The sequence below is a fragment of the Bradyrhizobium sp. 61 genome (genome assembly GCF_023073075.1).
Taxonomy (GTDB): domain Bacteria; phylum Pseudomonadota; class Alphaproteobacteria; order Rhizobiales; family Xanthobacteraceae; genus Bradyrhizobium; species Bradyrhizobium barranii.
Map to the genome: position 1 here is coordinate 1 of NZ_JADPIU010000006.1, position 56,959 is coordinate 56,959.

The 56,959-nt window shown below is 61.7% G+C and carries 53 protein-coding genes (1 of these 53 cut by a window edge); 39 read left to right on the forward strand and 14 right to left on the reverse strand.

The annotated features are described in order from the left end of the window. On the forward strand, positions 1-1,773 hold a 1,773-nt coding region (locus IVB46_RS01770; RefSeq protein WP_247341741.1), incomplete at its 5' end, for a DUF6537 domain-containing protein. Here IVB46_RS01770 and IVB46_RS01775 read toward each other — a convergent pair. Both IVB46_RS01775 and IVB46_RS01780 read right to left on the reverse strand, forming a co-directional pair. Beyond that, positions 1,704-1,964 carry a hypothetical protein gene (locus IVB46_RS01775; RefSeq protein WP_247341743.1) on the reverse strand — a complete coding sequence of 87 codons (261 nt, stop codon included), beginning with the start codon at positions 1,962-1,964 and terminating at the stop codon, positions 1,704-1,706. The two genes, IVB46_RS01770 and IVB46_RS01775, sit on opposite strands and share 70 nt — an antisense overlap. A 660-nt stretch (positions 1,965-2,624) precedes the next feature. Beyond that, entirely contained in the window at positions 2,625-3,140 is a 516-nt protein-coding gene (locus tag IVB46_RS01780; RefSeq protein ID WP_194406779.1) for a helix-turn-helix domain-containing protein, read from the reverse strand. Between the two features lie 242 nt (positions 3,141-3,382). Here IVB46_RS01780 and IVB46_RS01785 point away from each other — a divergent pair, with 242 nt between their 5' ends. Together IVB46_RS01785 and IVB46_RS01790 are read left to right on the forward strand one after the other, a co-directional pair. Continuing rightward, on the forward strand, positions 3,383-4,015 hold the full coding sequence (locus tag IVB46_RS01785) for a 2-hydroxychromene-2-carboxylate isomerase (protein WP_247341747.1): 633 nt from the start codon (positions 3,383-3,385) through the stop codon (positions 4,013-4,015). A gap of 100 nt (positions 4,016-4,115) precedes the next feature. After that, on the forward strand, positions 4,116-5,315 hold the full coding sequence (locus IVB46_RS01790; RefSeq protein WP_247341751.1) for a CoA transferase: 1,200 nt from the start codon (positions 4,116-4,118) through the stop codon (positions 5,313-5,315). Positions 5,316-5,339: 24 nt separating this feature from the next. On the opposite strand, the gene IVB46_RS01795 is transcribed toward IVB46_RS01790, so the two are convergent. Both IVB46_RS01795 and IVB46_RS01800 read right to left on the reverse strand, forming a co-directional pair. Then, positions 5,340-6,017, reverse strand: a complete 678-nt coding sequence (locus IVB46_RS01795) for a glutathione S-transferase family protein (protein WP_247341754.1) — start codon at positions 6,015-6,017, stop codon at positions 5,340-5,342. 1 nt (position 6,018) lies between these two features. After that, a complete protein-coding gene (locus IVB46_RS01800; protein WP_247341757.1) occupies positions 6,019-6,762 on the reverse strand; it encodes an SDR family NAD(P)-dependent oxidoreductase in 744 nt (247 codons plus the stop codon). A gap of 236 nt (positions 6,763-6,998) precedes the next feature. Between IVB46_RS01800 and IVB46_RS01805 the strand changes: the two genes are divergently transcribed. From IVB46_RS01805 to IVB46_RS01835, 7 genes are all read left to right on the forward strand, one after another. After that, positions 6,999-8,603: an AMP-binding protein gene (locus IVB46_RS01805; RefSeq protein WP_247341762.1), complete on the forward strand. Its 1,605-nt coding sequence runs from the start codon at positions 6,999-7,001 to the stop codon at positions 8,601-8,603. A gap of 17 nt (positions 8,604-8,620) precedes the next feature. Further along, entirely contained in the window at positions 8,621-9,358 is a 738-nt protein-coding gene (locus IVB46_RS01810) for an SDR family oxidoreductase (RefSeq protein WP_247341765.1), read from the forward strand. A gap of 13 nt (positions 9,359-9,371) precedes the next feature. Continuing rightward, complete coding sequence (locus tag IVB46_RS01815; protein ID WP_247341768.1) at positions 9,372-10,553, forward strand: acyl-CoA dehydrogenase family protein; 1,182 nt, start codon at positions 9,372-9,374, stop codon at positions 10,551-10,553. A gap of 23 nt (positions 10,554-10,576) precedes the next feature. Next, positions 10,577-11,707, forward strand: coding sequence for an acyl-CoA dehydrogenase family protein (locus IVB46_RS01820; RefSeq protein ID WP_247341771.1), 1,131 nt, complete (start codon positions 10,577-10,579; stop codon positions 11,705-11,707). Positions 11,708-11,721: 14 nt separating this feature from the next. Further along, entirely contained in the window at positions 11,722-12,909 is a 1,188-nt protein-coding gene (locus tag IVB46_RS01825) for an acetyl-CoA C-acyltransferase (protein ID WP_247341774.1), read from the forward strand. A gap of 22 nt (positions 12,910-12,931) precedes the next feature. Beyond that, complete coding sequence (locus IVB46_RS01830) at positions 12,932-13,945, forward strand: nitronate monooxygenase family protein (RefSeq protein WP_247341777.1); 1,014 nt, start codon at positions 12,932-12,934, stop codon at positions 13,943-13,945. Positions 13,946-14,072: 127 nt separating this feature from the next. Next, entirely contained in the window at positions 14,073-14,726 is a 654-nt protein-coding gene (locus IVB46_RS01835; protein WP_018322613.1) for a flavin reductase family protein, read from the forward strand. A gap of 127 nt (positions 14,727-14,853) precedes the next feature. On the opposite strand, the gene IVB46_RS01840 is transcribed toward IVB46_RS01835, so the two are convergent. Together IVB46_RS01840 and IVB46_RS01845 are read right to left on the reverse strand one after the other, a co-directional pair. Continuing rightward, positions 14,854-16,056 carry a multidrug effflux MFS transporter gene (locus IVB46_RS01840; protein ID WP_247341780.1) on the reverse strand — a complete coding sequence of 401 codons (1,203 nt, stop codon included), beginning with the start codon at positions 16,054-16,056 and terminating at the stop codon, positions 14,854-14,856. A 95-nt stretch (positions 16,057-16,151) separates the two neighbouring features. After that, positions 16,152-17,342 (reverse strand): acetyl-CoA C-acyltransferase, encoded by a 1,191-nt coding sequence (locus tag IVB46_RS01845; protein ID WP_247341782.1) that lies wholly within the window; start codon positions 17,340-17,342, stop codon positions 16,152-16,154. A 162-nt stretch (positions 17,343-17,504) separates the two neighbouring features. Here IVB46_RS01845 and IVB46_RS01850 point away from each other — a divergent pair, with 162 nt between their 5' ends. The 4 genes from IVB46_RS01850 to IVB46_RS01865 all read left to right on the forward strand — a co-directional run bounded on the left by IVB46_RS01850 (position 17,505) and on the right by IVB46_RS01865 (position 22,078). After that, entirely contained in the window at positions 17,505-18,128 is a 624-nt protein-coding gene (locus IVB46_RS01850) for a TetR/AcrR family transcriptional regulator (RefSeq protein WP_247341785.1), read from the forward strand. Between the two features lie 14 nt (positions 18,129-18,142). Beyond that, the gene (locus IVB46_RS01855; protein ID WP_247341788.1) at positions 18,143-20,464 is read left to right on the forward strand and encodes a molybdopterin-dependent oxidoreductase; all 2,322 of its coding nucleotides are present in this window, start codon (positions 18,143-18,145) and stop codon (positions 20,462-20,464) included. 17 nt (positions 20,465-20,481) lie between these two features. Further along, positions 20,482-21,186, forward strand: coding sequence for an SDR family NAD(P)-dependent oxidoreductase (locus tag IVB46_RS01860; RefSeq protein ID WP_247341791.1), 705 nt, complete (start codon positions 20,482-20,484; stop codon positions 21,184-21,186). A 70-nt stretch (positions 21,187-21,256) separates the two neighbouring features. Further along, positions 21,257-22,078 (forward strand): enoyl-CoA hydratase-related protein, encoded by an 822-nt coding sequence (locus tag IVB46_RS01865; RefSeq protein WP_247341793.1) that lies wholly within the window; start codon positions 21,257-21,259, stop codon positions 22,076-22,078. Positions 22,079-22,159: 81 nt separating this feature from the next. Here the strand turns inward: IVB46_RS01865 and IVB46_RS01870 are convergent. Both IVB46_RS01870 and IVB46_RS01875 read right to left on the reverse strand, forming a co-directional pair. Further along, a protein-coding gene (locus IVB46_RS01870) for an IS630 family transposase (protein ID WP_247341796.1) occupies positions 22,160-23,108 on the reverse strand; the annotation gives its coding sequence in 2 pieces (ribosomal slippage) (positions 22,160-22,618 and positions 22,620-23,108; 948 coding nt in all). Positions 23,109-23,206: 98 nt separating this feature from the next. Continuing rightward, positions 23,207-23,638 (reverse strand): helix-turn-helix domain-containing protein, encoded by a 432-nt coding sequence (locus IVB46_RS01875; RefSeq protein WP_247341799.1) that lies wholly within the window; start codon positions 23,636-23,638, stop codon positions 23,207-23,209. A gap of 269 nt (positions 23,639-23,907) precedes the next feature. Between IVB46_RS01875 and IVB46_RS01880 the strand changes: the two genes are divergently transcribed. The 8 genes from IVB46_RS01880 to IVB46_RS01915 all read left to right on the forward strand — a co-directional run bounded on the left by IVB46_RS01880 (position 23,908) and on the right by IVB46_RS01915 (position 32,757). After that, positions 23,908-24,771 (forward strand): alpha/beta hydrolase, encoded by an 864-nt coding sequence (locus tag IVB46_RS01880; RefSeq protein ID WP_247341802.1) that lies wholly within the window; start codon positions 23,908-23,910, stop codon positions 24,769-24,771. A gap of 35 nt (positions 24,772-24,806) precedes the next feature. After that, positions 24,807-25,811: an NADP-dependent oxidoreductase gene (locus IVB46_RS01885; RefSeq protein WP_247341806.1), complete on the forward strand. Its 1,005-nt coding sequence runs from the start codon at positions 24,807-24,809 to the stop codon at positions 25,809-25,811. A 68-nt stretch (positions 25,812-25,879) separates the two neighbouring features. Beyond that, complete coding sequence (locus IVB46_RS01890; protein WP_247341810.1) at positions 25,880-26,659, forward strand: SDR family oxidoreductase; 780 nt, start codon at positions 25,880-25,882, stop codon at positions 26,657-26,659. Between the two features lie 231 nt (positions 26,660-26,890). Next, positions 26,891-28,486: an AMP-binding protein gene (locus IVB46_RS01895; protein ID WP_247341895.1), complete on the forward strand. Its 1,596-nt coding sequence runs from the start codon at positions 26,891-26,893 to the stop codon at positions 28,484-28,486. 98 nt (positions 28,487-28,584) lie between these two features. Further along, a complete protein-coding gene (locus IVB46_RS01900) occupies positions 28,585-29,763 on the forward strand; it encodes an ABC transporter substrate-binding protein (RefSeq protein ID WP_247341813.1) in 1,179 nt (392 codons plus the stop codon). A gap of 67 nt (positions 29,764-29,830) precedes the next feature. Continuing rightward, the gene (locus tag IVB46_RS01905) at positions 29,831-30,931 is read left to right on the forward strand and encodes an NADH:flavin oxidoreductase (protein ID WP_247341817.1); all 1,101 of its coding nucleotides are present in this window, start codon (positions 29,831-29,833) and stop codon (positions 30,929-30,931) included. 191 nt (positions 30,932-31,122) lie between these two features. Beyond that, complete coding sequence (locus IVB46_RS01910) at positions 31,123-31,914, forward strand: crotonase/enoyl-CoA hydratase family protein (protein ID WP_247341820.1); 792 nt, start codon at positions 31,123-31,125, stop codon at positions 31,912-31,914. Positions 31,915-31,965: 51 nt separating this feature from the next. Next, entirely contained in the window at positions 31,966-32,757 is a 792-nt protein-coding gene (locus IVB46_RS01915) for an SDR family oxidoreductase (protein WP_247341823.1), read from the forward strand. Positions 32,758-32,814: 57 nt separating this feature from the next. On the opposite strand, the gene IVB46_RS01920 is transcribed toward IVB46_RS01915, so the two are convergent. Continuing rightward, positions 32,815-33,273 carry a MaoC family dehydratase gene (locus IVB46_RS01920; RefSeq protein WP_247341826.1) on the reverse strand — a complete coding sequence of 153 codons (459 nt, stop codon included), beginning with the start codon at positions 33,271-33,273 and terminating at the stop codon, positions 32,815-32,817. 196 nt (positions 33,274-33,469) lie between these two features. On the opposite strand from IVB46_RS01920, the gene IVB46_RS01925 reads away from it, so the two are divergent. Together IVB46_RS01925 and IVB46_RS01930 are read left to right on the forward strand one after the other, a co-directional pair. Further along, complete coding sequence (locus IVB46_RS01925; protein ID WP_247341829.1) at positions 33,470-34,417, forward strand: LysR family transcriptional regulator; 948 nt, start codon at positions 33,470-33,472, stop codon at positions 34,415-34,417. 163 nt (positions 34,418-34,580) lie between these two features. Beyond that, a complete protein-coding gene (locus tag IVB46_RS01930) occupies positions 34,581-36,143 on the forward strand; it encodes a fatty acid--CoA ligase (RefSeq protein ID WP_247341832.1) in 1,563 nt (520 codons plus the stop codon). A gap of 45 nt (positions 36,144-36,188) precedes the next feature. Here IVB46_RS01930 and IVB46_RS01935 read toward each other — a convergent pair whose 3' ends face one another. After that, on the reverse strand, positions 36,189-36,860 hold the full coding sequence (locus IVB46_RS01935; protein WP_247341835.1) for a GntR family transcriptional regulator: 672 nt from the start codon (positions 36,858-36,860) through the stop codon (positions 36,189-36,191). A gap of 138 nt (positions 36,861-36,998) precedes the next feature. Here IVB46_RS01935 and IVB46_RS01940 point away from each other — a divergent pair, with 138 nt between their 5' ends. From IVB46_RS01940 to IVB46_RS44810, 6 genes are all read left to right on the forward strand, one after another. Continuing rightward, on the forward strand, positions 36,999-37,775 hold the full coding sequence (locus IVB46_RS01940) for an enoyl-CoA hydratase/isomerase family protein (RefSeq protein WP_247341838.1): 777 nt from the start codon (positions 36,999-37,001) through the stop codon (positions 37,773-37,775). Positions 37,776-37,786: 11 nt separating this feature from the next. After that, complete coding sequence (locus IVB46_RS01945; RefSeq protein ID WP_247341842.1) at positions 37,787-39,079, forward strand: CaiB/BaiF CoA-transferase family protein; 1,293 nt, start codon at positions 37,787-37,789, stop codon at positions 39,077-39,079. A gap of 42 nt (positions 39,080-39,121) precedes the next feature. Beyond that, a complete protein-coding gene (locus IVB46_RS01950) occupies positions 39,122-39,436 on the forward strand; it encodes a DUF485 domain-containing protein (protein ID WP_247341845.1) in 315 nt (104 codons plus the stop codon). After that, entirely contained in the window at positions 39,433-41,127 is a 1,695-nt protein-coding gene (gene actP, locus IVB46_RS01955) for a cation/acetate symporter ActP (protein WP_247341848.1), read from the forward strand. Before IVB46_RS01950 ends, actP begins: the two co-directional genes overlap by 4 nt. After that, positions 41,124-42,473: a fumarylacetoacetase gene (fahA, locus tag IVB46_RS01960; protein ID WP_247341851.1), complete on the forward strand. Its 1,350-nt coding sequence runs from the start codon at positions 41,124-41,126 to the stop codon at positions 42,471-42,473. The genes actP and fahA overlap by 4 nt, the downstream gene beginning before the upstream one ends. Positions 42,474-42,588: 115 nt before the next feature. Continuing rightward, a complete protein-coding gene (locus IVB46_RS44810; RefSeq protein WP_256467653.1) occupies positions 42,589-42,717 on the forward strand; it encodes a hypothetical protein in 129 nt (42 codons plus the stop codon). An 892-nt stretch (positions 42,718-43,609) separates the two neighbouring features. On the opposite strand, the gene IVB46_RS01965 is transcribed toward IVB46_RS44810, so the two are convergent. Further along, positions 43,610-43,936 carry a hypothetical protein gene (locus IVB46_RS01965; protein WP_247314202.1) on the reverse strand — a complete coding sequence of 109 codons (327 nt, stop codon included), beginning with the start codon at positions 43,934-43,936 and terminating at the stop codon, positions 43,610-43,612. A gap of 122 nt (positions 43,937-44,058) precedes the next feature. On the opposite strand from IVB46_RS01965, the gene IVB46_RS01970 reads away from it, so the two are divergent. After that, positions 44,059-44,274 carry a hypothetical protein gene (locus IVB46_RS01970; RefSeq protein ID WP_247314200.1) on the forward strand — a complete coding sequence of 72 codons (216 nt, stop codon included), beginning with the start codon at positions 44,059-44,061 and terminating at the stop codon, positions 44,272-44,274. Between the two features lie 300 nt (positions 44,275-44,574). On the opposite strand, the gene IVB46_RS01975 is transcribed toward IVB46_RS01970, so the two are convergent. Continuing rightward, entirely contained in the window at positions 44,575-44,835 is a 261-nt protein-coding gene (locus IVB46_RS01975) for a hypothetical protein (RefSeq protein WP_247314198.1), read from the reverse strand. Between the two features lie 1,371 nt (positions 44,836-46,206). Here IVB46_RS01975 and IVB46_RS01980 point away from each other — a divergent pair. From IVB46_RS01980 to IVB46_RS01995, 4 genes are all read left to right on the forward strand, one after another. Further along, complete coding sequence (locus tag IVB46_RS01980; RefSeq protein WP_247314195.1) at positions 46,207-46,761, forward strand: TetR/AcrR family transcriptional regulator; 555 nt, start codon at positions 46,207-46,209, stop codon at positions 46,759-46,761. Between the two features lie 51 nt (positions 46,762-46,812). Beyond that, entirely contained in the window at positions 46,813-48,006 is a 1,194-nt protein-coding gene (locus IVB46_RS01985; protein WP_247341854.1) for an MFS transporter, read from the forward strand. Positions 48,007-48,146: 140 nt separating this feature from the next. Then, positions 48,147-48,566: a DUF4118 domain-containing protein gene (locus IVB46_RS01990; RefSeq protein ID WP_166087212.1), complete on the forward strand. Its 420-nt coding sequence runs from the start codon at positions 48,147-48,149 to the stop codon at positions 48,564-48,566. 133 nt (positions 48,567-48,699) lie between these two features. Then, complete coding sequence (locus IVB46_RS01995) at positions 48,700-48,906, forward strand: hypothetical protein (protein WP_028148256.1); 207 nt, start codon at positions 48,700-48,702, stop codon at positions 48,904-48,906. An 83-nt stretch (positions 48,907-48,989) separates the two neighbouring features. Here the strand turns inward: IVB46_RS01995 and IVB46_RS02000 are convergent, their stop codons facing one another. Both IVB46_RS02000 and IVB46_RS02005 read right to left on the reverse strand, forming a co-directional pair. Further along, a complete protein-coding gene (locus IVB46_RS02000) occupies positions 48,990-51,380 on the reverse strand; it encodes a TonB-dependent siderophore receptor (protein WP_247341858.1) in 2,391 nt (796 codons plus the stop codon). A 386-nt stretch (positions 51,381-51,766) separates the two neighbouring features. Next, positions 51,767-52,744: a LysR family transcriptional regulator gene (locus tag IVB46_RS02005; protein WP_028148254.1), complete on the reverse strand. Its 978-nt coding sequence runs from the start codon at positions 52,742-52,744 to the stop codon at positions 51,767-51,769. Positions 52,745-52,863: 119 nt separating this feature from the next. Between IVB46_RS02005 and IVB46_RS02010 the strand changes: the two genes are divergently transcribed. The 4 genes in view from IVB46_RS02010 to fba are tightly spaced (at most 16 nt apart) and all read left to right on the forward strand, a layout consistent with a single transcriptional unit that may run on beyond the window. Beyond that, the gene (locus IVB46_RS02010; RefSeq protein WP_247314189.1) at positions 52,864-53,901 is read left to right on the forward strand and encodes a class 1 fructose-bisphosphatase; all 1,038 of its coding nucleotides are present in this window, start codon (positions 52,864-52,866) and stop codon (positions 53,899-53,901) included. A 12-nt stretch (positions 53,902-53,913) separates the two neighbouring features. Further along, positions 53,914-54,789 (forward strand): phosphoribulokinase, encoded by an 876-nt coding sequence (locus tag IVB46_RS02015; protein ID WP_247314187.1) that lies wholly within the window; start codon positions 53,914-53,916, stop codon positions 54,787-54,789. 16 nt (positions 54,790-54,805) lie between these two features. Then, positions 54,806-56,827 (forward strand): transketolase, encoded by a 2,022-nt coding sequence (tkt, locus tag IVB46_RS02020; protein ID WP_247314185.1) that lies wholly within the window; start codon positions 54,806-54,808, stop codon positions 56,825-56,827. Positions 56,828-56,841: 14 nt separating this feature from the next. Continuing rightward, positions 56,842-56,959: the beginning of a class II fructose-bisphosphate aldolase gene (gene fba / locus IVB46_RS02025; RefSeq protein WP_247314183.1), read on the forward strand. The gene runs 968 nt beyond the window's last position; the window shows 118 of its 1,086 coding nt (coding positions 1-118); its start codon is at positions 56,842-56,844; the stop codon falls past the right edge of the window.

The following is a 56,959-nucleotide window of genomic DNA, read 5'->3' on the forward strand; positions in this document are numbered from 1 at the left end:
CGCAACCCGACCCGCTCCGACGGGGCGAGCGCTACCGTCTTGCCGAATGGCTTCAAAAAGAGAATTGACATCAATCCGCAATTAAAGGGCCGATTGACACTCATTTATGAGCAGACCTGCGAGGCCGAGAAGCGGCGACGGAGAAAGCGCGGTAAATTCCCCGACCCTCCGAAGCGCCTGTTCATCGCAAAAGGCGTGTGCGAGGCATGTGGGGACTGCTCCGTCCAATCGACCTGCGTAAGCCTGGAACCGGTCGAAACTGCGTTCGGTCTGAAGCGGCGGATCGACCAGTCGAGCTGCAACAAGGATTATAGTTGCCTAAACGGGTTCTGTCCCTCCTTCATCACGGTGCGGAACGCGGAGCCACGCAAGCCGGCGCCGTCGGAGATCGACGAATCCGTCTTCGAGAAGCTGCGCGATCCAGTCGTCGCTAATCGCCAAGACGGCACGGAGAACATCATACTAGCCGGGGTTGGCGGCATGGGCGTGGTCACGGTCGCGGCGCTGATCGGCATGGCGGCGCATCTCGAGGGCAAGGCCGCCTCCTTATTCGATATGACGGGCCTCGCGCAAAAGAATGGTGCCGTGTACAGTCATGTCCGTGTCGGGCGCACTGCGGATGCCATCGCGACCCAACGCATCGGCCGCGGCGAGGCGACCTCACTTATCGCGTTCGACCTTGTCGCTGCCCTAGCCGATGAATCCGCGGCGACCCTGGCCGCGGGCAAGACGCGCGCCGTGCTGAATGCCGATGTCGGTCCGACGGTCGACTTTCAATTCAGCCGCGACTTCAAGATCGCCCCCGACTTGATGGAAGCCAGACTCGCGCAACGCGTTGACCGTGAGCGCATGCTGAGCATTAACGCATCATCCATCAGCGCGACTCTGATGGGAGACAGCATCGCTGCGACGCTGGTCCTCCTCGGCGTAGCTTCGCAATATGGATTGCTTCCGGTCGGGCCGGCTTCCGTCGAGGCAGCGATTCGATTGAACGGTGTCGCCGTGCCGATGAACCTGCGGGCGTTTAGGCTAGGGCGGCTGTACGTCCATGACTCGGCTCAGATTGAGGCGATGGTGGGCCGCAGCCGACCAGCAGCACCGTTCGTGCCAAAGACGCTGGATGAGCTTGTGGACGTGCACAGCGCACGTCTCGTCGCGTATCAAAGCGAACTCCTCGCCCGCCGCTACCGGGCGCTCGTCGCCAAAGTCGCCTCGGTGGAAGAGGCCATCGTTCCGGGCTCCCAAGCGCTCGCAACGGCGGTGGCCCGGGGCTATGGGCGGCTTCTCGCTTATAAGGATGAGTACGAGGTCGCTCGCCTGCTGAGCGATCCCGCGCTCGCAAACGAGATCAAAAGCACTTTCCAGGGGGGCGCGACACTGTCGTTCAACCTGGCGCCGCCAATTCTGGCAGGCAAGCCCGTCAATGGGCGGCCGCAGAAGCGAGAGATCTCAGTCGCATTCATGTTGCCGGTTCTGCGCATGCTTTCGCGCATGAAGCGGCTCCGAGGCACCCCGTTCGACATTTTTGGTTACATGCCCGAACGGCGTATGGAGCGAGCGCTAATTCCTGAATACGAAGCGCTAACGGATAGAGCGTTGAAGCAGCTCACGCCAGCAAACCACCAGCGACTAGTCGGGCTACTTTCTCTGGCGGATGATGTCCGCGGCTTCGGCCCGGTGAAGAAGGCCGCCGTCGATGCCTATCACGCCAAGCTGGAGCAAATGGAGGCAGCCATCTCCAGCTCAGCGTCATCGCGACAGGCGGCGGCCTGATTGAAGTAGTGCGAAAAGTGCTTGCGCTCTGCCCACGAACAGAAGTCGGAAAAGCTCGGGTCGTGCTCTGCAGTGATGGTGATGCCGAGCTCCCGTTCCCAATCATCGAACATCTGCTCGAATGCAGCTTTAGCCTTGGCTTTGCGCATCGCAATCCCCGCGATTCGCGGGCTGCTAGGATAGCGCATCATCTACTAACCCACCTTAGATTGCCGCGCCGGCACGACTTTCTTGCGCCGATCGGGAAGCCCTGGCGCTTAGAATCGCAGCGACTGCTGTCCAGGTGCTTGCTGTCCAGGTTATCGGGATCTTCAGATGCTCAGTTCAAGGCGCTTGCAGGCGTGATAGTGCGAGCCATGCCTAGGCGAATCCGAAGGGCAGCTGCGTTGCTCAATCGATCCCCATTTTCATTTGGAACAGCAGCCAACCTATTGAAATTGCAGGAGTGTGTTCGACCATTTTTTCCAAATGCGCCTTGAAATCATTATATAATCAAACGGATTTTGATTCCGCCATTCGGAGGTTCGATCCCTCCCGCCCCAGCCAGCTTACAAGCCGTTGAGTTCGTTGCGTAAGCAGCTCCATTCCTGCCGAATTTTTTGGCGCGTTTGGAAATTGAGCTTCTAATGCTCGGTCCAGAATCGAACCAAGCGACGTCCTGCAGAGGCTGCTCGGGCTGGCGTCTTACGCGCTGCCGTAGAACAGAGGGTCATGGCGAGCCGATCGGATAGTCAGTCGAACTGATGCGCTTCTGCACCGGGGGGCGTCAAACTGTAGTTCACCCAGCCGATGGCGCAGAGTTAGCCGCCGCAGTGCTGCGGCCGTTGCGGGGGAAACGCGGCGCGTCGCCGTTACGCCGCTTTCCTGCGGGGCTTCGGCTTTGCTTTTTTGTCAAGCAAGACCCTCTCTGGAGCCGGGCGCGCACCTGGACCAGGGTGGACATGAACTTCCTTGGCTGAAAGCGGCTCGCCGCATTCCGAGCACACCATCACGGGGTCGAACATCTTTCCGCACTTGCGGTGCTCATGCAGCAGGGGACGTCCGCGTTCGTCGACCATGTGGGTGTCGCCCCAATGTACGAGCGCCATCATGATCGGATAGAGGTCGAGGCCCTTTTGCGTCAGGATATACTCGTGGCGTTTAGGCGACTCCTGATACGGAATGCGGCGCAGGACGCCCTGCCGGACCAGCTTCTTCAACCGCTCGGCGAGCAAATGCCGTGTGATTCCAAGCGCTGACTGAAAACCCTCGAAGCGGCGCGTGCGCAGGAAGCATTCGCGGAGAATTAGAAGAGTCCAGCGGTCACCAATCACACCGATGGTGCGAGCCATCGAACACGGCTCTTCCTCAAGTTCATCCCATTTCATTCTGCTCTCCGGTCGGCCGGTGCCTGTTCCGCTCGAATCAGGGGGGAGGGGCATGCGCCGCTCACACCATTCTAGATAGGTACTAAAGTGGATACAATACCCCCGTCGGTCGCCCAAACCTCGTGATTTCAGAGCAGATTTGACAGTTCAATTTTAGAACTATACAAGTGGGTGACAGCCTGCGTTCGGCCTGGACGATCACCCAAATCTGACCAACATCGCGCTCTGCGGGAGGAGCTGACATGTCTCTCAAAGTTGAATTCCTGTTCGATTTCGGCAGTCCGAATGCTTACCTCGCGGAACTGGCCCTGCCGGGAATCGAACGGCGCACCGGCGTGAAATTCGAATATGTCCCGGTCCTGCTCGGCGGCATCTTCAAGGCGACGGGCAACATGTCCCCGTTCGAATCCCTTCGTGGCATCAAGAACAAGCCGGAGTATCAGGCGCTGGAGACACAGCGCTTCATTCGCCGTCATAACGCAACGAAGTTCCGGTCCAATCCGTTCTTTCCGGTCAATACGCTGATGTTGATGCGCGGCGCCGTCGCGGCGCAGCTCGAAGGCGTGTTCGAACCCTACTTCCGCGCGGCGTACCACCACATGTGGGAGGAGCCGAAGAAGATGGATGATCTCGAAACCTTCCGAGCAGCGTTCATCTCCTCAGGCGTCGATATTGATCGGTTGCTTGCGCGTGCGCAGCAGGATGACGTCAAGAAAGGGCTGATCGATCGGACCACCGACGCCGTCAACCGCGGCGCATTCGGCTCGCCGACTTTCTTCGTTGGAAATGAGATGTTCTTCGGCAAGGACCAGCTCCGCGATGTGGAGGAGTCGATCGTCGAGCAGATTGGCCAGCCCGTTTCGAAGACGGCCTAAGGCCAGGACCTGGAGCCTTGCAGAGCCGAGCAGACGTCCGCGCGCCTGCATGACGAAAGCTCAGTCGGCCTTATAACAAAACCAATTTAGGGAGAATGTCATGCCCGGCCCCCTCAACGGCGTTCGTGTCCTCGATTTGACAGGCGTAGTGTCGGGTCCTTTCGCGACCATGTTCCTGGCGGATCAGGGCGCGGACGTCCTGAAAATCGAGCCGATCGGCGGCGACATTACCCGGCGCAGCCGCGCCACCATTGATAAGGATGGCGAATTCTCCGCGCTATTCATTTCTTCAAACCGTGGCAAGCGCTCGCTGTCGATTGATGTCAAAAGCGCGGCCGGCCGTGAGGTTCTGGCCAAATTGGTCGCGAAGGCGGATGTGCTGGTGCAGAATTTCCGGCCCGGCACCATGGAGCGCCTCGGTCTCGGCGGCGATGAGCTGCGCCAGCGGCATCCACGCCTGATCTATGTCTCGATCAGCGGTGTTGGCGACACCGGACCCTATGTGAAGAAGCGCGTTTACGACCCGATCATTCAGGGCCTGTCGGGCTTTGCCGACATCCAGTCGCAGCCGGTCACGAACCGCCCGCAGATGATCCGCACCATCGTCTGTGACAAGACCACCGCGGTGTTCACCGCGCAGGCGGTGGCGGCCGCGCTCTATGCCCGCGAGAAGACCGGGCAGGGTGATCACATTCAGGTTGCGATGCTTGATGCGATGATCTCGTATTTGTGGCCCGAAGGCATGATGCAATACACGGTGGTGGGTGCCGAGGCTGCTGCTGCCGATCCCAACGATCGGCCCGATCTCGTGTTCAAGACCAGCGACGGCTACATCACCGCCGGCACCATTTCCGATTCCGAATGGCAGGGGTTTTGCCAGGCCTCCGGCGATCCCGAGCTTGCCAAGGATCCCCGGTTTGCGACGCCATCGGCGCGCTCGGTCAACGCCACGGCACGCATCAACAAGATGGCCGAATATATCAGCCAGCACACCACCGCAGAATGGCTGGAGCGTCTGGATGCCGCCGACGTCCCCTGTTCGCCGATCCTGCGGCGCGGCGAAATCATCCACAACGAACAGGTGGTCGCGCGCGAAATCATCGCGGAGTTCGATCAACCGAAGGTCGGGCGGGTGCGGCAACCTAAACCCGCAGCCCGCTTTGCGATCAATGAGGCCGCGATCGGTGGGCCCGCTCCCAGGGTCGGTGAGGACTCGCGCGACGTGTTGCACGAACTGGGCTATGACGACGCCGCCATCGACAAGATGGTCGCAGAGCGCAGCGTGCGCGTCGCCGTCTGACGGCGAAGCGCACGAGGCCGTACTCTAGGTCTTCGCCGGCGCCGGCGTGATCGGTGCCAGCGGGGCATTCGCCGCGACGGCGCGCTGGAAAGCTTCCCGTTTCCTGATGCGCTCGAGATAGGGCTGAGCGTTGTCGCAAATGCCGACGCCATAGGCGATGGCCCACTCCAGGCAGGTCGTGAGCAGGATGTCAGCGCTGGTAAACCGGTCGCCCATCAGGAACTGCCGGCCGTCTGCGAGCGCGACTTCGACATGGCGCAACTGCTGGCGGAAATACTCTCCGGCCTGGGCGACGACCTCGGGCGCGACGCCGTAGATCGGGCCGAGCGCATCGGCCCGATGGCGACGCATCACGTAAAGGCTGGTGGAATCCAGCTCCGCGACGATAAAGAAGCACCATTCCAGCCACGCCGCATACTCGCGGGCGGCTTCCGGAATCAGCGAGCGTTCCGTCGTGGAATACATTCGCGACAGGTAGGCAACGATCGCCGCGCTCTCGCCGATGCAGAAGTCGCCATCCTGAAGCAGCGGGATCTTCTGGCGCGGATTGAGCTTCGAGTATTCCGCGGTCTTGGTTTCGCCGGTTCGCGGGCCAATGGGCCTTGTCTTGTAGGCTAAGCCCAGTTCGTGCATGGCCCAATGCGGACGAATGGTGCGACTCGTTCCAACGCCCCACAGGGTCAGGTCTGGTGTCGCATTCATGTTACCATTTCTCCACGGACGGACGGAGATCGAGCTCGTGGGTCCAGCCATCTTTGCTTTGCTGGTGGGTGAACCAATACGCCTCGGCAATGGAAGACGTCTTGGTCAGGCTATCGGGCGGAATGTCGCTTGCTTCGATCCCCTTCGCTGCCTTCATGCGTTGGTGAATCGCCTCGCTATCCACGCCAGCGTCGATCAGGAGATGCACGACGTGAATGTTCTTCGGTCCAAGCTCGCGCGCCATCGCCTGTGCCACTGCACGAAGGCCGAACTTCGCTGATGAAAATGCTGCAAATCCCGGGCCGCCACGCACGCTTGCCGTCGCACCCGTAAAGAAGATGGTGCCGCGTCCGCGCGACAGCATCACGCGAGCCGCCTCACGTCCAACCAGGAAACCACCATAGCAGGCGAGTTCCCAAGCTTTGAAGAACAACTTCTCCGTGGTCTCGAGCAGAGGCTTGTTGACGTTCGAGCCGGCATTGTAGAGGCAAACCTCGACAGGCCCGTGCTCTTTCTCGACCCGCGTGAATATGCCTTGGACTTCTGGTTCCTGACGCGCATCCACGCTGAATGCGTGAACGTCATGCCCCGCAGCCCTCAGCTCGGCCACGAGTCCCTGCGATTTGGACGCATCGCGTCTGCAAATGCAAACCGTATAGCCGCCTCGGGCAAAACGCCGGGCGACCGCCGCGCCAATGGCATCGCCTGCGCCGACAAGTATCGCTACACCGCGGCTCGCTGCCATCCTCGATCCTCCCCTTTAAGTTCTTATTTGATACTATAGACTAGCTGCCGGATGATGCGTTGTAAACGGAGGTTCTTAAGAGTCGCGCAGAAAACGATACTCGCCGATGGATTGTCCATTCGACTCCGGAAAAGGCTGACGACGATTTATCGATTGACGAGTTCTAAAAAAGAACTATAAGTCGAAGCCAAGTGTGCCGCATTGCAAAGTCGGCATGGTCGGTCGGGAGGTCAGTCGTGCTGGAGCTTTCAGAGACGATCAGTGTCGACGAGATTGTTGTCGGCTTGCCGAGCCGAATCCATCAAGTAACGGCAGGACCGGTTGCCAGAGCGCCTGACCGGATTTCGCTGGTCGAGGACGGGGCTTCCTGGAGCTATCGAGATCTGGAGCAGCGCGTTGGCGAGATCGCCACCATGCTCTCATCGCTGGGGATCAGGGCCGGCGATCGGATGATCATTGTCAGCGAGAACTGTATTGCGCTTGCCGCTTTGCTGCTGGCGGCGAGCCGGCTCGACGCCTGGGCGATTGTCGCCAACCCGCGCTTGTCGGCGCGCGAACTGGACCAGATCCGCGATCACAGCGGCGCCCGGCGGATGTTGTTCACGTCGGGTATTTCGAACGAGGCCGCTGCTCACGCCTCTCGCTATGGCGCCGAGAATCGGCGAATTGGCGCGCTGTCGGAAATTGGTGTTGGTCCGCTCAACGAAAGCGCGGTGGTCCAGCCGGTGGAGGCCGATCCAGCGAGGCAAGTCGCGGTTTTGATCTACACGTCCGGAACGACGGGGACTCCCAAGGGCGTGATGCTCTCGCATGACAACCTTCTGATCAGCGCAAAGACCACCGCGTATTTCCGCAGGATGAACGAGAAGGACAAGATCTATCTTGTGTTGCCGATCTCGCATATCGTCGGCATCTCGCTCCTGATGATGACGCTGATGGTTGGCGGCACGGCGCGGATGGTCAGCAAATACGATCCTGCCGCGACTGCAAAGGCCATCGCGGAGGAGGGCGTCACCATTCTCAATGGCGTGCCTGCCACCTATCAGCGCCTGCTGGAGTACAAGAGCGTATCAGGCGTGGAACAACTCCCCCGAGGTTCGTTGCGCTTGATTGCCGTCGCCGGCGCGCCGCTGGATTTGAATTTGAAGTTGCGTGTGGAAGAGGAGTTCGGGCTTCCGTTGCTCAACGGCTACGGGATCACCGAATGCTCGCCGGGAATATCAGGCGTACGTTTCGACAGACCACGCTCGGATCAGGCTGTTGGTACGCTGCTGCCGGGTGTGGAGGCGCGGGTGCGAACCATCGAAGGGTTTCCGACGGCAGGAGGTGAAGTCGGCGAGCTGCATGTTCGCGGGCGCAACGTCATGTTGGGGTACTATCGTGCCCCCGAGCTTACCGCAAAGGTGATTGACAGCGAGGGCTGGTTCAACACCGGCGATCTCGCACGTTTCGACGGCGATTGTCTGTATATCGTCGGCCGCACCAAGGAAATGATCATTCGTTCCGGTTTCAACGTCTATCCCGCGGAGGTCGAAGCTGTCCTCAGTTCACACAAGGACGTCGTGCAATCCGCTGTGGTCGGTCGTGCCGCGGACGGCAATGAGGAGATCGTGGCCTTTGTGCAGTTGCTGCCAGGATCTTGCACGACACCAGAGACCCTGATGCATTTTGTCCGGTCTCAGCTTACTTCTTACAAGCGGCCGTCCGAAATTGTCATCCTCGATGCCTTGCCGGCGACGTCGACCGGCAAGATACTCAAGCACAAGCTCGCGGAGAGCTTGCGCGAAGGCGGCGCAACCCCTGCGGTGCAGACGCCCGAATTCCGCAGGCAACACATCTAACTTACCGGGAGGACATCTTGCAAAAGAGAAACGCGACCGTGGCCGTCATCGGCGCCGGAGACTTCATCGGCGGCGAGATCGCCAAAAAGTTCGCCGCAGAAGGCTTCACGGTCTTCGCCGGCCGTCGTAACGGCGAAAAATTGGCTCCGCTCGTCAGGGATATCGAGGCTGCCGGCGGAGAGATTCACGCACGCTCGCTCGACGCTCGCAAGGAAGACGAGATCATCTCCTTCCTCAACGATGCAGACAAGCATGCGCCGCTGGAAGTCTGCATCTTCAACATCGGTGCGAACGTCAATTTCCCAATTCTGGAAACCACAGAACGCGTTTTCCGCAAGGTCTGGGAAATGGCCTGCTATTCCGGCTTTCTGGCCGGTCGCGAGGCGGCCCGCCTCATGCTTCCGCGCGGGGGTGGCAACATCTTCTTTACCGGGGCGACCGCCTCGCTCCGAGGCGGCAGCGGGTATGCCGCTTTCGCAAGCGCCAAGTTTGGCCTTCGTGCGGTCGCGCAAGCAATGGCCCGCGAGCTTGGCCCGAAAAATATTCACGTCGCGCATCTCATCATCGATTCCGGCGTGGATACTGAGTGGGTGCGGCAACGCCGACTGGAGGCTCTCGGGCCCACCGCGCTGGATGATCCGGACGCCTTGATGCCTCCGTCCTCCGTCGCAGCATCCTATTGGCAGCTCTACCAGCAGCCGAAAAGCGCCTGGACCTTCGAGCTCGAGATCCGCCCCTTCGGCGAGAAGTGGTAGCGGGCCTGCTGCGATGGAGCTCAAGCTTTCGCCCGAGGATGCCGCGTTTCGTGACGAGGTGCGCAGTTTCATTGCGGAGAACTATCCGCCGGAAATGCGCGTTCCCAATCCGGAGACCGACCTGACCAAGGAGCAGTCGCTGCTGTGGCACCGGATCCTCCACAAGAAGGGTTGGATCGCCCCGCTCTGGCCCAAGGAGTATGGCGGCCCGGGCTGGTCCGTCACGCAGCGCTTCATCTTCGAGCAGGAGACCTCTCGCGCCGGCACGCTGCCGCCGCTCGCATTCAGCGTCACCATGGTCGGGCCGGTTATCTACACCTTCGGCAACGAGGCGCAGAAGCAGAAATTTCTGCCGCGGATTCTCTCCGGCGAGGATTGGTGGTGCCAGGGCTATTCGGAGCCTGGCTCCGGCTCGGACCTCGCAACCGTCAGAACCAAGGCCGTGCGCAACGGCGACCACTACATCGTCAATGGTCACAAGACCTGGACCACGCTGGCGCAGCATGCCGACTGGATCTTCTGCCTCGTGCGGACCGATCCGAGCGCGAAGCCGCAATCCGGGATCTCCTTCCTGCTGATCGACATGAAGTCGCCCGGCGTCACCGTGCGGCCGATCATCACGATCGATGGCAGCCACGAGGTCAATGACGTCTTCCTCGAGAACGTCCGCGTGCCCGCCGAGAATTCGATCGGCGAGGAGAACAAGGGCTGGACCTACGCCAAGTTCCTGCTCGGCAACGAGCGCACCAGCATGGCCGGCATCGGCCGGTCCACCCGCTACATCAACAAGCTGAAACAGATCGTGAAGGCCGAAATACCGGCCGAGGATCCCGCGCATCTCGAATTTCTGCGGGACATTGCCCGCATCGAGCTCGACGTGCTGGCGCTGGAGGCGACGGAGCTGCGCGTCGTCGCCCAGATGGCGCGCGGCATAGATCCTGGCCCGGCCGCCTCGCTTTTCAAGATCCGCGGCACTGAAATCTTCCAGGCCATCACCGAACTCACCCATCGCGCGATCGGCAATTACGGCCTTGCCATCCGCGAGCATCCGGTCAGCGCCAACCGCTTCATGCCCGGCGCCGACTACGGCCATACCGCGTCGGAGAAATACCTGAACGCGCGCAAGCTCAGCATCTACGGCGGATCCAACGAGATCCAGCGCAACATCATCGCCAAAGCCGTGCTCGGGCTCTAGTCACGGCGGATCGGGAGGATCGGATGGATATTCAGTTCACGGAAGAGCAGGAATTGCTGCGATCCAGCGTCCAGCGCCTGTTGCGCGACCAGTACGACTTCGAGGCGCGGCGCAAGATCGTGGCAAGCGAGGAGGGCTTCAGCCGAAAGCAATGGGACGCTTTCGCCGAGCTCGGCCTTCTCGCTGCACCGTTCTCCGAGGGCGCCGGCGGTCTCGGCGGCGGTCCGCTGTCGACCATGATCGTGATGCATGAGTTCGGCCGTCACCTCGTGGTCGAGCCGTTCGTCGAGACGGTGGTGCTGGCCGGCGGATTGATCGAGCACGTGGGCACGCCGGAGCAGCAGCAAAGCTTCATCCCTGAAATCATCGACGGCTCGAAAATCTGGACGCTGGCCTGGACGGAGAAGGCATCGCGCTTCGATCTTGCCAATGTCACGACGCGGGCGCGGCGCGAGGGGAGCGACCACATCCTGACCGGCGCGAAGACCATGGTGATCGCCGCACCTTGGGCCGACTATCTGATCGTCTCTGCGCGGACCTCCGGCGACGATCGTGACCGCGGCGGCGTCAGCCTGTTCGTGGTCGATCGGCGCGCGACCGGCGTCGATCTCCGGAGCTTCAAGACCATCGACGGCCGCCGGGCTGCCGAGCTCGGCCTGCACGAGGTCCGCGGGCAATTGCTGGGCGCAGAAGGCGAGGGTCTTGCCGCGCTGGAAGCCTGCCGTGACCGTGCCATCGGCGCGCTCTGCGCGGAAGCAGTCGGCGCCATCGGCGAGCTGAATTCGGCGACGCTGGAGTATTCGAAGACGCGCAAGCAGTTCGGCACCACCATCGGTTCCTTCCAGGTGCTGCAGCACCGAATGGTCGACATGTTCATCGCACATCAGGAGGCGCTTTCCCTGATGCAGCATCTGAGCCTCAGTCTCAGCGCTGGCGATGCCGGCCTGTCGCGGCTCGCCTCGGGTGCCAAATCGAAGATCGGCTATGCCGGCAAGTTCGTCGCCGACCAGGCGGTGCAGCTTCACGGCGGCATGGGAATGACCGACGAGCTCAACGTCGGGCACTATTTCAAGCGAATCTCCTCCATCAACATCCAGTTCGGCGATCCCGCGTTCCATGTGCTGCGTTACGCGCAGCTGGACGCGGCCGCATAAGCAGCGAGGCAGGCATGACCACTGAAGCAGTCATCGTTTCCACCGCCCGAACGGCCGTCGGAAAAGCGTATCGCGGCGCGCTCAACAACACGGACGGCCCCACCACGGCCGGGCACGTGATGGCCGAAGCCGTGAAGCGCGCCGGCATCGCGCCCGGAGAAGTAGAAGACGTGGTCATGGGCTGCGCGATGCAGCAAGGCACCATGGTGATGAACGTGGCGCGCAAGGGCGCGATCCGCGCCGGCCTGCCCATCACGGTGGCCGGCACAACGATCGACCGGCAATGCGCGTCCGGCCTGCAGGCCATCGCGGTCGCCGCGCGCTCGGTGATGCTCGACGGGGTCGAGGTCGCGATCGGCGGAGGCATCGAGTCGATCAGCCTCGTGCAGAACGAGCACATGAACAAGTTCCACGCGGTGGACGACGAGCTGATGGCGATGAAGCCCGAAATGTACATGTCGATGCTCGATACCGCCGAGGTCGTTGCCGAGCGCTACAAGATCGGCCGCGACAAGCAGGACGAATACAGCCTCGAGTGCCAACGCCGCGTCGGCGCTGCGTTACAGGCCGGCCGCTTCAACGACGAGATCGTGCCGTTCACGACCAGGATGGCGCTGTTCAACAAGGACACCAAGGAGGTCACCTACGAGCAGGTGACGCTCACCAAGGACGAAGGCCCGCGTCCGGAAACCACCGCCGAAGGCCTCGCCAAGATCAAGCCGGTGTTCGAGGGCAAGACAATCAGCGCAGGAAATGCCAGCCAGCTCTCGGACGGTGCCTCGGCCTGCGTGATCATGAGCGACAAGATTGCGGCCAGAAAGGGTCTCAAGCCGCTTGGCATTTTTCGTGGCTTCGTCGCTGCCGGCGTCGAGCCGGACGAGATGGGTGTCGGCCCGGTCGCCGCGATCCCGCGCCTGCTCAAGCGCCATAACCTCAAGATCGACGACATCGACCTCTGGGAGCTGAACGAGGCCTATGCGGTGCAGGTGATCTATTGCCGCGACAAGCTCGGAATCGATCCGGACAAGCTCAACGTCAACGGCGGCTCGATCGCGATCGGTCATCCCTACGGCATGACCGGGTCGCGGCTCACCGGCCATCTCCTGATCGAGGGCCGGCGGCGCAAGGCGAAGTACGGCGTGGTGACCATGTGCATCGGTGGCGGCATGGGCGCAGCCGGCCTGTTCGAAATCATCCACTGAGCGGCAACGCGGGAGATCATTCGTGAAGACAGCAATTACCGAACTGTTCGGCATCGAGCACCCGATCATCCAGGGCGGAATGCACTATGTCGGCTTCGCCGAAATGGCGGCGGCCGTCTCCAACGCGGGCGGGCTCGGCTTGATTACGGGCCTGACGCAGAGAACGCCGGAGCTGCTGGCCAAGGAGATCGCTCGCTGCCGCGACATGACGGACAAGCCGTTCGGCGTGAATCTGACATTCCTGCCGACCTTCAGCGCGCCGCCCTATCCGGAGTACATCGCGGCCATCAGAGAGGGCGGCGTCAAGATCGTCGAAACCGCCGGGCGCAGCCCCGAACAGTACATGCCGGCCCTGAAGGCGGGCGGCATCAAGGTGATCCACAAATGCACCTCCGTCCGGCATTCACTGAAGGCCGAGCAGATCGGTTGCGATGCCGTCAGCGTCGACGGCTTCGAGTGCGGGGGCCATCCCGGCGAGGATGACATGCCGAACATGATCCTGTTGCCGCGCGCCGCGGAGGAACTGAAGATCCCGTTCGTTGCCTCGGGCGGCATGGCGGATGCGCGCAGCCTGGTTGCCGCCCTGGCGATGGGCGCTGCGGGCATGAACATGGGCACGCGCTTCATCGCCACCAAGGAAGCGCCGGTGCACGAGAACGTCAAGAAGGCGCTGGTCGCGGCGACGGAACTCGACACCAGGCTCGTGATGCGTGCGCTCCGGAATACAGAGCGGGTCCTGAACAACAAGGGCGTCGAGCAACTGCTCGAGATCGAGCGCGAGAAGGGCAAGAGCCTCAAGATCGAGGACATCCATGACCAGGTGGCGGGCGTCTATCCCAAGGTGATGATCGACGGCGACATGGATGCGGGCGCATGGAGCTGCGGCATGGTCGTCGGGCTCATTCACGACATTCCGTCCGTGAAGGAACTGATCGACCGCATCATGGCGGATGCGGAAAGACTCATCCGGCAGCGCCTGACTGGTTTCCTCGACGGCGCCGGACAGCGGCCGGCTGCGGCTCGGGCGATGGCTTAGCCCGGGAGGACATACCGCTTCCGGACGTTCTGACGGAGGCTATGCGCACGCATGGTCATGCGTGCGTCGATCTTTGTTGAAGCTCAACGGGTCAGATCGACGGCCTTCGGCAGCTTCGGGGGCATTTATGGACCAGGCCGACTTCCACTACTACGAGCCTTCGAAAGGCCACGGGCTCCGGCATAATCCGTTCAATGCGATAATCGCGCCGCGTCCGATTGGGTGGATCTCATCGCGCAATGCAGCCGGTCGATTGAACTTGGCCCCCTACAGCTTTTTCAACGCGTTCCTCTACGATCCTCCGATCATCGGATTTTCCTCGATCTCGTGGAAAGACACCGTCAAGAACGTCAGCGAGACGCGCGAATTTGTCTGGAATCTGGTCACCATGGATCTCGGCGAGCGCATGAACGTGACAGCGACGCCACTCGATCACGGCGTGAGCGAGTTCGAAGCAGCCGGTTTGACACCGATACCCGGACGCCACGTTGCTGTGCCGCGGGTGGGCGAGAGCAGGGCCGCCATGGAATGCAAAGTCGTCGAGGTCTCTCAGCTGGCCAACGCACGCGGAGAAAAGGTCGAAGGATGGTTCGTGCTTGGTGAGGTCGTCGCGGTCTACATCGACAAAACGTTGATCGAGGACGGCGTCTACAACACGGCACTTGCGCGTCCCATTCTGCGCGCCGGCCGGGGTGGAGATTATCTCGAGGTCAGGACCGAGAACATGTTCGAGATGAAGCGCCCAGCGGGCAGCAGCAAGCCGGAGTTCCACGGGACCTGATTGAGCTGGAAACAGGCTCAATTGTGGGGCCGACCATGCCTTGCCGCGTTTTGCCCGACAGGCCTAAGCCCGACTTCGCAAAGCCGATGAGTGACTGAACGGAAGCGCGTGCGGAGTCATACGCCCATCAAGACCCCGGGCCCCGCGCGTACAGGCCAAGAGCCAGCAGGGAGAACGCGCTCATCACGACGCCCAGCGCAAACATTGCTTCATGTGACACTGTGGCAGCAAGCCATACGCCGATTGCCGCGATCATCATCTGCAAGAAACCCAGCAGCGCCGAGGCCGCGCCGGCTTTCTCGCCGAATGGAGACAACGCGCGCGCCGTGGCCAATGGACCGACAATGCCCATGCCGAGGAGATATATGCTCATTGCGGCTAAGAACGGCAAGAAAGTCGGACTGATCAGCGAGATGAGCAGGATCGCAAGGCTGCTGGCGGTCGTCGCGCACAAACCTGCCCGGATCGGACCATCGAGCCCGTAGCGTGGTGCCAATCTTGTGGCAAGCATACCCGCGGCGAATACGATGAAGACGGTGCCGGCAAAGAAGAGCCCGAGCTGGATCGGCGTGAAGTGCAACGCTTCGATGAATAGGCGCGGCGCAGCGGAAAACATCGAGAACAAGCCGCCCATAGTGAGGCTCGAGGCGGCCGCGGGGGTAGCGAAGCGACGGTCTTGAATCAGACCGGCATAGGTCCTGCCGACGACAACTGGATTGAACGGCGTGCGGATCGAATTGTGGGTTTCGCCAAGAACGATGGCGTAGGCAACGGCGCTGACGGCGGCAAAGGCTGCGACCAGCGCGAATTCGGCGCGCCAGCCCAGGCTGTGGTCGAGGGCGCCGCCAAGCAGCGGCGAGAATCCGGGAGCAGCGGACATCACGATCATGATGAGCGCCATCGCGCGCGCCAGTGCGGCGCCACTGAACATGTCGCGGGCGATAGCGCGAGACAGCACTGACGTCGCGCAAGCACCTGTTGCCTGCACGACGCGGCCGATGAGGAGATTGGGCAGGTCGGTTGCCAGACCGCACCAAACGCTGCCGACGAAAAACACAGCAAATCCGATCAGGACCGGCCAACGTCTTCCGTAGCGATCCGAAAGCGGTCCGACCAGGAGCTGGCCTAACCCGAACACTGCAAGAAACACGGTGATGGCGGACGTGACCTCTGCAGTCGTGACATTCAATGAGATCGCAATCTGCGGCAGAGACGGCAGCAAGATGTTAGTCGCGAGCGTTCCCATCGCGGCCAGGACGGAAAGGACCGCGATAGGCAGGGCGCTGGAGGTGGGAATGTCCCGAGGCGCGGTGTTGATCAGGTCAGCCATGGGATCTTTCGCGTGACAGGGATAGGTAGATCAAGGCGGCGAGTGACGCGGTTCGCGCCGCTTGCCGATTCCGTTTTTGTCGCCTAGCCGCAATATCAGCGGACGACGCGCTCGATCGCGATGGCCGTGGCTTCGCCGCCGCCGATGCAGAGTGACGCGACCCCGCGCTTGAGGTTCCGCGTTTCGAGCGCGTGCAATAGCGTCACGATCAGCCGCGCGCCGGTGGCGCCGATGGGATGACCTAGCGCGCAGGCGCCGCCATTGACGTTCAGCTTCTCTCTGGGGATGCCGAGATCCTTCTGTGCCGCCATCGCCACGACGGCAAATGCCTCATTGATCTCGAACAGATCTACGTCACCAACGCTCCAGCCGACCTTGTCCAACAGCTTGCGAATAGCCGGGATCGGGGCCGTGGTGAACCATTGTGGCTCCTGGCTGTGGGTGGCATGACCCTTGATCTCGGCGAGCACCGGGAGGCCGTCGCGATCGGCCAGCGAGCGTTTCGCCAAAATCAGCGCCGCAGCGCCGTCGGCATTGGCGGAGGAGGCGGCGGGCGTGATGGTGCCGTTGGCGCGGAACGCGGCCTTTAGCCCGGGAATCTTGGCGGGATCGACCTTGAGCGGATGCTCGTCATTGGAGATGATCCGAGGCCCGGCCTTCTCGCTCAACGTTATCGGAGCGATCTCCGCCTTGAACGCGCCGCCTTCAACCGCCTTGCGGGCCCGGGTCAAGGTCTCGATCGCATAGGCGTCCTGGTCCTTGCGGGTGAACTGATAGGCTTCCGCGGTGGCTTCGCCGAAATCACCCATCGAGCGTCCGGTCTCGTAGGCGTCTTCCAGCCCGTCCATCAACATGTGGTCGATGATGCGGTCGTGGCCCGCGCGATAGCCGCCACGCGCCTTGGCCAGCAGATAGGGTGCATTGCTCATGCTCTCCATGCCGCCAGACAGAACGATCTCGGCGGAGCCCGCATTGATGATGTCGTGAGCGAGCATGGTGGCTTTCATGCCGGAGCCGCAGACCTTGTTAATGGTCGTGGCGCCGGTAGCATCCGGCAATTTGGCGCCGCGAGCGGCCTGGCGCGCCGGTGCCTGGCCCTGTCCGGCGGGCAGCACATTGCCCATGAACACCTCCTCGATCCGCTCGGGCGCCAGTTTGGCTCGTTCGAGCGCAGATCCGATCACATGGGAGCCGAGCTTGTGGGCACTGAGTGGCGAGAGCTCGCCCATGAAGCGGCCGAGCGGCGTCCGGGCTGCGGAGAGGATGACGACGGGATCGGAAGCCATGGCGAATTCTCCTGTTGATCGCTGTTGTTATATGACGATAATCATATAACATGGCCGGCATTGCAATGAAATATTGCCGTCGCTTCAAAAGCGCGGTCCAGAAGCGCTGGTGGATGGGAACGGTCGTACAGCCGGTCACCGAGCAGCTTGCACGGAGGGGAGATGCGTTACGTAGGAGACCATAGGCGCCAGACCCACAGCCGGATCGTTGAAAGTGCCTCCTACGGCTTGCGTCAAAACGGTGCCGAAGGGCTTAGTGTTGTCGAATTGATGAAGCTCGCCGGTCTTACGCACGGCGGGTTCTATAACCATTTCGAGTCGCGTGCCGCGCTTGTTGGCGAGGCAATTGCGTTTGCGATGGATCAAACGGCCGAGCGGTGGAAAAAACTGGCGAACCGGAAGGCAAACGAGGATCGTTTCGAGACGTTGATCGCCGATTATCTCAGTTCCCGCCACCGCGACAATCCCAGACAAGGCTGCGCGCTTCCAGCCCTGGCCGCTGATGTCGCTCGATCGAGCCCGAGGGAGCAACGGGCGCTTGCTTCCAAGCTGGAGAAGATGATCGACATCCTGGTCGAAGTGCTTCCCGCCGAGGGTCCTCAACAGGCACGCCAAATCGCGACGAGCGCCATTGCGACGATGGTTGGATCGATCGTGCTATCGCGTGCTGTCGGCGCCGGGAAGCTTTCCGACGATATTCTCGACGCCGGACGGATGACTGTCTGCGGCCGGACTCACAAGCGACAGCGCAGAACAGCAAAGGCGATGAGCTGCGACAAACCATAATCTGGGAGGTGCCCATGACGGCCGGCAAGTGGCTCAAGACAGCCTGCAACCTGTGTTACGTAAACTGCGGCATCGAGGTCTGGGTGAATGAGGGGCGTCTCGAGAAGGTACGAGGCGACCGTTCAAACCCGAAGTCGCAAGGCTATCTGTGCAACAAGGCGGCGCGCATTCCCTACTATGCGCATCACAGGGATCGGCTCACGACCCCGCTGCGTCGTCGCGCCGATGGCGGCTTTGATGAGATCGAGTGGGACGTCGCGATCGCAGAAATCGCGGAGCGGCTTCGAGACGTCGTCGACAGGTATGGCGGCAAGAGTATTGCCCTTTATGGCGGCGGCGGGCAGGGCAACCACGCTGGCGGCGCCTACGCCAGTGGTTTGTTGCGTGCGCTGGGCTCGCGCGGCGTCTTCAACGCTCTTTCGCAGGAAAAAACCGGCGACTTCTGGGTCAATGGCCACATGTTCGGCAGCCAAACCTGCCACACCTCAGAGGACGTCCATCATTGCGATCTCTTGCTTGTCATCGGGGCAAATCCCTGGATCGCGCACGGCTTCCCCAATGCGCGCGACCATCTCAATCAGATACGCAAGGATCCCGCACGCAAGCTGGTCGTCATCGACCCCCGGCGAACCGAAACCGCAGAGATGGCGGATCTGCATCTTGCGGTTCGTCCCGGTGCGGATACGTTTCTTCTTGGCGCGCTGCTGGCCACGCTCGTCCGGTCCGACCGGATCGACCACGCGTTCATTGAGGCGCATACGATCGGCTTCGCGGAAGTGAGGCAAGCGCTATTGAATATCCCCGTTCAAGGATGGGCCGACGCCGCCGATATCTCGATCGCGCAGCTGGAGCGCTGCGCCGCGATGATCGCGGCCGCGAAGGCCATGGTGGTTCGGGTTGAACTCGGCATCCAGCAAGGCGTCAACTCGACTCTCAACTCCTATCTCGAGAAGCTCTTGATCATGCTTTCCGGCAATTTCGGCCGTGAAGGTACCAACCAATTGCATAGCTGGCTTCAGCCGCTATGGGGAAATTCTCCGAACCAGACATTCGCGCCAACCGGCGACGCCATCATTGGCGGCTTGTTGCCGCCCAACATTTTCCCCGAAGCGGTTCTCAAGGACCATCCAGACCGGTTGCGCTGCGCCTGGATCGACAGCTCCAATCCCGCCAACACCGCCGCAAACACGGAGGCGGTGGAACGCGCGCTGAAATCGCTCGAACTATGCGTCGTCGTGGACGTTGCGATGACCGAAACCGCTAGGCTCGCGCATTACGTTCTCCCGGCGTCCACACAATACGAGAAGACGGAATTCACTCTCTTTAACTACGAATTCCCGACAAACTATTTTCACGTGCGCGCTGGCGTCTTGCCGCCGCTCGCCGGCACGTTGCCAGAGCCCGAGATCTACACGCGGCTTGCCGTCGCCCTGGGGCTTCTGCCGGGTGACAATGTGCTCGCGCCGCTACGCGAAATAGCACAGCGCTCGCGACCTGAATTCGCCGCGGCCTTTCGTGCCTTCATCGCGGAAAACCCGGCGGCGGTGCCTGCCCTGGTGCTCTACCATACGCTAGGGCAGACGCTTCCGGATGACACGGCGGCCGCGGCTCCGTTGTGGAGCGCGGCATTGGCTTGCGCGAAGCGGTCGCCGCAAGCGGTACGGCGGGCGATCGGCGCATCCGACCAGGTGACGGACCAGCAGCTCGGAGACCTTCTGTTCAACACCATTGTGGCGACCCGGCAGGGCACGGCGGTCACCCGGCACAAGTATGACGAGGTCTGGTCACTGATCAGCCATTCGGATCGCAAGGTTCGGCTGGTCGTCCCGCAGATGATGGAATGGCTGGCGCGTCTCGATCCGCAGGCTGCGGGCGCGCCAAAGGAGTTTCCGTTCATGCTGGCGGCCGGTGGTCGCCGCATGTTCAATGCCAACCAGATATTTCGCGATCCCGCGTGGCGTCGCGACGACCCGGACGGCGCCCTGTTGATCAATTCGAGCGATCTGAGCGAGTTGGGCGCGAAGGATGGTGACTGGATCGCGGTCGAGTCGGCGGTCGGGCGGCTCGTCGTCCGCTGCAAGGTCGATGACGCCATGCGGAACGGCCAGTTGGCGCTGCCGCACGGCTACGGTCAGGCATACCCGACATCAGACGGAGAGCGCCTGATCAACGGACCGCGCATCAATCTGCTCACCGAGAGCGGCAACCGTGATCCCATTGCGGGCACGCCCTACCACAAGAACGTCCCGGTGCGTTTGACCCTGGTGTCCGGGCACGAAGCTGCCGCCTATCAGTCGCAATCCGAGCGAATTCATAAGAGAGCGGCCGGACAATAGCTCGAAGGGAGCGTCGAATGACCGAGAAACCAATCGCAATCGTGACCGGAGTAGGGCCAGGCACGGGAGCTGCCATCGTCAAGCGCTTCTCTGCTGGCGGGTTTCGTATCATCGCGCTTGCCCGCTCAGCGGAGCTCACCAATCGACTTGCGCAAGAGCTTCCGGACGTGCACGCGGTGACCTGCGACGTCTCCGAGGAGGCTCAGGTGCGGACCGCAGTCGCTGACGTAAAGCGCCGCTTTGGCGCGGCGGACATTCTCATCCACAACGCGGTCGGAGGGGGTTGGGGGAGTTTTCGCGAGATCGATCCGAAGATGCTGAAGGGCAACTTCGAAGTCAACGTGATGGGTCTGTTGTACCTGTCGCGAGAAGTGGCGCCTGACATGATCGCTCGGGGCAAGGGCGCAATCCTGGTGACCGGCAACACCTCTTCGATCCGAGGCAAAGCCAATTTCGCCGGCTTCGCGCCGACGAAGGCGGCGCAGCGCATTCTGGCCGAGTCGATCGCACGTGAAGTAGGACCTCTCGGCGTCCACGTCTCCTACGTTCTCATCGACGCCGTTATCGATACGCCCCGGATGCGCGCGCGGATGAGCGACAAACCGGATGAGTTCTTCATCAAGCCGGCGGCGATCGCCGACGAATTATTGCATCTCTACGGTCAGGATCGCTCGGCCTGGTCGTTTCTCACGGAACTGCGGCCATTCAACGAAAATTGGTAACGCTCGAACACGGGCACGGCGCGCTGGGTCACTTTGGAGAGCTCTCCGCGGGACTTGAAAGGTCAGGAACATGACTGATGGATCCATCGCGGTTGATGCGGGGACGGACGAACTGCTGTGCGCGATCCGGGATCGCGTCGCGGTGATTACCTTGAACCGGCCCGGAGCCCGAAATTCGTTGTCCGATCATCTTACGCCGGCGTTGCGCCGGATGATCAAACAGAATGGAGATGATCCTGAGGTCGGAGCCCTCCTGATTACCGGTGCAGGCACTGCCTTCTGTTCGGGCGGCGATGTTAAGGGAATGGGCGGCAACGCTGCCGCGCCGGCGATGTCATTCAGCGACAAGGTTGCGCGATTGCGGGAACGTCAGCGAACCCTGACCGGCGTACTTGTTTCGGTGCGGAAGCCCACCATCGCAGCTTTGCCGGGACCGGCGGCTGGCGCCGGGCTTGCGATCGCACTCGCTTGCGACCTTCGTATCGCGGCCGAATCCACGATCATGACGACAGGCTATGCCAGGATTGCGCTCACCGGCGATTACGGCATTTCGTGGTTGTTGACCCGGCTTGCCGGGACGGCACGTGCTCGCGAACTGATGTTTCTGTCTGAACGGATCAGTGCACGGCGCTGCGAAGCATTGGGCCTTATCAATCGCGTGGTGTCTGATTCCGAACTGCAAAGCGAAGCATTCGAAATGGCGAGAGCATTGGCGAATGGCCCGGCGAGCGCCTATGCCTCCATGAAGGATAATCTCGACCTTGCGCTGTCGGCCGACTTCTTGACGTCACTAGATCAAGAGGCCGAGAGGATGGTCCTCGCGGCGGGCACTGCGCAGCACGCCGAAGCTGTCCGGGCTTTTATTGAGAAGCGTCCGCCGACTTACAGGTAAAACTCTTTCAGGTCATGACTTCGAAGGCCTAGCGGGCCGTACCCGCAACCGCACAAGCTGGAGCTGCCAAGCTAGAGCGTTTCACTTTTTGACTGAAGCATAACCGGCGTTAGCGAAGTAGTTGGCGCATTCACGAGGCTGGATGTCGTGGACGAGGTGACCGATGTGTCGCCAAGTGTCCTCGATGGTGCGCTTCTGAGCTTGCCGCATCCAATGCTTGATCTTGGCGAAGGCCTGTTCGATCGGGTTGAGGTCGGGGGAGTATGGCGGCAGGTACCAGAGCCTGGCGCCAGCGGCCTGGATCATCTGCCTGACAGCTTTCGACTTGTCGCTTCCAAGATTGTCGAGAATGACGATATCGCCCTCGCGCAGGGTTGGCAGGAGAAGGTGCTCAACATAGGCGCGGAAGCATTCGCCGTTGATCGGCCCGTCGAAGACGCAGGGTGCCGTGAGTTGGTCGTGGCGGAGCGCGCCGAGGAACGTGAGGGTACGCCAGTAACCGTGCGGTGCGAAGCCACGCAGGCGTGCCCCTTTGGCACCCCCAGCCCCGCAAAGGGGCCATATTGGTTTTGATCCAGGTCTCATCGATGAAGACGAGCCGGCCCGGATCGAGCCCGGCCTGCCAGGATTGCCAACGCTGACGCCTACGAGAGACGTCGGCCCGAGCCTGCTCAAGAGCGAACAGTGTTTTTTTGAACCGCAGCCCTTCCCGGCGCAGGAACAGCCAGACCGCGTTGTGCGAGACCTTGACCCCACGGGCCGCCAGTTCCGCCTTCAGGCCATGTAACGTCAGGTGGGGCGTCTGAGTGATTCGCTCGACGATGAAGGCGCGGTGCGGATCAAGTACAGGCTTGCGGTGTCCGCCCATCTTGCCAGGCACAACCGAGCCGGTCGCCCGCTGCCGCTGTGACCACTTCACAACTGACGAGACCGCAACGCCAAACCGTTCTGCCATAGACCGGCAGCTCTCGCCTGCCAAAACCGACGCCACCACTCGCTCGCGAAGATCCAGGGAAAGAGGTCGGGTCATGCGATGCTGGCCTCCAATCCAGTCAGCATCTTGAATCACAAACCGCCAGAAACCGGAATCCCCTCCGATTCAATTAAGCAATGAAACGCTCTAATTGCTCATTCGACTGCGGCGATACGAATGGGACGCGTTCCGATCGGAGCGCCGGTCGCGCGGTCGATGGTGAGGGGATCGATCTCCGTTCCGTTTTCGGCATCAAAGAACCGGGTCACCTTGCCTCCGCTGCGATGCTTGCGTCCCCACGCACCAATCGCGAATAGGACCGGCAAGAAGTCGCGCCCGGCTTCCGTCAGCACATATTCGTCCCGTGGCGGACGGTCTGAATAACGGCGCTTCTCCAGCACTCCCTCGTCAACCAGCGCCGAAAGGCGCCCCGTCAGCATCGTCGGCGCGATACCGAGACTCCTGCGAAAATCGTCGAAGCGGGTCAGTCCCGCATGGGCGTCGCGCATGATCAGCATGCTCCATGCGTCTCCGACCAGCGCCAGGCTTCGGGCGATCAGGCAAGGCTGGGCCGAAGGTTTTTTCATGTAAGTCTCATTTTAGTAGTGACTTGATACTAAATTGATAGTAACAGATCATTCGTCGGTGTTCCACACCAAATTGGGAAGACCGGAGCCGAGGACGCGGAATTGCGCTGATGCCGGGTGCTTCCGCCAGCATTGGGCTGGCGTCGGGCCAAGGCCAACATAGCGGCCTATCAACACGTGCACCTCTTCGTGCGCACAGGAAGAACCGCGTCATCCGATATCCCTCTGATCTCAGGGATTCCGGTGTCAGCCGAACTATGGAGTAAGTGATGTCAACTTATGTCAGCCACCCAGGATCGGTCGTGCGCTATGTCGATGCGCCGAATCTTTCGATCAGTGCTGCAGGAACAACTTTTGCCTATCGCGATATCGGTCCACGCACTGGCGTGCCATTGATCCTTCTCAACCATTGGGGCGCGGTTCTCGACAATTTCGATCCACCGATCGTCGACGGGCTCGCCACCAGGCATCGCGTGATCGCGATCGACTACCGCGGCATCGGCGCTTCAGGCGGGAAAGCGCCTGTTAGCGTTGGCGAAATGGCAGAAGATACGATTGCTCTGATCGCCGCGCTGGGTTTTGAAAAAGTCGATCTGCTCGGCTTTTCCCTCGGCGGCTTCGTAGCCCAGGATATCGCACTGAAGGCCCCTGGTCTCGTGCGAAAGCTGATTCTGACCGGCACGGGCCCGGCAGGCGGCAAAGGTATCGAGAAGGTCGGGCCGGTGTCCTGGTCGCTGATGATCAAGGGCTTGCTGACTTTGCGAGACCCGAAATTCTATCTGTTCTTCACCTCCACAGCCAATGGCCGCCGGGCCGCAAAGGCCTTTCTGGAAAGGCTGAAGGAGCGTAAGTCAAATCGGGACAAAGGAGCCACGCCAGTGGCCTTGTTGCGGCAGCTCAAGGCGATCAAGAGCTGGGGCCAGCAGGCGCCTCAGGATCTCGGCAGCCTCCGCATCCCGGTCCTGATCGCGAATGGCGATAACGACATCATGGTGCCGACCGCAAACAGCACCGACATGGCACGGCGTGTTCCGGGCGCCCAACTGGTCATCTACGAAGATGCCGGGCACGGCGGGATTTTCCAGTACCACGCCGATTTCGTGCCGAAGGCGCTGTCGTTCCTCGACGCCTGACGCCGCGACCATATTTTCAAATTGGAGATGACATCATGAAGGCATTCGTCGTCGACAAATATAAGAAGAAAGGGGCTCTGCGCTCGGCAACCATGCCAGAACCGGAGTTGCGGGACGATGATGTCCTGGTTCGGGTTCGCGCAACTGCTGTGAACGTCCTGGACTCCAAGCTCAGGAATGGAGAATTCAAGCTCATCCTGCCGTATCGTCCGCCCTTCATTCTGGGCCACGATGTTGCCGGGACGGTCGTCAGGGTTGGCCGCAATGTCAGGCGATTCAAGGCAGGCGACGAGGTCTATGCGCGGCCGCGCGATCATCGGATCGGAACATTCGCCGAATTCATTGCCATGAACGAAGCCGACGTGGCGCCGAAGCCCTCGAACATCAGCATGGAAGAGGCCGCTTCCATCCCGCTGGTGGGGCTGACCGCCTGGCAGGCGCTAGTCGAGGTGGGCCAGCTGAGGCCCGGCCAGAAGGTCTTCATCCAGGCGGGCTCCGGCGGGGTGGGGAGTTTCGCGATCCAACTCGCCAAGCATCTCGGTGCGGTCGTCGCGACGACGACGAGCGCGAAGAATGTCGAGCTGGTCAAGAGCCTCGGCGCGGACTTGGTCATCGACTACAAGACCCAGGATTTCGAGAAAGTCTTGTCGGGCTACGATCTGGTCCTGCACAGCCAGGACGCCAAGACGCTTGAAAAATCTCTGCGCGTGCTCAAGCCGGGCGGCCTGCTCATCTCAATCTCCGGGCCGCCCGACCCCGAATTCGCGAGGGAGCAGGGGATGAACATCTTCCTGAAACTGGTGCTGCGTTTGCTGAGCCATGGTGTGCGGAAGAAAGCCAGAAAACTTGGTGTGCGCTTCTCATTCCTGTTCATGCGAGCGCAGGGACAGCAGCTACGCGAAATCACGTCCCTGATCGAATCCGGCGTGATCCGTCCGGTCGTGGACAAGGTTTTCCCGTTCGAAAAAACCGGCGACGCGCTCGCCTATGTCGAGACCGGGCGCGCAAAGGGCAAGGTCGTGATCGCGGTGAAACAATAGTTCCGTAACGGTGCCGCCTGCGTTGCGACGCCATACGCCGGCCGGCACCAAGTGCATGAGGAAACGACATGACTGAATCCAACCGCGATACACAGCCTTTCCAGCAGGACGTCGCACTTATTGTCGGCGGTGGCCCGGGCATCAGTTCGAGTTGCGCCAGGCTGTTCGCGGAAAACGGAATGCGTGTCGCCGTCGCAGCCAGGAATCCGGAAAAAGCCGTCCTTGAGACTCTCGAAAAGGTGCACGGCGTACGTCGCTACGCCTGCGATGCAAGCGAACCGGAGGCCGTGGCACAGCTGTTCGCGAATGTCGCTCGAGAGATCGGAGCGCCGAGGCTTGTCGTGCATAACATCGATGGCCGCGTTCCCGGCATTTTCCGCAAGGACATTCTCGAAGCCGACCCGATAATGGCGCTCGAAACAATCCGAAACTCGGCATTCAGCGCGTTTCTGGTAGGTCAACAGGCAGCTCGGCTCATGCTCGGAAACGAACCCGACGTCAATGGTACGAGAGGAACGTTAATCTTTACGAACGCCAGCGCGGCGCTCAAGGGTTTTCCATCGAGTGGTGCATTTGCGATGGCGTGCCATGCCAAATCCGGACTCGCGCAAAGCATGGCGAGAGAATTGATGCCGCAGGGAATCCATGTGGCGAATGTGCCGATCGATGCCGCGATCGGTTGGACTCAGGAAGACGGGACCCGCGCGCACCGTCTGGCGGGGACGACCGTGGAAGACAACATGGCCGACCCTGTCCATATTGCGGAAACCTATCTGCAGCTGCACCGCCAGCATCGGTCGACCTGGGCTTTTGAAGTCGTGCTGCGGCCGTGGGTCGAGAAATGGTAATTACGCTCAGCTGATCCCTCCGAACAAGTGCGCGGAGATCGCCAATTCTAAATTGGAATTCGATTTCTGCACCAAGAATTCCGCCATTCTCTGGCACATTGACGTCTGCTCGTCTTGACAGTTCTATTTTAGAACGGTTTACTCCGCGGGCCGATATGAATGAAGGGTGCGGACCTCCCGGTTGAAGGAGGCCGCGCACGCTGCCGAAAACAAGGCGCGAGGGAGGATGGCATGAGGAGCGTGGACGAGCTTACCGCAGCCGAACTGCTGGACGGCCTGCCGTCCAGAGTGCACGAGGTTTACGCGCCGTTCGTGCGGGATATTCCGGATCATCCGGCCTTCGTGGAAGGCGGGCGTTCCTGGAGCTACCGGCAGTTCTCGGATGCTGTCGACGCTGCTGCAAAGAATCTCGCCGGGTTGGGCATCAGGCCCGGTGATCGCGTGATGATTGCCAGTGAGAACAGCGTGGCCCTCGGCGTGATGCTCTTCGCAGCGAGCAAGCTCGATGCCTGGGGTATTCCGGTCAATCCCCGCCTTTCGCCCCGAGAGATCGACCTGATTGGGACGCACAGCGGCGCCAGACGCGTTCTGTTCAACTCGGCTCTGTCGAAGGAAGCGGCCGATCATGCCACTCGCGTCGGAGCGAAAATCGGCGCCGTCGGACCATTTGGTGGAATCGGTGTCGGTCCTCTCAATGCGGATGCGAAAGCAGAGCCCGTCGAGAAGGATGGCGCCCGCCAGGTCGCAGGCCTTTTATACACCTCGGGCACGACCGGTGCGCCGAAGGGCGTCATGCTGAGCCACCGCAATCTGCTCTTCACCGCAAGGACGTCGGGAATCCTTCGACGAAGCAGTCCAGGCGACCGCATTTACGGCGTGCTGCCGATGTCGCACATCGTCGGGTATGCGATCCTACTGATTTCGACGCTGATGCACGGCGGCACGTTGCACGTCGTGGCCAAGGCCGATCCCGCTGCGCTGGCTCATGCCATCGCCGAGCAAGGGATTACGAGCCTATTCGGCGTGCCTGCCACATATCAGCGGCTGCTTGAGCACAAGGCGGTCAAGGGCATCCAACGGCTCGAGCGGGGCAGCCTGCGGATCATGGCGGTGGCTGGCGCTCCGCTAGACCTCGATCTCAAGAAGCGGATCGAGGACGAGTTTGGAATCCCGCTGTTGAACAACTACGGCATAACCGAATGTTCGCCCGGCCTGTCGGGTGTCCGTTCGGAACAGCCTGTCTCGGACGAGTCGGTCGGCCCTTTTCTTCCCGGCGTCGAGCACCGGATCGTGGACGGACAAGGAAAAAAGGTGGCGACCGGTGAGGTGGGCGAATTGCACGTACGAGGTCCGAACATCATGCTCGGCTACTATCGTGCGCCCGACCTGACAGCGGCGGCGATCGATGAGCAGGGATGGTTCAACACGGGAGATCTCGCGCGGGTGAACGGCAAGGGGCATCTCTACATTGCCGGCCGCACCAAGGAGCTCATCATCCGCTCCGGCTTCAACGTTTATCCCGCCGAGGTGGAAGCGGTCCTGAACGCGCACGACCAGGTCGTTCAGTCGGCCGTCGTCGGACGAAAGGTCGAGGGCAACGAGGAGGTCGTCGCGTTCGTTCAGCTTCTCCCCGGTGCGAGCATCAGCGCGGAAGACCTAAAGGCGTATACGGCCCAATTGCTCACGTCCTACAAGCGTCCAACCGAATTGATCGTGCTCGACGCTCTGCCCTCGGCCTCCACCGGCAAGATACTGAAACACAAGCTGCGAGAGATGGCGAACGAACAGGCCGCCCCGAAGGCGTCGCGTGCGGCCGCCGCTGGCTGACGGGCGTCAGGATGATTTGAACGGCAATATGCCGGTTTAAGAAAGAACGTGAGCGACGGACTTGTCGCCGAAGGGAGATGACAATGTTGAGAAGCGTCATGATTGTAGCCGCGCTCGCGGCATCCATAGCCGGGGCGCATGCGCAGACGCCGGGCGTCACTGAATCCGAGATAAAGATAGGAGCGACGTTCCCTTTCAGCGGCCCCGCTTCGCCGCTCAGCAATACCGGAAAGGGCATGATCGCCTACGTCAATTCGATCAACGAGCGCGGCGGCATCAACGGGCGGAAGATAAACCTCGTCACCTACGACGATGCCTACAGTCCCCCCAAGACGGTGGAGCAGACCAGGAAACTCGTGGAAAGTGACGAGGTGGCGTTCCTGTTCGGCCCGCTGGGGACGCCCGGCATCAGCGCTACTATCAAGTACGTCAACGCGAAGAAAGTCCCGCATCTGTTTGTTGTGAGCGGAGTCACAAAATTCACGAACTTCGCTGAATTCCCCATGACCACGACGGGATTGCCGAGCTACGACACCGAGGGACGAATCTACGCGAAATACATCACCCAGACCCGGCCGGACGCGAAGATTGCCATCCTGTATCAGAACGACGATCTGGGTAAGGACTTCGTCAATGCATTCAAGGGCTATTTGAAGGACGATTTCGACAAGAAAGTCGTCGCGTCGTCCTACGAAGTGACGGAGCCGACCATTGATTCCCATGTCGTTTCGCTGAAATCGTCTGGCGCATCGGCGTTTTTGGTGGCCGGCACGCCAAAATTCGCAGCGCAGGCCATCAAGAAGGCCGATGAGATAGCTTGGAAGCCGCTGTTCCTGATCAACTTTGTTTCGAGCTCGGTGTCTTCGACCATCGTCCCCGCAGGACCGGAAAAGGCCGTAGGCATAGTCGCCGCGACAATCACGAAGGATCCGAATGATAAGAAGTGGGCCGACGATCCCGGCATCAAATGGTACCGCGAGTTCTTTGCCAAATACCTGCCGGGCGCAGATATCGGAGACAACAATTATCTGTTCGGGACCCAGCAGGGACAGATCCTGGAGCAGGTACTCAAGCAATGTGGCAACGATCTCTCGCGGGAGAATATCGTCAGGCAATCGCGCAGCATCCGCGGGTTGTCGCTTCCCACTGTTATACCAGGTGTCATCATCAACACGGGCCCCGAAAGCAGTATGGCGTATACGCAGCTGCAGCTGCAGCGCTGGAATGGGACCACGTGGGAGCAATTTGGTAGTGTACTCAGCGCCGACGGGAAATGAATTGTATCGTCTGAACACGCTGCGCAGGTGATTTGAGCCACGCGATCAACTGAATCATGGAGCACGGATGTCCAGCGACGTTCTTTTCCGGCCTTTCAAGCTGAAAGGGCTGACCTTGCCGAACCGGGTCGTGATGGCGCCGATGACGCGCTCATTCTCTCCGGGCGGAATCCCGACCGGCGACGTCGCGCAGTATTACCGTCGGCGTGCCGAAGGAGCGGTCGGCCTCATTATCTCGGAGGGCACGGGCGTGGATCGTCCGGCATCCCTGAACGATCCGAATGTTCCCCGTTTTCACGGTGAGAAGGAGTTGGCGGGGTGGCGGCGTGTGGTCGACGAGGTGCATGCCGCCGGTGGCCTGATGGCACCGCAGCTATGGCACGTCGGAGCCGTTCGCACCCGCGCCCAGGATTGGTCTCCTCCGGGTGCTTACGACAGTCCGTCCGGTCTGTCGCGACCGGAGAAGAAATTTGGCGAGCCGATGAGCGAAGCGGACATCGCCGACGCCATTCGCGCCTTCGCCGATGCAGCGCTTGCGGCGAAGCGCCTGGGATTCGACGCCGTCGAATTGCATGGCGCGCACGGCTATCTGATCGATCAATTCTTCTGGGCGGGCACCAATCGCCGCGAGGATGCTTATGGTGGCAAGGACCTGCCGGGTCGGGCGCGGTTTGCCGCTGATATCATCCACGCGGTTCGCAAATCGGTCGGACCGGACTTTCCGATACTGCTCCGCATCAGCCAGTGGAAGCAGCAGGACTATGAAGTGAAGCTGGCCGAGACGCCTCGCGCGTTGGAAGCCTGGCTCAAACCTCTGGTCGACGCCGGAGTAGATGTTCTGCATTGCTCGCAACGGCGCTTCTGGGAGCCGGAGTTCGATGGTTCCGACTTGAACTTCGCCGGATGGGCGAAGAAGGTCACGGGTGTACCGACGATTTCGGTCGGGTCAGTCGGTCTGACCGGCGAATTCATCGCTGCATACAGCGGAGAAAGCTCGCGTCCGGCGTCCCTCGACGAGTTAATCCGCCGCCTCGATCGCGAGGAGTTCGATCTTGTCGCGGTGGGTCGGGCGCTGCTTCAGGATCCGCAGTGGCTACTGAAGATACGCGACGGCCGGACAGAGGAATTGATGGCTTTCGAACGAACTGCATTCGCAGCGCTGAGCTAATCCGAGCGATGAAGGGTGTCGGGGCAGGGTTCGTCGCTACTGAATAACGGCTATCGAAAATGTTGGGTAGCCGGTGCTGCGGCGATCGGTCCAAGCTGGCTGGCAACGAATGATCGGCTGCCCGGCAGTCGACGACGGGAGGAGCCTGCGTGTCCTTGCGCAGTCGCCTGGAAGCAATTCGGAGACTGGCAATGAACGACACGAAAACCCAGGTCGGCCAAATCCGCACCGAGGTGCACGGGCATGTGTTCAAGATCATCATCGACAACGTTGCGAAGAAGAATTCGTTCAGTCCGCAGATGATGGCGCAGATGTCGGATGCGATGACGCTTCTCGACCGCACCGACGACTACTGGGTCGGGGTACTTTGCGCCGAGGGCCCGGATTTCACGGCCGGGCTGGATATGCCGAAATTCTTCGGACCCAAGGCCGAGAATACCGAGATCAAGCCCGACAACATCGATGCGTTCGCGTTGAAGAGCCGGTGTCGCAAGCCGATCGTGACGGCAGTGCAGGGGATCTGCTTCACGATTGGCATCGAAATGATGCTCGCTGGCGACATCGTCGTGGCGGCCGACGACGCACGGTTCTGTCAGATGGAATCCAAGCGCGGGATCGCGCCTCTTGGTGGTGCCCATTTCCGATATCTGACACGGGCGGGCTGGGGAGACGCGATGTATCACCTGTTCCTATGCGACGAGTTCGATGCCGCGCGGGCTTACAAGATCGGGTTTGTTCAGGAAGTCGTCGCTCCCGGCCAGCAGATTGCGCGCGCGATGGAGATTGCGAATCTGATCGCCAAGAACGCGCCGATCGGCATTCAGGTGACGAAGGAGGCCGCGTTGAAATACATCGAGGCCGGCGAGAGAGCCGCGATCGATTACATTCCCAAGATCAAGGATCGCGTCTTCAGCAGCGAAGACATGAAAGAAGGCATCCAGTCATTCGTGGAGCGCCGCTCGGCAGTATTCCGCGGGAAATAGAGATCCCACGACCGCTTGGTAGAACTTCGCTCCGGACCAGAGGATTTGACCATGGGAAGCATCAAGAAGGCATTCGATCTCACCGGCAGGAATGCTCTTGTTACGGGAGGCTCCCGTGGCCTTGGGTTGCAGATCGCCGAGGCGCTGGGTGAGCAAGGAGCACGGATCGTGATCTCCTCTCGCAAGGCGCCAGACCTGGAAAAGGCCCAGGCGCACCTTGCCGGGCTCGGCATCAAGGCGGAATGGATCGCAGCGGATAATTCCAGGGACGAAGACGTCAAGCGCCTCGCCGACGAAACGATCAAGAAGCTCGGACGGGTGGACATTCTGGTGAACAACGCGGGCGCCACCTGGGGCGCGCCGACGGAAGATCACCCGATCGAAGCCTGGGACAAGGTGATGAACTTGAACATCCGCTCGCTGTTCCTGCTCAGCCAACAGATCGCCAAGGGTTCGATGATACCGAACAAATATGGCCGCATCGTCAACCTTGCTTCGATCGCGGGCCTGTTCGGAAGTTCCGGGGATATGCAGACGGTCGCCTACAACACAAGCAAAGGCGCTGTCGTCAACTTCACGCGGGCGTTGGCGGGGAGCTGGGGGCGTTACGGAATTACGGCCAATGCTCTGGCGCCTGGCTTTTTCCCATCGAAGATGACAAAGGGAACGATCGAAGCGGTCGGGGTCGAAAAGCTCGCCGCTGGCGCGCCGCTGCGCCGCATCGGTGATGAGGACGATCTGAAAGGTGCCGCGGTTCTGTTCGCCAGCGACGCCGGCAAGCACATTACCGGACAGATCCTTGCCGTCGATGGTGGTCTGACTTCGGTGCTATCGTCTTCCTGAACGTCTTGGTCTGGCGGCCTGCGGTTTTGTAGTGACACCGTTCGCGGCGGTGGAGGGCTAAGGGACCACCAGCGTCAGCGTCTCGGCGACCAGAGCCGGCGTTTGACTATTCTCGATCTCAAGTACCGCGTCGCCCTTGATCAGCATACGCCCGTTGTCCTTCGGTTCGACACTTGTCATGGAAAGCTGAAGGCGAACGCGGTTACCCGATCTTACGGGTGTCAGGAACCTGACTTTGTCCAGACCATAGTTGAAGACGGCAGATGCGTCGACCGGAGCGAGCCCCAGGTCCATGCCAAGTGGCGCAATCAATGACAGGCTCAGGAAGCCGTGGGCAATGGTGCCGCCTACAGGACTTTCCTTGCTCGCGCGGTCCGCATCCACGTGGATCCACTGCCTGTCCCCAGTACAGGCCGCGAACTGGTCGATCATGGGCTGGTCGATGGTGACCCAGTCGGATGTTCCGAGATTCTGGCCCACGAAATCCCTGATCGCCTCGAGCTTAATCTGTGCCATCGCTGTGTCCGTTGTTCGACCGTTTGGCATATTTCCCCAAACTGCGAGGAAGGCCATGTCGATTTTGTTGAACGGGGAACGCAATATTGAATAGCGGCCAGGCTTTGATGGCTTTTTCGCTTGTGTTTCCGGGTCCTGCGACGTCGTTCGCACTCGGCGATCAGGAACCAAAAGCGCTTGCGCAAAGGACGAGAGCATGACCGAGGCAAGCTGGGATTTGTTTCGCTTGTTTTCCGTGGTGGCGAGAACTGGAAGCGTCAACCGTGCCGCACACGAACTGGGAATGAGCCAACCGACATTGAGCAGGCGTCTGAAGGAGCTGGAGCGCTACGTGGCCGCTCCCCTGTTCTTTCGCGCCTCGTCCGGGGTGAAGCTGACGCGGGAAGGCGAGGACCTGCAACGCTCGGCCGGCGATATGATGCTCGCATTCGAGTCGTTTCATCGCGATCTGCGTTCGCGCGTCGGGCAACGATCGTCAGTGGTCAGGATATCGGCGACCGAAGGCATGACCAAGCACTGGCTTCTCCCGCGGGTTGCGGAGCTGCGACGGCGCGATAGTCGAATCTACCTGGAAATCATCTCCACGGTGAACCAGCAGAGCTTGGCAACGAGCGATCTGGACTACGTCATCAGGATGGGAGATCCCGGCGAGAACGATCTCATTGGAAAGCGGGTCGCGGACGTGCCGATGGGGATTTTTGCCTCCGAGCGGTACCTTGCCGGACGCCCCGCGCCTCGGTCATTGTCAGAGCTGAGGGATCACGACATCATCGGCCATACTGCCGATTTTGTCTCCTTCCGCAACGTTCGGCCCAATCAGAGGGATTTGTTGGAGTATTTCTCGGAAGCGGCGGGCATCCGCAGCGTTGTTCGGGTCAACCCAATTGCCAACCATTTCGCCGCCGCCGGTTGCGGTCTCGGGCTTGCGCTTCTTGCTGTACCATTCGCGCAAGCCGAGGGACTGGTTCAGGTCTTGCCACAAGAGACAGTTACGATGAACGTATGGCTGCTGCGCCGGCGCGAGAGCGACCTGAGAAAATTGACTCGTGAAGTCAGGCGATTCCTGGAAGCAGAATTCACCGCTTCCAGGGAATGGCTCGCGGGCAACCCTCGAAATGCGAGAGTGACCAAGCGCAAGGCCTGAGGCCGTCTCACATGCTGCCTTCGCCGCATCTGGAAATATCGCGGTAAGACACGCGAAGAGGCCGTGGTCATTCTGCGCTGAATAGCGGTAGTTCAGAATTTAGATACTTGCCGGGCGCCGGGCCGGTCATCCTCCATCTCAAAAATCATAACGGGAGGGATGGATGTCCAAATCGGAAGGGGCCTTGCTGTCAACGCCGATCCAGACGATCGCGGAAATTCCGCGACGTTACGCGGCCATCACGCCCGACGCCGTCGCCGTGAGCTTCGAGGGGCGCGAGACAAGCTATCGGGTTTTGGAGGAATTATCCAATCAAGTCGCCAATGGCCTCATGGCTGGGGGTGTGCGACCGGGCAGCCGAATTGCGATACTCGACAAGAATTCGGATATCTTTTTTCAAGTGCTTCTCGGGGCAGCCAAGGCCCGCGCCGTCCTGGTTCCCATCAATGCAAGGCTGGCACCTCCCGAGATCGTTTTCGCGGTCAACGATGCCAAAACCGAGATTCTCTTCGTCGGGGAATCGTTCGAGAAACTTACCACTGAAATCCAGGATCAGCTGGAAACTGTTTACCAAATCATTGTGTTGGACTCTCGTTACCTCAAGTGGCGCGATGCCCACCCGACGACCGAGGCGAGCCTGCCAGTCAGCCCCGATGACGTTTGCTTGCAGCTCTACACCAGCGGCACGACCGGCTATCCGAAGGGCGTGCAGCTTTCTCACGCCAATTTTCCACTACACGCGCTTGACGACTGGAAGGCGTGGTCGTCCGACGATGTCATGCTGCTCGCAATGCCGTTGTTCCACATCGCAGGGGTCGGTACCGGCGTATTCGGTCTGGTCGCCGGCCTCAAGACGATCGTGCTTCGCGAGTTCGTTCCATCGGTGGCGCTTGAAACGATACAGCGCGAACGAGCTACGGTCACGTTCCTCGTTCCGGCAATGCTATTGGCGATGCTGGCCGAACGTAACGTTGAAAAAATCGATCTCTCCTCACTGAGACAGATTCTTTACGGAGCCTCCCCGATACCGCTCGAGCTTCTCAGGAAGTCGCTCCGGGTGTTCAGGCATACGGGGTTCTTCCAGGTCTACGGCCTGACCGAAACGACCGGCGTCATCACGGTTCTGGATGCTGCAGACCATTCCTCGAACAATAGGGATATCCTGAGGTCATGCGGCCGTCCGGTCGAAGGCATTGAACTGATGGTCATCGACGCGTCGGGCAAACCGCTACCAGCCCGAGAGGTGGGTGAAGTCGTGTGCCGCTCATCGCAAAATATGAAGGGATACTGGAATCGGGCAGAGGACACCGCGAGGACTCTCAGGAACGGATGGCTGCATACCGGCGATGCCGGATTCCTCGATGAAAACGGCTATTTGTACATTCATGATCGTTTGAAAGACATGATCGTTTCCGGCGGAGAGAACGTCTACCCCGCCGAGATCGAAAGTGCCTTGTATGGACACGCGGATATCGCCGACGTCGCCGTCATCGGCGTGCCTGACGACCGGTGGGGTGAAGCGGTCAAGGCCCTCGTCGTGTTGAAACCGGATCGTACGGCGGACCCGGCGGGCATACTGCATTTCGCGCGAGGAAGGCTGGCGGGGTTCAAGATCCCGAAGTCGATCGAATTCGTGCACGAACTTCCCCGCAATCCGTCCGGGAAAATCCTCAAGCGGCTGCTGCGAGAGCGCTATTGGGAAGGATACGAGCGGATGGTCAATTGAGCGTGGTTGGCCGAATTGAACGTATCGGGCCGGGAGACGCTTTTGCTAGGCGACCGCTGCGTCCTGCGACTTGAGCGACTGAAGCGTCAGCACCTCGGTCAAGCGCAGATGTTCCGTCATCAAATCGGTGGCGAGTTTCACATGCCGGCCAAGAATGGCTTGGGCCAGTGCCGAATGTTCGGCGCGCAGATCACGATCGGCGCGCGACATTCGCACATTGATGCGGCGATAGCGTTCGCCCTGGACGAAGAGTTGTTCGCGGATTCGCAGCAGCCAGGGACTATCGCAGGCCGCCACCAGGGTGGCATGGAATTTCGCGTGCGCGATCATCCAGTCGTCGCCCAGGTCGTGAATGTCGTGGGGCGTATGCGAGAGTTCATGATCGGCTGCGACAATAGCAGCCTCCCATTTGAGGCCGCCGAGTTTCATCGCGCGGTGCATGCATTTCAGTTCGATGTCGATTCTGACGGCCGTCAGATCCGAAACATCGGCGGCATTGATGGGCGCCACCCGGAAACCTCGCTGGGGCTCCGCAATGACCAGCGCCTCGGCAGAGAGACGCGACAGGGCCTCCCGTACAACGCTCGGGCTGACCCCAAGATATTGAGCCAGATCTTGAATTTTCAGCTTTCCGTCGGCCGGCAAGCGGCCGGCCAAGATGTCCGAGCGAAGTCGAGCATAGGCTGAAACGGTAAGGCTGGTCGCGTCCTGAGGCATCCCTGGCATTTTCACAAGGATTCGGAGGAATACAAGATGAATCCAATAATATCTTTTTTATGTTGACCGTATGAGTTTTTCAGATACCGTTCCATTATCGAACCGAACGACTGACTCAAAAAAACCCGGAGGAATTCAATGACCACACCAAACGAGTTGGTTACCGTCAGTCGGGAGGGCGATCTCGTTACCCTGACGATGACTTTCGCTCCCTACAATCTCGTGGCCAAGCCGCTGCTGACCGCGCTGCTGGATGCAGTCGAACAGGCTCATAAGGGAGGCGCGCGTGCCATCATCCTGCGGAGCGGATTGCGACACTTCTCCGCCGGTGCTGAAATAGAACTATTCGACAATCGCGGCGAACGGATGCCCGAAATCGATGTGTGCGCCTGCCTGGATGCGCTCGAACAGGTTCCTGTGCCGATCATCGCGAGCATGCACGGATTGGCCCTCGGTGGCGGATTCGAGCTGGCGCTGGCCTGCGACATCATCGTTGCCGCGGACTCCGCGAAGGCCGGCATGGTCGAGGTGACGCTGGGCCTGCATCCGCTGATGGGCGCCATACAACGTGTGGCATCGCGCGCCGGCGTGGCGCGCGCCAAGGAGATGGCTCTGTTCGGACGTCGCTATGATGCGGCGACGCTGGAGCGCTGGAATATCGTCAATCGCGTCGTGCCCGAAGCCCAGCTTGAAGAAACGACGCGGATCCTCGCGCTCGAGCTTGCGGTGGGCCCGACAGTGGCGCATGGCGCCACCAAACGACTGGTCCGGGAATATATGGAAGACAGCGTCGTGAAAGCCGACCGCGCAATGTCTGACGCGCAGCGTCCGATCTTCCAGAGCAACGATCTCGTCGTCGGCCTGAAGGCCTTCCGCGAGTCCGGGCCTGGTCACGCCATTTTCTCGGGCCGCTGAGGGACGTTGTCATGACAAATCGTACACCCCTTGCCGGAATCAAGGTCGTCGACTTCTCGCGCGTCCTTGCTGGTCCCCACTGCACCAGGGCCCTGTCGGACCTCGGCGCCGACGTGATCAAGATCGAGCCGCCGCGCGGAGACATCTCACGGTACGCCCTGCCTGGCGACGAAACCGCGAGCATGTCCTACTACTATATCCAACAGAACGTCGGGAAACGGAACATCAGCATCGACCTGAACTTCCCCGAAGGAAGAGAAGTCGTGCGCAAGATGTGCGATAGCGCCGACATTATCGTCGAGAATTTTCGCGCCGGCACATTGAAATTCTTCGGCCTCGATTATGAATCCGTCGCCGCGCGCAACCCGAAAGTAATCTACGCCTCAATCAGCGGCTACGGCCAGGGCAGCGCGCTGTCACACCGCAGCGCCTACGCGCCGACCGTCCATGCCGAATCCGGCTTTGTCGGCGGGATGATCGACCATCTCGGCGAGGATCTCACGGTCAAGAGGCATGATGCCTACTCGCATGCCGACATTTATACGGGCCTCGAAGCGATCATCGGCATTCTGGCAGCACTGCATCACCGCGACCAGACAGGCGAGGGCCAATATGTCGATATTGCGATGGCCGCCACCATGCTTGCCGTCAATGAACGGGTGCATGCCGATCTCTCCGGCGTGGATCTCGGCGCCGAACCGGCGGCGCTCGGACCTGCTGACTCGCCGTTCTTCAAGACAAGCTACGGTGACGTCATCACAATCGCGACCAGTGTCGTCAGCAGCCTGACGTTTCCGAACTACATCGCGGCGATGCGTCGCCCCGATCTCGCTTCAGATCCCAGATTCGCCACGCCGGCGGCGCGCCGGAAGAATCTCAACGCCCTTTACCAGATCATCCAGCAGTGGATTCTTTCCTTTGCCACGGCCGGCGAACTCGATGCACAGCTCGACGAAGTGAAGCTGGCGTTCGGCGTGGTTCGCTCGGTCAAGGACTTCGCCGGTTCGGACTGGGTCAAATGGTGGGGCGCGATAGAAGAGGTTACCGACCGCCGCGGCAAGGCGGTCAGGATCCCCGGCAAGCCCTGGCACTTCTCGAAGACGCCGCTGGCCGCTGCGCGCGAAGCCGCCTTTCGCGGTGAACACAACGTCGAAGTGATGAAGGAATACGGCTACTCCGACCAGGAGATCGCAGCCCTTACCAATTCGGGCGTGCTGTTGACGAACATTCCGCCGCGACCCTCGCCGTCGATAGAAGCATCCGCGCCGCCCGATAGTGACGATGTCCTGAAGCAGGCGTCCTAGCTGCGTCGAAACCAACTGATCAAGAAATGGGGGAGGGAAATCATGTCGTTGTCGTCGGAACAAACGCGAAAAATCCTGTCTAATCCGTCTTTTCGGGAACTGACCGCCGCACGGGCAAGGTTGCGGTGGGGGCTCTCGATCGTCACGTTGTTGATGTTCTTCGGCTTCATCGGGCTGATTTCGGCGGCGTCGTCAGCGCTCGGGAAGAGCATGGCAGGCGGAGCCGTTCCGTTGGGCATGGTGATCGCGCTTGGCATGATCGCCCTGGTCGTTGCCCTGACCGGTTACTATGTACGCCGTTCCAACACCTACTTCGACGGCCTGACACAGCTCGTTCGCCGGGAGTGTGGCCGATGATCATGCGCATTCTGCTGGCCGCCATTGCGGCGACGGTGTCCTTTTCGGCCCATGCGCAGGCGACCGCTGTTGTAGCGGGCCGCGATCTGAACTGGGTTGCCATAGGCATGTTCCTGTTGATCGTCGCCGTCACGCTCCTCATCACCTATCGATCGGCTGGCAGAACCAAATCGAAGGCGGACTTCTATACCGCGGGACATGAGATCACGCCGCTCCAGAACGGCCTGGCGATTGCGGGGGATTTTCTTTCGGCCGCGGCTTTCCTCGGTATCTCGGCGCTGATCTATGCGACCGGCTTTGATGGCCTCGTCTATGCGTTGGGCTTCTTGACGGGTTGGCCGATCGTGCTGTTCATGATGTCGGAGCGCTTGCGCAACCTCGGCAGTTACACGTTCGCCGACGCAGCGTCGTTTCGCCTCGATCGGACCTCGGTCCGTCTGGTCGCCGCCACCGGCAGTCTCGTCGTCGTGCTGTTTTACCTGATCGCGCAGATGATCGGTGCCGGCAAGGTCATTCAGCTTCTGTTCGGGGTGAACTATCTGTTCGCAGTCGCCGGCGTCGGACTTCTGATGATCGTCTATGTGGCTGTCGGCGGCATGCAGGCAACCACCTGGGTTCAGATCACCAAAGCGCTGCTGCTGCTGATCGGCGGCACCTTGATGGCGCTGGTGGTGCTGTGGCGCTTCGATTTCAGTCTTGGACGCCTATTCGCCGAGGCGAGCCGGGTGCACCCCAAGGGGGCCTCAGTTCTCTCTCCAGGCGGGCTGTTCGCTGAGCCGGTTTCCGCGATCTCGCTTGGACTCGCGCTGGTGTTCGGTACCGCGGGATTGCCGCATATCCTGATGCGGTTCTTCACCGTCAGCGATTCCGCAGGCGCAAGGAAGTCGGTTTTCTATGCGACGACCTGTGTAGCTTACTTCTGCCTAGTCATCCCGCTGTTCGGCTTTGCTGCGGTGGTGGTCCTTATGCCGGATGCGAGTTTCTTCAACGTCGGCGCGGGCGGCCAGTTCAACAAGACTACCGATCTGATCGGCGGTCCCAATATGGCGGCGGTGCACCTGGCGGGCGCTCTCGGCGGACCAATCCTGCTTGGGTTTATCTCGGCCGTCGCGTTTGCCACCATTCTCGCCGTGGTCGCCGGATTGACACTCGCCGGCGCCTCGGCGGTGAGCCACGATATTTATGGGCAGGTGATTGCGAAGGGTAACGCGCCAGAGGCACGTGAGGTGATGGTTGCGAAGATTGCCGCGGTGGCGACCGGCATCGTCGCGGTGGGCCTTGCCATCACTTTCGAGAACCAGAATGTCGCGTTCATGGCGGGGTTAGCGCTTTCGGTCGCGGCAAGCTGCAATTTTCCAGTGCTGGCGATGGCGATCTTTTGGCGCGGTACCACCACGCGCGGCGCCGTTGCCGGTGGCCTGGTCGGCCTGTTCAGCTCTCTCCTTTTCGTCGTGCTGAGCAAGACAGTCTGGGTCGCGGTATTCCATTTCGCGGCGCCGTTATTTCCCTACGACAATCCGGCGCTCTTCTCGATGCCCCTGGCATTTCTGGTGATTTGGCTCGGTTCGCTGAGTGACCGAACGGCCCGCGCCGCGGCCGAGCGGCGGGCGTTTGATGCTCAGTTTGTGCAATCCGAGATCGGCATCGGACCCTCTGAGGGCAATAACGCGCTGGCGGGAGCTGCAGGATGAACGCCATGATCGACGAGACCCACGATCCGGCGCGCCGCAGTTTTGTGGCGGCCGCCAATGACCCCTCCGGCGACTTCCCCATCCAGAACCTGCCGCTCGGTGTCTTCAGCCGTGGCAAGGACGGAAAGCGATCCGCGGGGATTGGGATCGGCGACCAGATCCTCGATCTTCATGCGGCGCACAGCGCCGGTCTCCTGCCGGCAGAAATTCCCGAGTGGACCGTCGCCGACTCCTCGCTCAACTCGCTGTTTGCGTTGGGACCTCGCGCGTTGCACAACTTACGAAAGGCAGTCAGTGCCGCGCTTGACGCGGGTTCAAGCGGTGAGGCTGCGCGCCGCCGTGCGTCGGACCTGCTGGTCCCATTGAGCGCTTGCACGATGTATCGTCCGACTGCGGTGCCGAACTACACGGATTTTTATGCCGGCATACATCACGCGAAGGCGGCCGGCGCACTCCTCACGCCTGAAAATCCGCTGCCCGCCAACTACAAATGGGTGCCGATTGCCTATCACGGGCGGGCGTCTTCGGTGCAAATCGGGCAGGGAATTGTCCGCAGACCCATGGGACAGCGGACGCCGTCGGTTGACGGGGGCAGTCCTGGCTTCGGTCCGTGCGAACGACTCGATTTCGAACTGGAGATGGGGTTCTATCTCAGTGGCGGCAACGAGCTCGGAAGTCCGATCCCGGTTGCGCGCGCAAGCGAACAGATCGTCGGCTATTCACTTCTCAACGACTGGTCGGCGAGGGACGTCCAGCGCTGGGAGATGTATCCACTCGGACCATTCCTCAGCAAGAGTTTCGCAACGTCCGTCTCGCCGTGGGTTGTCACTACTGACGCGTTGGCTCCGTTCCGCATTCCGGCGATGGTTCGTCCTCACGGGGACCCCCAGCCGTTGAAATACCTGCTCGACGAGGACGATCAGAAAAGTGGCGGGCTGGACATAAGCCTGAAGGTTTTTCTCACGACCGAAAAGATGCGGGCCGCAAGGGACGTTCCTGTCGAAATTCTCAGCTCGAACGCCAAATATCTATATTGGACACCGGCGCAGATGGTTGCGCACCACACGATCAATGGATGCAACCTTCTACCGGGGGACCTGATCGGCACCGGCACGATCTCCGGACCTACCGACGCTGAATTGAGCAGCATGCTCGAATTCACTTCTGCCGGAACCCGCCCCATTACGCTTCCCAACGGAGAGCGTCGCGGCTTTCTACACGACGGTGACGAGATCCGATTTGAGGGGCGCTGCACTCGTGAGGGCTTTGCATCCATCGGCTTCGGAGTGTGCGTCGGAACGATTGCGGCATCTCATCAGACGGAGCTTGAAAGCAGGGCGGCCTGATCCGCGCGCGTTAAGCGAAGAGTCGCCCCTCGAGCGATCCGCGACGAACGGGTGGTACTGCCCGGAAGACGGCAGAACAATAGCTAGGGGAGGAACTACCATGGAGAATTGCCACATGATCGCATACGCCATGATCACGATGCCGGACATCGACATGGAAGAGGTCCAGTTTGGGCAACTTATCGTCCTTCTCGCAGCTTTGTCGGTCGCCGTGTTGGGCCGCCTTGTGGCGTTTATCTTTTGACCCTCTCACGACGCGGTTGATGTAGTCGTGGGGTCAAGCAAACTCGGCGATCGTGTGTGGGAGCCTGCGTGATGGAAGCTGCGGCGCTCCCTAAGATTGTGCGCGAACGTTGAATTTGCCAGCGCGACAGCGGGTCCCGATTTTGGTCTCTCGCCGCACTCGTTTAGGAGCTGTCAAGCCGCTGCTTCAACGGCGGCTTTTGACGAACTACCAAGGGTCTAGGTCGCGGGTTGGCTGCCCGGTTGTGATCCGCGCTGGCCGCTTTCCCATTTGGAAAAGCCTGCTAAGCAATTGATTCTCACTAGGGGCGAATTCGCACATTTTTCCAAATGCGGCTTGAAATCGTTGAACAATCAGACTGATTTTGATTCCGCCATTCTGACGTTGGTCCAAACCAAAGATTGCCAGTGAAATCTAAGATACTGCGCCCGGCTTCCGTTGTTCATTTGGAACGGGCATTTGGAAATGGCCCCGCCGTCGGCGACGAAGGATCTAACCAATCCCGCCGCGTATCCGATCCCAAGGTCCTCAGCAGCTCTCGTTCTCGTCTACGAAGGTCGCAACGAAATCGCAACGAATTGGGTGAAACGACCGTGAACAAAACGGGACGGAAATGTCTGCCATAGCTATAAAAATCAACAACTTAGAAATTGTTCACTGCGTTCGGGACGCAGGGGTCGCAGGTTCGAATCCTGCCACTCCGACCATTCTTCCAAAAGTCGACGTTTTCCAGAGGCTTGGCGGACCGGCCGCCAGCGCCTCGGGAGCGCCTTTTTGCAACGATTTTCAGGGCGGGTCCACGGCCGATTTGGCCGGACAGGGGCGTCTGCCGCGGCGGCATGGCTCTACATTCGCCGGCCGATGGTCCGATGCTGGACAGTAGGTCAGTAGACTACCGCCGCGCCACCAGCACACCCACCAAGAACGCCACTATCAGTGCCGGCAGTGGCGCCTCGCGCACCATGCCGCGAACGATGTCCGGCCAGTGCTGGTCCGGGACGAGGCTTGGAGACCTGACTTCAGCCATCGGTGTCATGCCCCAGTCCGAGGCAAGTTCGGCGATCTCGCTCGAGGCCAAACGCACGCCGTCGCGGACGCGGAAGATGGCGGCGTCGGATCGCTCGCGCGGCGCGAGCGCCATCAGTGTCGCGACGGCGGTGCGCAACGTCATCTCGCCAAAACCTTGCAGCCTCACCGACTCCTCGGGATCGGACGTCATGCGAAATCCCTCACAGCGCGAAGTGGTGCGCGATGGTGAATGCCGCTGTCGCGCACAGGACCAGCGTGGACACCGCGCCGGCCACCCCGCGCGCGAGATGGGCTCGCGTCAGGTGCCTGGTCATGATTTTGCTCCATGCTCTGCATGGCAATGGCGGCGAGGAAGGTTGGTTCCTCGCGCGTCGCTCGAATCGCCCGACGCTCTACTTCCGCAAGAGCTCGCTCAAGGCCGCCGTCGCCTCGGCGCAGCGGATGTCGTCGATCTCGCGCGACAGGCTGAGCGCGCTGGATCTCAGTTCTTCGAGCCTCCAGCTCGCCGGATGCTGGCTTTCGAGCTGACCGAGACGCTTGTTCAAGTCATCCAGTCTCGATTGGAGCTGCCCGATGCTGGCGGCCCCATTCACTTTCCAAACGCGCTGTGCACGCATCGTAGTTCCCCTGCTAGTCTCACGGCGTTGTGAGCGGGGTTCGTGGCTGGAATGGGAGTTTCTTTTGTCCGGCTTCAGACGGTGGGGAACCGTTGCAAAAGGGCAACGCGGGTTCCCGCGCATTGACCGGCGCGGACAGAGCTATCGCCCATCGCCGGCGCCCTTCTGCATATGCCGTCGCGTTGCCTGGTCGGGCCCGGCACGATCCGCGTCAGGCGGCGCTCGGCCACCTGGTTGATCGCTTTTCGATGCGGCTTTCCAGGATCGCGATGCTCACCTGGAGATTGTCGCGCCGGGCTCTCAGGTTCTGCGCGAGCATCGGGTAGGCGAGATTGTTTGGATCGGAGATTCCGGCCCTCCGCTCTTCCTCCAGAATGTCGGCGTCGAGCATTTGCATGCGCCAACGCAGATCGGAGATCAGGACGTGGAGCTGTGTCGGGATGGTCGCTTCGAAACGGGACGTCGATTGCATAGGATCGCCTCACTATGAAACAGACCCACTGCGGGTCTGAGGGATTGGCGGACGAGCAGCAAGGAGAGTGCCAGCGCGCCGGCTGAGGGCGAAGGCCTGCCGGGCGGCCGAAGGGGGGGCACTCTCCCCTTCGTCATTCCGGGGCGATGCGCAGCATCGAGCCCGGAATCCATCGGGCCGCAGTTGCGCGGCGACATGGAATCTCAGATGCGCAATTGCGCATCATAGCTTGCCGCTTCGCCGAGCCCTCCGGAATGACGGTGGCATGCCCGGGTGTTTCGCCTTGCTGTCAACCTGCTCGCGTGAAAATATTCCACTTTACCGAAATTCGGATTTATCGTATGTGTCGCCCATCCCGGCTCACCAAGAGGGGCGATCTTGTGTCGTCATTGTCGAGAGCCGGGTTGCGGTGGACGCGGCAGCGTTGGGTGCGAGAGGCTAGGGCAGGGCGGATTGCTCTCCGTGAGCCCAAGACTTCGTGCCGGATGAGCGGCGCTGTCAGGTTCGTCTCGTCTGCAAGTTTCCGGCTCCGTCGACAGGGCTGGAAAAACTGCGACGAAATGGCGGGCCGTGCGTACGGCAAAACCGTGTGGTCCTGGCCGTCGTTGCTACGGTCAAGTGCTTTGCGAATGCGGCAGTCGCGTCAACCGGCGCGCTGTCGGCGACTTTCGCTGGCGTGAGGGAGGCCAGAGGGAATTCGGCTCCCGGGAGAGCACGGCATAAGCCGTCCGACCACTGCGCAGGGAAGGCCGAGTGATTGGCACCACCTGTATGCTGCTGTGCGGTTTCCTTGCGCTACCTTTCGCGCAGCGGACCGCGGGTGCGAGGTCAGCACCCGGCCTTCCCTGCGCCCTCTTGGCTTCGAGGGTGGAGAGATCAAGCAAAGCTCGGGCGAGATGCGCCGCGAGAAGGCGATGGTGCGTCTGCGACCAGGCACTCGCTGTCGTCGCCCGGCTTGACCGGGCGATCCAGCATTCCAGAGACGGCTGTGATTGAGCCGAGAGGCCGCGGCGTACTGGATTCCCCGCTTGCCGCCTACGCTAAAGCTTCGGCGGCCCTGGACCTCAGCCCCGGCGAAGCCTTGGCGTAGCCGGGTCGCGGGGAATGACAGGCGTACTTGGAGGACGACGCCGATGCCCCTTGCTCCGTCATTGCGAGCGCAGCGACTTGTCCGCCTTCGCTGAAGCTTTGGCGGACAAGTCGCTACGCTCGCAATGACGATGGGGAGAGAGCGTGCCCTCCATCCACCCCCAATTCACAACTCCGTGCCTTGATTCGGGAACAATCATTCCCTATTACTCCGCAATGCAAAAAGCCGCGCGCCGTCCCCAGCCTGCTGCCCGTCCACCCGGCCGTCCCCGGGAATTCGACATGGACACTGCGCTCGACCGCGCCGTACGCGTATTTTGCGAGCGGGGTTATCATGCCACCTCGATCGGTGACCTGACCGCGGCGATGCGGCTTGCCACCGGCAGCGTCTACAAGGCGTTTCGCGACAAGCAGGCCGTGTTCCTGGCCGCTTTCGAGCGCTATGCCGCGGTGCGCCGGGAGCAGACCCGCAGCGCGGCCGCGCGCGGCGCCAACGGTCGCGAGCGACTGCGCCATATGTTGCTGTCCTATGTCGAGCACTCCCAGGGGATCGAGGGCCGTCGCGGCTGCATCGTGGTCGGCGGCGCGGTCGAGCTCGCCGCGCTCGATCCGGACGTCCGCGCCCGCGTCAACGCCCAGCTCGAGACCAATGAGACCTTCATCGCCGGCCTCATTCGCGAGGGCCAGGCCGATGGCTCGATTCCCGCCCATGTTGCGACCGACGACACCGCGCGGCTGATGATCTGCATCACGCAGGGAATGCGCGTCGTCGGCAAGGCGCGCCTGCCGCTCGACGGCGAGCGCCTGGTCGGCGTCGCGATGAAACTGCTCGCCTGAATTTGTGTCTTATTAGGGAATGATCATTCCCGATATCTGGAGTCTGTTGGAATGACGATGAATGCCACGATCGAGACCGCACCCGGGCCGGATGCGGTGTCGCAACGACTGACCTTCGTGCTTGCCGCGGCCTGTGGCATGGTCGCCGCCAACATCTACTACGCCCAGCCGCTGATCGCCCCGATCAGCGCCGCGCTCGGCCTCTCGCATGCGGCGGCCGGGCTGATCGTCACCATGACGCAGATCGGCTATGGGGTGGGGCTTCTCTTCATCGTGCCGCTCGGCGACCTCGTCGAGAACCGCGCGTTGATCTGCTCCGTCATCACGCTCGGCGCCGCGGCGCTGCTGGCCGCCGCGTTCGCCACCCACGCGCTGCCGTTCCTGATCGCCGCGCTGTTCATCGGCCTCGGCTCGGTCGCCGTGCAGATCATCATTCCCTATGCGGCACACCTTGCGCCGGAAGCCATTCGCGGCCGCCTCGTCGGCAATGTCTCGACCGGATTGATGCTGGGCATCATGCTGGCTCGACCGGTGTCGAGCTTTGTCACGGCAGCGCTGTCATGGCACGCGGTGTTCTTCATTTCCGCCGCGCTGATGATCGTGCTCGCGGCGGCGCTGTGGACGACGCTGCCGAAGCGCAAGCCGGTCGCGCGCATGCATTACGGTACGCTGCTGCTGTCGATGCCGCACCTGGCCCGGACCACGCCGCTGCTCCGGCGCCGCGCGCTCTATCAGGCGAGCCTGTTCGGTGCCTTCACCCTGTTCTGGACGGTGGCGCCACTCCAGCTCGCCAGCGAATTCGGCTTCTCCCAGCGCGGCATCGCGCTGTTCGCGCTCGCCGGCGTCGCCGGCGTGTTCGCCGCGCCAATCGCGGGACGGCTCGCCGATCGCGGCCATAGCCGCATCGCGACGCTGGTCGCCATGCTGCTCGCGGCCGCCGGCTTCCTGGTGACCTATGTCGGTGCGGCCGGCTCGACGCTGAATCTCGCCTGCCTGGTCGTGGCCGCGATCGCCATCGATATCGGTGTCCAGGGTAACGTCGTGCTGGGCTTCCGTGCCATCTTCGCGCTCGGGCATGAGCACCGCAGCCGTCTCAACGGCCTCTATATGGCGACGTTCTTCGCCGCCGGCGCTGCCGGCTCTGCGGTCGGCGCCTGGGCCTTCGCGCAAGGCGGCTGGACGCTGGCGTCGGCCATTGGCCTTGCTCTGCCCGTCGCGGGCCTGCTCTATGCGGCGACAGAGTAGCGGTACGATCGTGCCCGCGGCCGTTTACCAAGCCCTGGATACGCAGCCCGGCACCGTGTGATTTCCGTCTCGCGGTTTCCCTGCGGTTGTAGTACTTTGGTCGCAAGCGAGCCCGGTTAACGGGCGGCAGGGGGAGGCTGATGAGGCGTGCGGGACTGGTTGGCGTACCGCGGGTACGGCCATGGTCGTGGCAGGCGTTTCTGCTCGGATTTGTCGTCGTCGCCGTGTCGGCCGCGCTTCAAGGCGTCTGCGTCGCACTCGGCGCAAAGCTCTATTTCGCGGCGTTCCTGCCCAGCCTGTTCGTGCTCGGGATCGTCGCGGGCGCGCCGGCGGCGGTGTTCGCCGCGCTGCTCACCGTTCCGCTGGTGTGGTGGGCGTTCATCCCGCCGTTCTTCCAGTTCATGCCGCTCTCCAGCGCGGGCGCGGATTCCATCAACCTGTTCTGCCTGCTCGCGGTGCTCCTGATCGGCCTTGCCGATCTCTGCCGCGAGACGATGGCAATGATCAGCCGCGGTGGACTGAAGCCCTCGGGCGAGAGCACGGCAACGAATTCGCAATGAATCCGCTTCGCGCGGAAGCGGCGCGTTGCGCCAGCGCAACAGTCCGGCAACCATCCGCGAGCTTGGTGCGCGCCGCTAACTTTTCGAAAAAGATTTGGCCGCAATTTCTCCCCCGGGAATGACGAGGGAGTTTTTGAACATGAACGGTCACGCCATCTTTGAGAACGTGCGCCGCTATCGCGGCATCGCATCGCTCTATCGCCAGACCGCTGCATTCCGCCCGGGCCAGAGCTGGTCGCTTCTGGAGCAGGCGAGCGAGTGGGAAGCGCGGGCGCTGTCGGAGCTGGAAGCCTATTTCGCCGCGCGCGCGGATTACGCCGCCGTCCAGCGCGCTGCCTGATCGTTAACCATCACAGGTATTCGTATCGATGACGAACGGCGCGAACGACACGCGATGGGACGCAGACGTTCGCGCCATAGCCGTCAGAACCGGTAGCTCGCCTGAACCCTCACGGTGCGGCCCTGGCCGGGCGAGATGTTGTTGTTGCCGTCGGCGGACGCCCAATAGCCGCGGTTGAAGATGTTCTCGACCGTGAGCTGCGCCCGCCAGTTGGCATCGATCGTGGCGTAGACGCCGGCATCGAAGCGCACGAAGCCCGGCAGTCTCACCGTGTCATCTGACGATGCAAAGGAATCGCCGAAATAGATGATGCCTAGCGCGGCCGCCCACATCGGCGTGAACTGGTACTTGTTCCACCAGGCGAACTGATTGTACGGCACGAGCTGCACGCGATTGCCCGGCACCACGGTCGCCGACGTCGCGCTGGTGATCTTCGCATCGGTATAGGCATAACCGAGCGTGGACTGCCATTGCTCGGTGACGTAGCCGACGAGGCTCGCCTCGAAGCCGCGCGTCAGCGTGCTGCCGGAGGGCAGGAAGAAGCCGGGATTGTTGCCATCCGCGATCGGTTGGTTGGTGCGGTTGAGGTTGTAGATCGCGGTCGAGAACAGCAGCCTCGGATTGATGTTCCACTTCATGCCGACCTCGGTGTTCTCGAACTTCTGCGGCTGCAGGATCAGCGTGCCGTCGTTGAGCGAGGAGAACTGGTCGCCGGAGGCGGGCAAATAGGAGATGCTGTAGGCGGTGTAGACCGACATCGTCTCCATCGGCTTGAGGAGGACGGCCGCTTGCGGCGAGACCAGATTGTCGGTGCGGTTGCGGTTGAGGTTGGTGTTCATGTCCAGCGCCGACATCTCGAAGCGGTCGAACCGCGTGCCCACGATGAGCTGGAGCGCGCGTGAGAATTCGATGGTGTCGCGCAGGTAACCGGACTCGACGTTCAGCGCATATTTACTGTTCGAATCCGGTGTCGTGACGCCATCGGTGTTGGTGCCGGTGAAGTGGTGGACGAAGGTGACCGGTCCGAAATAGGTCGGAGCGAACGGGTTCTGCACGATCGTGTTGGTACCGTTCGGAAAGACGCCAGTGTTGCGGATGTCGACACCGGTTTGGCGGCCGAACTCGGTGCCGAAGCCCACGGTGTGCGCGATCGGCCCGGTCCAGCCCTTGTAGGTGAAGTCGGTCTGGTCGAAGAAATTGTCGCGGTTGGTCGTGTGCTGATAGGCGCCAAGGTTGACCGCGGTGTCGGCTGCGTTGACGGCACCGGCGAGCGGCCCGCCCGTCGGATAGACGTTCTGGTAGAACTTCTGGTAGTCGGCCGCCATCGTGCCGTTGCGCACCGACAGTCCGTTCTGGAAGTCGTGCTCGATGATCGCCATGCCGGTCTGCACGGTCGCCTGCGCGGTGTTGAGGCCGGGGCTGCCGAAGAAGGTCTGGAGATTGCCGTTCGGCGCGAACGGTGTCGTCGGATTGAATCGCGTGACGCCGCCGGGAAGGCTCTGCGAGGGATTGCCGCGATCGGCGGTGCGGCCGTCGTGGTAATATTCGTAGGACAGCTTGATCTTGGTGAAGTCGTCGGGCTTCAGCGTAACGGTCGGGTTGATGCCGTAGCGTTCGAGATGGTTGAAGTCGCGGAACGCATCGCTGCCCTCGTAGAACACGTTCAGCCGGGCGGCGACGTTCTCATTGATGGCTTGTCCTGCATCGAGTGTGACGCGCCGGTCGCCCCACGAGCCCGTTTGCCCCGTCGCCTGGTAGATGCGGGTGCCGTCCGCCTCCTTGAGGGTGCGGTTGAGCACGCCGCCGCCGGCGCCGCGGCCGAAGGTCAGGGCGCTCGGGCCCTTCAGCACCTCGATGCTTTGCGCGTTGTACAGGTCGCGGAAATATTGCACGTCGTCACGAAAGCCGTTGACGAAGAAGTTGGCGCTGGAATCGACGCCGCGGATGACGAGCTCGTCGCGATTGCCTTCGCCCTGGTGGACGGCGACGCTCGGGACGTAGCGCGTGACATCGGTCAAGCCCTGATAATTCTGGTCGCGGATCTGCTGCTGGGTGATGACGGAAAGCGATTGCGGGATGTTGACGATCGGCGTGTTCGACTTGGTGGCGACGGAGGTGCTGTTGGCAAAATAGCCGACGGTGCCGGTGCGCGCGTCCTGCGATGGCATGAAGGGCTGTGGCGCGGCAGTCGTCTCCGGCCGCCGTGCCGTTTGCGTCCGACGGGGCCGCCCGCTGCTCGACCGGCGGGCGGCCGAAGCGGGATTGGTTCGGCGCTGTGCGTCCGGCGCGGTCACGGTGACGGATGGAATCGTCACGCCTCGCGCGGGCGTGGATTGCGCAAAGGCCTGCGGACTGGCGAAGAACGCAGCTGACGTCATCAGCGCGGTCAACACGCCTCCGATACCCGAAAGATTGCGCTTGGACATGTAGCTTGCGGAAGACAAAAGCTCTCCCGCGGCGGCGATGTGGCTCATCGCGCCCTCCCTGACTCTTTCAAAACTCGCCCGGATTCCCCATTGCACGGCCGGATGCGGGGCAAGGAGCATCCGTGCACGCGAAGTCACTGTGTGCATGAACAAAGTGACCGTGCGGCCATTCCGCGCACGATGATTTGAATCGTTCGAAACTTGTCGGGTTCCAAGCGATCACATGTTTCGGCGCGCCGGCAGGATCCGTGGCGACTAAGGAGTTATCTCGGCGCCCGCGTGTGCTAGCACCAGACCGATCGAGATCTCCTACGTCGGCCGGGACCAGCGATGACCACCTTCAACCGTGTCTTCACGACGGAGCGTCTGCTCCAGATCATCGTCATTCTGGCGGCAACAGTTGCGATGAAGCTGATGGGCTGAATATCGGTGGGCTATTGCCCGCCGAACTCGGGCACGTCGGGCAAATAGTTCGAGCCCTCGGAGCCCAGGAAATCGAACATCGCCTGCGCCGGTGGCAGCAGCACCTTGTCGCTGCGGCGGATCACGTACCATTGCCGGACGATCGGAAGGCCCGCGACATCGAGCACGATGAGACGACCTTCGGCGAGCTCATGCGCCACCGTGTGGGCCGAGATGAAGGCGATGCCGAGCCCGGCGATGACGGCCTGCTTGATGGTCTCGTTGCTGCTCATCTCCATGCCGATGATCGGCTCGAGATCCGATCTCTGGAACATGCCTTCCATCAGCGTGCGCGTCCCTGATCCCGGCTCGCGGGTGAGGAAGGTCTCGTGCACGAGGTCGGTCAGGTTGAGGCCGGAATCCTTCCCCAGCCAGTGTCCCTTGCGCGCGACGATGATGTGCGGATTGCGCCCGAGCTGACGCACGTCGACGCTGACGTCGGCCGGTGGCCGACCCATCACGGCGAAATCGAGATCGTAGCCGTGCATGGCCTCGCGGATCTCCTCGCGATTGCCGATCGTGAGCTTGATCTCGATCTTCGGATGCCGCTTCGAGAACGCCGCGATCGCATGCGGCACGAAATATTTCGCGGTCGAGACCGCGCCGAGATGCACCGTGCCGCCGGTCCGTCCAGCGAGCAGATCGAGCGCGCCCTGGCAGTCCATGATCGCGGCCTCGACGCGTTCGGCGAGCGCCAGCACCTCCTTGCCTGCCTCCGTCAGCAGCATGCCGTCGCCGGTCCGCTGCACCAGCGGCAGGCCGGCGAGGTCCTGAAGCTGCCGGAGTTGCTGGGTGACGGCTGGCTGGGTCAGGCCGAGCTGGCTCGAGGCCGCGGTGACGCTGCCCTTCGCCGAGAGCGCCGCAAGCGAGCGGAGCTGCCGGATCGTCAGATGCCGGAGCTGGGCCGCTGCGTGGCCGGGACCATTATAAGAAAATTCTTTGGCGCTCATTATGAATAGAAATTTTCCTTATTAAGCCGCCCCTGTCAATCTCCTCGTGTTGGGACCGACCGCACCGACCTCCAGCGGGGAGGGAACTGGATGCGGCGCCTGCAAGGGGATGGACGCAGATGACCGGGCAACTCAGGTTGGACGACCACCTTCAACGGTATTCCGAGACGGCGCCGCATGCGCTGGCCGTGGCAGCCGCAGTCGACGCCATCGCGGCGGCAGCGATCGAGATCGCCGACCTCATCGCCACCGGCGATTTTGCGGACGCGTCGGGCCTGACCACCGGCCGCAACAGCGACGGCGATCTCCAGCGCGACCTCGACCTCCAGGCGGATGCGATCCTGCGCCGCTGTCTCAGCAGGCTGCCGATCGCGGCGCTCGCGTCGGAGGAGATGCGCGAGCCGCAAATCGGCGACCGCGAGGCAAAAATCTGCGTCGCGATCGATCCGCTCGACGGCTCCTCCAACATCGACATCAACATGACCGTCGGCACGATCTTCTCGATCCTGCCTGCCCCGGATGACCTGGCTCTCGCCTTCCATCAGCGCGGCTCGGCGCAGCTTGCCGCGGGGTTCGTCACCTATGGGCCGCAGACCTCACTGGTGCTCACGCTCGGCGACGGCGTCGACATCTTCACGCTCGACCGCAGGGCGGGCTGCTTCCGCCTCGCGCGCAGCGCCGTGCAGATCTCCGAGACGTGCGAAGAATTCGCGATCAATGCGTCGAACCGCCGCCACTGGGATACGCCGGTCCGCGCCTTCGTCGACGAATGTCTTGCCGGCGTCGAAGGGCCCGCCAACCACAATTTCAACATGCGCTGGATCGGTTCGCTGGTCGCGGAGGCCTACCGAATCCTCACCCGCGGCGGCGTGTTCCTCTATCCCTCGGACGCGCGCCCCGGCTATGGCGACGGCCGCCTGCGCCTCACCTACGAGGCGCACCCGATGGCCATGATCATCGAACAGGCCGGCGGCTCCGCCACGACCGGGCGCGAGCGCATCCTCGAGCTATCGGCGCAGAGCCTGCACCAGCGCGTGCCGCTGATCATGGGCTCGAGCAACGAGGTGCAGCGCGTCGAGGAACTGCATTGCGATCCGTTGCTGGTCGCCAGCATCTCCGCACCGCTGTTCGCGCGGCGCGGCTTCTTCCGGCTGTGAGCGAGGCGACCCATGTCCAGGAAGCATCCGATCATCTCCATCACCGGCTCCTCCGGCGCCGGCACCACCTCGGTCAAGAAGACGTTCGAACAGATCTTCTTCCGCGAGAAGGTCAATGCCGCCTACATCGAGGGCGACGCCTTCCATCGCTACGACCGTGCCGAGATGCGCACGCAGATGGCGAAGGAAGCCGAGCGCGGCAACAAGCATTTCAGCCATTTCAGCCCCGAGACCAACCTGTTCGAGGAGCTGGAGCGTGCCTTCCGCGACTATGGCGAGACCGGCACCGCGACGACGCGGCACTATGTCCACGACGTCGAGGAGTCCGCACTGCACGGTGCGGCTCCCGGGACCTTCACCGAATGGGAGCGGCTGCCGGAAAGCTCGGACCTGTTGTTCTACGAGGGCCTGCACGGCGCCGTCGTCACCGACAAGGTCAATGTCGCGCGCTACGCCGATCTCAAGATCGGCGTCGTGCCGGTCATCAATCTCGAATGGATCCAGAAGCTGCACCGCGACCGCAGCGCCCGCGGCTATTCGACCGAGGCCGTCACCGACACCATCCTGCGGCGGATGCCCGACTACATCCACTACATCTGCCCGCAATTCACCGAGACCGACATCAACTTCCAGCGCGTGCCGACGGTGGACACCTCCAATCCGTTCATTGCGCGCTGGATCCCGACGCCGGACGAATCGATGGTCGTGATCCGCTTCAAGAATCCGCGTGGCATCGATTTCCCCTATCTGCTGTCGATGCTTCCCCACAGCTGGATGTCCCGCGCGAACTCCATCGTGTGTCCCGGCGCGAAGCTCGATCTGGCGATGCAGCTGATCCTGACGCCGCTGATCATGCAGCTGATCGAGCGCAAGCGAAATCTGAAGTGAATAGGGAGAGAATCCTATGAACATCTCCGTCCACGCCGAAGCCGACATCACGGCAGTCACACACAACGATCTCGCCAATGCCGTCCGCTTCCTCGCGGTCGACGCCATCGAGACCTCGCAGTCCGGCCATCCCGGCCTGCCCATGGGCATGGCCGATGTCGCGACCGTGCTGTTCTCGCGGTTCCTCAAGTTCGACTCCGCGCACCCGAACTGGCCGGATCGCGACCGCTTCGTGCTGTCGGCGGGGCACGGTTCGATGCTGCTCTATGCGCTGCTGCATCTCACCGGCGGCGATGTCAGCCTGGACGACATCAAGGCGTTCCGGCAGTGGGGCTCGAAGACGCCGGGCCATCCGGAATACGGCCACACGCCGGGTGTCGAGACCACGACCGGCCCGCTGGGGCAGGGGATCGCGACCGCGGTCGGCATGGCGCTCGCCGAGCGCATGGCCAATGCACGGCACGGCGACGGCCTGGTCGATCACTTCACCTATGTGATCGCGGGCGACGGCTGCCTGATGGAAGGCATCAGTCAGGAGGCGATCTCGCTCGCCGGTCATCTCCAGCTCAGCCGGCTGATCGTGCTGTTCGACGACAACGGCATCTCCATCGACGGGCCGACCTCGCTGGCCACTTCCGATGATCAGCTCGCGCGCTTTGCGGCTTCCGGCTGGTCGGTCCGCAGTGTCGACGGCCATGACCCCGAAGCGGTTGCGCAGGCGATTGCCGAAGAGCGTGAGAGCACAAAACCGTCGCTGATCGCCTGCCGTACCATCATCGGCTATGGCGCGCCGGACCGTCAGGGCACCGAGAAGGCGCATGGTGCGCCGCTCGGCACCGAGCAAACGGCGGCGGCGCGGCGGACGCTCGGCTGGGACTATCAGCCTTTCGTGGTGCCGATCCCGATCCTCAAGGCATGGCGGATGATCGGACAGCGCGGGCAGGTCGAGCGTCTTGCCTGGCTCGACCGCTACGAATGCGCGACGGCCGCGCAGCGTGAGCTGTTCATCGAGGGCAAGGCCGTTGCCCTGCCGGAGGCCTATGCCCAGGCCTCGGCGAAATTGCGCGAGCGCTTTGCCAGCGAGCGTCCGAAGCTGGCGACGCGGCAAGCCTCGCAACAGGTGCTCGACGGCATTGCCGGGACAATTCCCGGACTGGTCGGCGGCTCGGCGGACCTGACGCATTCGAACCTCACGCACGCCAAAGCGCAGACTCCCGTGACGCGTGGGGCGTTCGCCGGCGGCTACATCCACTACGGAATTCGCGAGCACGGCATGGCCGCCGCGATGAATGGCCTCGCTTTGCATGGCGGATTCATCCCCTATGGCGGCACCTTTCTCGCCTTCTCCGACTACAGCCGGCCGGCGATCCGTCTTGCGGCCCTGATGCGGCTGCGCGTCATCCATGTGATGACCCACGACTCCATCGGTCTTGGCGAGGACGGTCCCACGCATCAGCCCGTCGAGCATCTCGCGGCGCTGCGCGTCATCCCGAACCTTCTGGTGTTCCGCCCCGCCGACGCGGTCGAAACGCTGGAAGCCTGGGACTGCGCGCTTGAGGCGGAAGATCGCCCCTCCGTGCTGTGTCTGTCGCGTCAGGCGCTGCCGACATTCCGCAGCGACGTGCGCGGCAGGAACCGTGTCGCGCGCGGCGCCTACCTCATCGTCTCGCCGGACGGCGGTCGCGACGTCACGTTGATGGCGACCGGCTCCGAAGTCTCGATCGCGCTGGAAGCCGCTCGCCTGCTCGCGACGGAACATATCCGCGCTGCCGTGGTCTCCGCGCCATGCTTCGCGCTGTTCGAGGAACAGCCGGAGGACTACCGCGCCTGTGTGCTCGGCACCGCCCCGCGCGTCGGCATCGAGGCCGCAGTCGCCGGCGATTGGCATCGCTGGATCGGCACTGACGGCGAGTTCGTCGGCATGCGCGGCTTCGGCGCCTCTGCGCCGGCGCCGGTGCTCTACCGCGAATTCGGCATCACGCCGCAAAGCGTTGCCGAAGCCGCCCGGCGGACGATCACTCGCGCCGGCAAGCCATAACAGGAGGAACTTTCGTGGCCCGTATCACCCTTCGTCAGCTGCTCGATCACGCCGCCAACCACGGCTACGCGGTGCCGGCGTTCAACATCAACAACATGGAGCAGGGTATTGCGATCATGCAGGCCGCGGCCG

Bases quoted from the DNA above. Each gene is read 5' to 3' on its own strand.
- IVB46_RS01875 (WP_247341799.1), bottom strand. From the start codon at position 23,638: ATGAAAAAACCTTCGGCCCAGCCTTGCCTGATCGCCCGAAGCCTGGCG.
- tkt (WP_247314185.1), top strand. From the start codon at position 54,806: ATGAACATCTCCGTCCACGCCGAAGCCGACATCACGGCAGTCACACAC.
- IVB46_RS01775 (WP_247341743.1), bottom strand. From the start codon at position 1,964: ATGATGCGCTATCCTAGCAGCCCGCGAATCGCGGGGATTGCGATGCGC.
- IVB46_RS01825 (WP_247341774.1), top strand. From the start codon at position 11,722: ATGACCACTGAAGCAGTCATCGTTTCCACCGCCCGAACGGCCGTCGGA.
- IVB46_RS01935 (WP_247341835.1), bottom strand. From the start codon at position 36,860: ATGCCTCAGGACGCGACCAGCCTTACCGTTTCAGCCTATGCTCGACTT.
- IVB46_RS02015 (WP_247314187.1), top strand. From the start codon at position 53,914: ATGTCCAGGAAGCATCCGATCATCTCCATCACCGGCTCCTCCGGCGCC.
- fahA (WP_247341851.1), top strand. From the start codon at position 41,124: ATGAACGCCATGATCGACGAGACCCACGATCCGGCGCGCCGCAGTTTT.
- IVB46_RS01905 (WP_247341817.1), top strand. From the start codon at position 29,831: ATGTCCAGCGACGTTCTTTTCCGGCCTTTCAAGCTGAAAGGGCTGACC.
- IVB46_RS01845 (WP_247341782.1), bottom strand. From the start codon at position 17,342: ATGGCTTCCGATCCCGTCGTCATCCTCTCCGCAGCCCGGACGCCGCTC.
- IVB46_RS01910 (WP_247341820.1), top strand. From the start codon at position 31,123: ATGAACGACACGAAAACCCAGGTCGGCCAAATCCGCACCGAGGTGCAC.
- IVB46_RS01850 (WP_247341785.1), top strand. From the start codon at position 17,505: ATGCGTTACGTAGGAGACCATAGGCGCCAGACCCACAGCCGGATCGTT.
- IVB46_RS01860 (WP_247341791.1), top strand. From the start codon at position 20,482: ATGACCGAGAAACCAATCGCAATCGTGACCGGAGTAGGGCCAGGCACG.
- IVB46_RS01800 (WP_247341757.1), bottom strand. From the start codon at position 6,762: ATGGCAGCGAGCCGCGGTGTAGCGATACTTGTCGGCGCAGGCGATGCC.
- IVB46_RS01815 (WP_247341768.1), top strand. From the start codon at position 9,372: ATGGAGCTCAAGCTTTCGCCCGAGGATGCCGCGTTTCGTGACGAGGTG.
- IVB46_RS01915 (WP_247341823.1), top strand. From the start codon at position 31,966: ATGGGAAGCATCAAGAAGGCATTCGATCTCACCGGCAGGAATGCTCTT.
- IVB46_RS01940 (WP_247341838.1), top strand. From the start codon at position 36,999: ATGACCACACCAAACGAGTTGGTTACCGTCAGTCGGGAGGGCGATCTC.
- IVB46_RS01975 (WP_247314198.1), bottom strand. From the start codon at position 44,835: ATGCAATCGACGTCCCGTTTCGAAGCGACCATCCCGACACAGCTCCAC.
- IVB46_RS01950 (WP_247341845.1), top strand. From the start codon at position 39,122: ATGTCGTTGTCGTCGGAACAAACGCGAAAAATCCTGTCTAATCCGTCT.
- IVB46_RS01835 (WP_018322613.1), top strand. From the start codon at position 14,073: ATGGACCAGGCCGACTTCCACTACTACGAGCCTTCGAAAGGCCACGGG.
- IVB46_RS01890 (WP_247341810.1), top strand. From the start codon at position 25,880: ATGACTGAATCCAACCGCGATACACAGCCTTTCCAGCAGGACGTCGCA.
- IVB46_RS02010 (WP_247314189.1), top strand. From the start codon at position 52,864: ATGACCGGGCAACTCAGGTTGGACGACCACCTTCAACGGTATTCCGAG.
- IVB46_RS01930 (WP_247341832.1), top strand. From the start codon at position 34,581: ATGTCCAAATCGGAAGGGGCCTTGCTGTCAACGCCGATCCAGACGATC.
- IVB46_RS01865 (WP_247341793.1), top strand. From the start codon at position 21,257: ATGACTGATGGATCCATCGCGGTTGATGCGGGGACGGACGAACTGCTG.
- IVB46_RS01840 (WP_247341780.1), bottom strand. From the start codon at position 16,056: ATGGCTGACCTGATCAACACCGCGCCTCGGGACATTCCCACCTCCAGC.
- actP (WP_247341848.1), top strand. From the start codon at position 39,433: ATGATCATGCGCATTCTGCTGGCCGCCATTGCGGCGACGGTGTCCTTT.
- IVB46_RS01925 (WP_247341829.1), top strand. From the start codon at position 33,470: ATGACCGAGGCAAGCTGGGATTTGTTTCGCTTGTTTTCCGTGGTGGCG.
- IVB46_RS01990 (WP_166087212.1), top strand. From the start codon at position 48,147: ATGAGGCGTGCGGGACTGGTTGGCGTACCGCGGGTACGGCCATGGTCG.
- IVB46_RS01920 (WP_247341826.1), bottom strand. From the start codon at position 33,273: ATGGCACAGATTAAGCTCGAGGCGATCAGGGATTTCGTGGGCCAGAAT.
- IVB46_RS01980 (WP_247314195.1), top strand. From the start codon at position 46,207: ATGGACACTGCGCTCGACCGCGCCGTACGCGTATTTTGCGAGCGGGGT.
- IVB46_RS01820 (WP_247341771.1), top strand. From the start codon at position 10,577: ATGGATATTCAGTTCACGGAAGAGCAGGAATTGCTGCGATCCAGCGTC.
- IVB46_RS01970 (WP_247314200.1), top strand. From the start codon at position 44,059: ATGATTTTGCTCCATGCTCTGCATGGCAATGGCGGCGAGGAAGGTTGG.
- IVB46_RS01880 (WP_247341802.1), top strand. From the start codon at position 23,908: ATGTCAACTTATGTCAGCCACCCAGGATCGGTCGTGCGCTATGTCGAT.
- IVB46_RS01965 (WP_247314202.1), bottom strand. From the start codon at position 43,936: ATGACGTCCGATCCCGAGGAGTCGGTGAGGCTGCAAGGTTTTGGCGAG.
- IVB46_RS44810 (WP_256467653.1), top strand. From the start codon at position 42,589: ATGATCGCATACGCCATGATCACGATGCCGGACATCGACATGGAAGAG.
- IVB46_RS01795 (WP_247341754.1), bottom strand. From the start codon at position 6,017: ATGAATGCGACACCAGACCTGACCCTGTGGGGCGTTGGAACGAGTCGC.
- IVB46_RS01790 (WP_247341751.1), top strand. From the start codon at position 4,116: ATGCCCGGCCCCCTCAACGGCGTTCGTGTCCTCGATTTGACAGGCGTA.
- IVB46_RS01885 (WP_247341806.1), top strand. From the start codon at position 24,807: ATGAAGGCATTCGTCGTCGACAAATATAAGAAGAAAGGGGCTCTGCGC.
- IVB46_RS01895 (WP_247341895.1), top strand. From the start codon at position 26,891: ATGAGGAGCGTGGACGAGCTTACCGCAGCCGAACTGCTGGACGGCCTG.
- IVB46_RS02005 (WP_028148254.1), bottom strand. From the start codon at position 52,744: ATGAGCGCCAAAGAATTTTCTTATAATGGTCCCGGCCACGCAGCGGCC.
- IVB46_RS01780 (WP_194406779.1), bottom strand. From the start codon at position 3,140: ATGAAATGGGATGAACTTGAGGAAGAGCCGTGTTCGATGGCTCGCACC.
- IVB46_RS02000 (WP_247341858.1), bottom strand. From the start codon at position 51,380: ATGAGCCACATCGCCGCCGCGGGAGAGCTTTTGTCTTCCGCAAGCTAC.
- IVB46_RS01785 (WP_247341747.1), top strand. From the start codon at position 3,383: ATGTCTCTCAAAGTTGAATTCCTGTTCGATTTCGGCAGTCCGAATGCT.
- IVB46_RS01985 (WP_247341854.1), top strand. From the start codon at position 46,813: ATGACGATGAATGCCACGATCGAGACCGCACCCGGGCCGGATGCGGTG.
- IVB46_RS01900 (WP_247341813.1), top strand. From the start codon at position 28,585: ATGATTGTAGCCGCGCTCGCGGCATCCATAGCCGGGGCGCATGCGCAG.
- IVB46_RS01945 (WP_247341842.1), top strand. From the start codon at position 37,787: ATGACAAATCGTACACCCCTTGCCGGAATCAAGGTCGTCGACTTCTCG.
- IVB46_RS01855 (WP_247341788.1), top strand. From the start codon at position 18,143: ATGACGGCCGGCAAGTGGCTCAAGACAGCCTGCAACCTGTGTTACGTA.